Origin of the sequence: Terrabacter carboxydivorans (genome assembly GCF_039532035.1) — a bacterium.
GTDB lineage: Bacteria > Actinomycetota > Actinomycetes > Actinomycetales > Dermatophilaceae > Terrabacter > Terrabacter carboxydivorans.
The window spans coordinates 282970-337133 of sequence record NZ_BAAARE010000002.1 but is presented as its reverse complement, the minus strand read 5'-3'; the positions used below and the strand labels follow the sequence as shown (position 1 = coordinate 337133).

Below are 54164 nucleotides of genomic sequence, written 5' to 3'. Positions count from 1 at the left end.
GTCCGGCACCCCCACCGAGAAGTCGTGGACCGCGCCGGCAGGTCCCGGCGCGGCCTCGCCGGACGTCCCCCACAGGGGTGTCGGCGCCACGGCTCCGGGGCGAGCCTGCCGGGAGGAGTCGACCGGCGGGACACACCCGCTCGCGACGAACGTGCCTGCGCCGCGGCGGCTCTCGAGCAGCTCCTCGGCGAGCAGCCGGTCGTAGGCGGCGGTCACCGTGCCACGTGAGACGCCGAGGCTCGCGGCGAGGTCCCGTGACGCCGGCACCCGGTCGCCGCCCGCGAGTCGACCGTCGAGGACGGCCGACCGGACCTGGGCGTAGATCTGGGCGGTGAGGTCGCCGGTGCCGGTCAGGGTGACGTGGAGGTCCACCCGCCCATCCTGGAGTGGCCCAAACGACCTGGCAAGAGGTGGCCCTTCAGACTGGTCCACTCGGACGTCACTCTGGAGCCATGGCGACGACGGCAGCCCCCACGCACACCCACCTCGGCAGGACCGGAGGCTCGCTCACCGTCGCGCAGGGCGCCGCCCTGTCGGTGGGCGCGGTGCTCGGGACCGGCGTCATCACGCTGCCCGCCCTCGCGGCCGACGTCGCCGGACCCGCGTCCCTCGTGGCCTGGGCGGCGCTCGTGCTCCTCTCGGTCCCGCTCGCCAGCACCTTCGCCGCGCTCGGGGCACGCCACCCCGACGGTGGCGGCGTCTCGACGTACGTCCGGCGGGCGTTCGGCGCGCGCGCCGCGGGCGCCGTCGGCTGGTGCTTCTACTTCGCCGTGCCCGTCGGGGCGCCGCCGGCGTCGATGATGGCCGGCGGCTACGTCGCCGACGTCGTCGGGGGCGGCCGCACGACGACCGTCGTCGTCGCCGCGGCCCTCATCCTCGGGACCGGCGCGATGAACCTCGCGGGCCTGCGCTTCTCCGGTCGGGTGCAGCTCGTCCTCGCCACGGTGCTCGCGCTGCTCATGACCGCCACGATGGCGGTGGCGCTGCCGCACTCCAGCACGGCGTCGCTGACCCCCTTCGCGCCCCACGGATGGAGCGCGGTCGGCACCGCGGCAGCCGTGCTCGTCTGGGGCTTCGCCGGCTGGGAGGCCGTCGCCTCCCTCGCCGGGGACTACCGCGACCCAGGCCGGGACGTGCCGCGGGCGACCGGCATCGCGGTGGTCGTCGTCGGCGTCCTCTACCTCGGCCTCGCGGCCACGAGCGTCCTCGTGCTCGGGCCGGCCGCGGGGAGCAGCCAGGCGCCGCTGTCGGACCTCATGGCCATCGCCCGGGGCGAGCAGGCCCGGGTCGTCACGGCGGTCGTGGCGGTCCTGCTCACCGTCGGCGCCATGAACGCCTACTACGCCGGCGGCGCGCGGCTCGGCGCGGCCCTCGCCCGCGACGGCGCCTTGCCGTCGTGGCTGGCCCGGGGTGGGGAGGCCGGTCAGGTGCCGCGCCGCAGCACCCTGCTCATCACGGTCACCTCTCTGCTGTCGCTCGGGTGCGCCGCCGTGCTCGACCTCGGCCTGACGCCGCTCATGCTGCTCGCCACGGGGTGCTTCACGCTCGTCTACGTGCTCGGGACGGCCGCGGCGCTGCGCCTGCTGCCGCGACGGTCGAGGGCCTGGTGGACCGCGGTCGTCGCCTTCGCCTCCGTCGTCGTGCTGCTCCTCGCCAACGGCGTCCACGCCCTCTGGGCGCTGGGACTCGTCGCGCTCTCGCTGGTCTACCAGTCCCGCTCGCGCCGCTAGCTCCGGCGGGTAGCGGCCGCCGGCGGCTCCGCCGGTCGAGCGCTCCCAGCGCTGACCCCTAGACTGCGCCGCCGTGACGACACAGCGCCTGGAGCGCACACCCCTCAAGCGGTGGTTCCTCGACGCCGAGGAGGCCGACCCGGGCGGCTACTACGAGCGCGAGAGCGAGGCCAAGGCGCAGGAGCACGTCCAGCCCTGGTGGCGGGTCATGTGCCTGACCGGCGTCGACTACTTCTCGACCCTCGGCTACCAGCCCGGCATCGCGGCTCTCGCGGCCGGCGCACTGTCGCCGGTCGCCACGCTGGTCCTCGTGCTCGTCACCCTCTTCGGCGCCCTGCCGATGTACCGCCGCGTGGCCGCCGAGAGCCCCCACGGTGACGGCAGCCTCTCGATGCTCGAGCGCCTGCTGTCGTACTGGCCGAGCAAGATCCTCGTGCTGTGCCTCATCGGCTTCGTCGCGACCGGGTTCGTCATCACCATCACCCTGTCGGCGGCCGACGCGAGCGCCCACCTCGTCGAGAACCCCTACCTCAGGACGACCCTGAGCGGGCACAAGGTCGGCGTCACGCTGACCCTCCTCGTGCTCCTCGCGGGCATCTTCCTCAAGGGGTTCAAGGAGGCGATCGGCATCGCCGTCGTCCTCGTCGTCGCCTACCTGGGCCTCAGCTCGGTCGTGCTCGTGCGGGGCATCGTCGAGATCGGCAACCACCCGACCGCGTTCAGCGACTGGATCACGGCGATGACCTCGGCCCACTCGGCGCCGTTCGGGATCATCGGCGCCTCGTTGCTCGTCTTCCCCGCTCTCGCGCTGGGCCTGTCCGGCTTCGAGACGGGCGTCGTCGTCATGCCGCTCGTCAAGGGCGACGCGACCGACACGGCCGAGAAGCCGGAGGGCCGCATCCGCAACGCCCGCAAGCTCCTCACGACGGCCGCCCTCATCATGAGCGTCCTGCTCATCGGGTCCTCGCTCGTGACGACCCTGCTCATCCCGCCGGCGGCGTTCCAGCCCGGCGGCCTGGCCAACGGCCGCGCCCTGGCCTACCTCGCGCACCACCTGCTCGGCGAGGGGTTCGGCACGGTCTACGACATCTCCACGATCGGCATCCTCTGGTTCGCCGGCGCCTCGGCGATGGCCGGCCTGCTCAACATCGTGCCGCGCTACCTCCCGCGCTACGGCATGGCGCCGGACTGGGCGCGCTCGACCCGGCCCCTCGTGCTCGTGCTGTCGTTCATCGCCGCGGTCGTGACGCTGGCCTTCGGCGCCAACGTCGACGAGCAGGCAGGGGCGTATGCCACGGGCGTGCTCGCGCTCATGACCTCCGCCGCGATCGCTGTCTTCCTCACCGAGCTGCGGCGCGGCCACCGCGGCGCGGCCGCCTTCTTCGCGGTGGTCAGCGCGATCTTCGTCTACACGATCACCATCACCGTCGAGCAGCGCCCCGAGGGCCTCGTCATCGCCCTCATCTTCATCGCGCTCATCGTCGTCATCAGCGTGTGGTCCCGCATCGTCCGCTCGACCGAGCTGCGCGTGCAGCGAGTCGTCTACGACGACAGCGCCCGGGCGATCCTCGACGACGCGGCGCTCGGGCCGCAGCCGCTGCGCTTCATCGCCAACAAGATCAACGCCGGCGACAAGGACGAGTACCGCGCCAAGTCGCTCGACGTGCGCATGCACAACCACCTCAACGCCCGACAGGGTGCGATCTTCCTCGAGGTCGAGATCAGCGACGCCAGCGACTTCGCGACGACGGTGCACGTCGGGTCGGCGGTCGTGGGCGGCCACTACATCCTGCGCGCCACGGGGCCCTCGGTGCCGAACGTCCTCGCCGCTGTGCTGCTCGACGTGCGCGACCGGGTCAGCAAGCCGCCGCACATCTACTTCGAGTGGAGCGAGAAGGCGCCGGGGCAGAACGTGCTGCGCTTCCTGCTCGCCGGAGAGGGTGACATCCCGCCGCTGACCCACGAGATCATCCGCCGGGCCGAGCCCGACGCCGACCGGCGTCCGCAGGTGCACGTCGGCGGCTGAGGGCACCCGCCGGGGCCACACGGCATACCTAGGCTCGTTCGGCCCAGCGCGCGGGAGTGGTGCGGTAGACGCGGGACTCCTCGTCGTACCACTTCTCCATGACGCCGAGGTCGTCGAGCCCGAGCCGACGGCACACGGCCTGGGACCGCTCGTTCGTCGTGTGGGTGATGGCGTAGACCTCGGGCAGGCCCGCGTCGAAGCCGTGCTGGATGACGGCGGTCGCGGCCTCGGTCGCGTAGCCGTGGCCCCACGAGTCCGGGTGCAGGTGCCAGCCCACCTCGACCTCGCCGTGCTCGGCGTTCGGCAGCGTCAGCAGGATGACGGAGCCGGCGACGACGCCGGTGCCGCAGACCTCGACCGCCCAGAAGCCGAGCGGTGGGGTCGCGCTGCGCTCCTCGTAGCGCTCGATCCGGGCGTGCGCCTCGTCGAGGTCCTTCATCAGCACCGCCTCGCCGTCGCCGAGCCACTTCACGACCTCGAGGCGGCTCTGGATGTCGAGCAGGCGGTCGGCCTCGTCGTGGCTCCAGGGGCGGACGGTGAGGCGGGCGGTCTCGAGGCGCATGGCGCCACGCTCGCACCCCTCCGGGCGCCCCGTCCACGCGGTTCTCCGGCCCCGGCGCTTGCATTCCGCGCTCCCTGTGCACTGGGTCGCCAGGTGACTCGGCTGACCTCACCACCGGGCTGCGTCACCCGATAACCCAATGCACAGCGCCTCCGGCATCTGTGGCGTGGCGCCCGCTGTCCACAGCCCCCGGTTCCGTGGTCGCGTGGTCCACAGGGTCGCCGCTGCCCTGACGACGGTGGGCACGGACCCGGATGCTCGAACCATGACCGTCCCCATCGGCCACGGGCCCGACGCCTTCGGCAACGCGCTCAGGCACGTGCGCCGCACCTACCTGCTGAGCCAGCGGGCCCTCGCCGACCGTCTCGGCGTCTCACACAGCCGCATCTCCCGACTCGAGGGTGGCCACCACGGCATCACACTCGAGTCCGCGATCTCGCTCTACCGAGCGCTCGGCTACAGCATCGGCCTGCTGCATCTCTTTCCATGCCCGGAGAGCGATGAGGTCAGGCCTCGCTGCCACGACTGGGCGGACGACGGCGCCGTGGGTCACGTCGATGCGGCAATGCGAGCCTTTCCCGCCCACGCGGCCGTGAGGCCCGGTGTCCCGACCTGGTGGGGCGTGCGCCACGGCTGGGGCGCGTCCGACCGGGAAGACCTGTGGTGGTTCCACGACTACCGGTCGCCGCCCGTGCTTGCGGCACGGCAGGATGGCCGCATGTCCGACAGGGATCACGCAGGAGCCGACACGAGCGATGCCGCAGCCGCCGGCACCCCGACGGCCGAGGCCAGCGCGGCCGCGGCGGCCTATGCCGCCGTGCGTCCCGAGGTCGAGGCCGCGACGGCCCTCTTCGTCGAGATGGTCACCGGCCTGCTCGACGACGCCGGCATCAACTACCTCAGCGTGAGCGGCCGCACCAAGTCCGTCGCGTCGTTCGCGGCCAAGGCGGAGCGACGCGATGCGAACGGACTGCTCTACCCCGACCCCCTCGTCGACATCACCGACCAGATCGGCGTGCGCGTCATCACCTACGTGCACGACGACGTCGCCGCCGTGGCCGAGCTGCTGGCCGAGGAGCTCGCCGTCCTCGACGACCGCGACATGGGCCTCGAGACCGCGCGCGCCGGCCGGTTCGGCTACGCCAGCCGCCACCAGCTCGTCTCGGTCGACGCGAGCCGCACCGTGCGGCCCGCGTACGAGTCGCTGCGCCGCCGGAGCGCCTCCGTGCAGATCCGCACGGTGCTCCAGCACGCGTGGGCCGAGTTCGAGCACGACATCCGCTACAAGGGCACCGTGCCCGAGGAGCACGCGCACGAGCTCGACCGCCGCTTCACCCTCGCCGCCGGGCTCATCGAGCTCGCCGACCGCGAGTTCTCGGCCATCCGCGACCGGCTGCAGATGGCCCTGCCCGCCGTGACCCCCGGGCCCGACGTGCAGGACCAGCGGATCAGCGCCCAGGACCTCGCCAAGTTCCTCGCGTCGAAGTACGCCGGCGCCGGGTGGGCCCGCACCGACCACTACACGTGGGTCTCGGGGCTGCTGCTCGAGCTCGGCATCACCTCCGTCGACGCGCTGGCCGAGGTCATCGAGCCCGTCGACGGCGCCGACCTCATCGAGCGGATGGGCTACAAGTACCCGCCCGGCGCCGTCCGGCGGCTCGACGACGCCCTGCTGGCGACCCTCGGCACGCGCTACCTCGACCTCGAGGGCAACGCCCACCGCCGCGCCTCCCTCGAGGCGCGCCTCGGACGCCTCGCCGCGAGCTGACCGGAGAAAGTTCGTCCGTCCTGTCGATTCCGCCGGGGTGAGTTCGTCAGGATGATGTGGCGAGGGTCACCACCTGCGCACTGCGCACCTGTCCGAGAAGGAGCCGGCCATGGCCGACACGTACGCCTACCTGATCCACGAGCGCGACTGGAACTCCGACGCCTACCTCGGCGGCCGGCCCGAGGCGAGCCCCGACGGCCGGGACCCCGGCGCTCCCGGCGCCGCCGGTGCCCCGGACGACATGAACGCCACCTTCCCTGAGCACCAGGCCTTCCAGCGGGCCGTCGCCGACCTCGGCGCCCGCGTCGTCGGGGGCGCCGCGCTGCAGAACAGCCGCCACGGCGGCACCGTGACGCCCGGCGCCAAGGGTCGTCTCGTCGAGGACGCCGTCTACACCGACGGCCCGTTCCCCGACACGTCCGAGGTCATCACCGGCTTCTACCTCGTCGAGACCGACGACGAGGACACCGCGCGCCGCGTGGCCGCCCTGGTCCCGACCGGTGGCCACATCGAGTGGCGCAGGGTCTTCCCGACGGGGATGTGAGTGCCTCTCGGGACGGGTGAGTTCGAGGAGGCGTGGCCGCGCATCGTGCGCGCCCTCGCCTCCTTCACCGGGAGCCTGGACGACGCCGAGGAGTATGCCGCCGAGGCCGTCGCGCGGGCCGCCGCCCACGAGCGGGACGGCGGGCGCCCCATCGAGTCGTATGCCGCCTGGTGCACCTCCGTGGCCAAGCGTGCCTGGCTCGACGACGTCCGGCGCCGCACCGTGGAGCGGCGGCTCACGCCGGAGCTCGCCCGTCCCGAGGTGGGCACCGCGTCCGACCCGTCCGAGCACACCGCCATGGATGCCGACCTGTCCCGCGAAGGCCTCGACGACCGCCTCGCCCTGCTCTTCGTCGCGTGCGACGAGGCCATCTCGCCCGCGTCCCGGATGGTCCTCGCCCTCCGGGTCGTGTGCGGCCTGACCGTCCCCGAGATCGCCGGCCACCTGGGGGTCCAGGAGACGGCTGCGGCGGCGCGCCTCACCCGAGCCAAGCGCGCCCTCGCCGAGGCCCGCGGCGCTTTCCACGTGCCCGACGCGGTGGAGCGCGAACGGCGCCTGCCGGTCGTCATCGCCTGTGTCGCAGGGATGTTCACGGTCGCTCACCGCACCGTGCTCGACCCTGCCGACGCCCTCGCCGACACCGGGCGCCAGGCCCTGTCCATCGCCGACGCGCTCGTGGCCGCACACCCGGACGACACCGAGGTGCGGGGACTGCGCGCCGTCATCCGCCTGGGCCTGGCCCGCCGTCCGGGACGGGTCGACCGGACCGGCACGGGTCTGGCGCTCGACGAGGTCGACCGGTCCCGCTGGGACACGAGGCTGCTCCGCGCCGGGCTCGACGACGCGACGTTCGCCGCAGGCGGCGACGGCCGCTTCGCCATCGAGGCGGCGATCGCCGGGCTGCACTCCAGCGCCGCCACGTTCGAGCGCACCGACTGGGCCCGCATCGCCGAGCTGTACGGGGCGCTCGAGGACCGCTGGCCGTCACCGTCGGTGCGCGTCGCCCGACTCGTCGCCACGGCCCAGTCCCGCCTCGTCGCGGGCCCGGCTGCCCTGGGCGACGTGGAGCGCGAGCTCGCGGCGCTCGAGAGGGACGCTCCGGCATACGCCAGCCGTGATGCGAGCCTCGCCCTCGCCGACCTCGAGTGGCGCACGGGACGGCGGGAGCCGGCGTCGGCGCGCTACCGCGACCTGGCCGAGGTCGTCGCCGTCGAGCCGCTGCGGCGCTTCTGCCTCCGGCGAGCGGGCCTCACTCCCCCGTGACGCCGTCGACGGCCTCGCGCAGGAGGTCGGCGTGGCCGTTGTGGCGGGCGTACTCCTCGATCATGTGCAGCAGGATCCAGCGCAGCGAGAACTGCTGGTCCTCCTTGCGCGACAGGGTGGCCGAGCGGAAGTCGAGCCCGCCGGCGGCGAACGCGGCGTCGATGTCACGGCGCGCCTGGTCGACCGAGACGTCCATGAGCCGGCGCAGCTCCTGCGGGCTGTCGTCACGCGCCGAGGTCATCTCCCAGTCGCGGTCCGCGTCCCAGTCGGCGCTCGCCCACGGCTCGGGCATCGGGCGGCCGTGCAGCACCTCGCCGAACCAGCTCGCCTCGTTCAGGGCCACGTGCTTGAGCAGGGCCCCCAGGGTGAGCGACGAGGGCGCGAGCGGCTGGGCGAGCTGCTCCGCGGTGAGGCCCGCCGTCTTCATCCGCAGCGTGTCTCGGTGGTAGTCGAGGAAGGCGACCAGGGTGGTCGCCTCGTCGGCTGTCAGGGGCGGGTCGGTGCGCGCGGGCTGCGGGGAGGTCGTCATGGCGACCGACGCTAGTGTCCGAGCCTCGAAAACCGCCTGCCGATTTCGCCCGGACGCGAGCACACTGGTCCGGTGCCGTCTTCGAGTCAGTGGATCGCGTTCCTCATCGCGTCGATCCTCTTCATCCAGGTCCCGGGCCCCAGCCTGCTCTTCACCATCGGTCGCGCGCTGACCGTCGGGCGCCACGAGGCACTGCTGTCGGTCGTCGGCAACGCCCTCGGCGTCACGGCGCAGGCGCTCTTCGTCGCAATCGGCCTCGGCGCCGTCGTGGCCGCGAGCATCACCGCCTACACGGTCATCAAGGTCGCGGGCGCCGCCTACGTCATCTGGCTGGGCATCCAGGCGATCCGGCACCGGCGCGAGGCGCGGGAGGCCCTCGAGGCGCAGGTGTCGGCCAAACGCGGTCACGCACTGCGCATCGGCTTCGTCGTCGGGCTGACCAACCCGAAGACGATCCTCTTCTTCGTCGCCTTCCTCCCGCAGTTCACCAACCCCGCCGCCGGGCACGTCGGCGTGCAGATGGCCGTGCTCGGCGCGGTCTTCGGCGCCATGGCGGTCTGCAGCGACAGTGTCTGGGCGCTGCTCGCGGCTCGGGCGCGGGAATGGTTCGCCCGCAAGCCTGCCCGGCTCGACAAGCTCGGAGCCACGGGCGGCGTCATGATGGTCGGTCTCGGCGCGGCGATGCTGGCCCGCGAGTAGTCCCCACTCTCCAGGGAGATCTGTTTGACTGCGAACGTGGCAACCCCTCAGGTCATGTCTCCTGCGGATCGACCCGACGCCCACCAGCGGGTCCGTGACCACGAGCGTGCGCTCGAGCAGGCGAGGACGGCGTATGCCGCCCTGCCGCCCGACCGCCCCGTGCGGCTGGCCAAGCGCACGTCGAACCTCTTCCGCAACCGGACCGCCCACGACTCGCCCGGCCTCGACCTGTCGGCGTTCCGCGGGGTCGTCGAGGTGCGTCCCGGGGTCGACGGCGGCCCGGCGACGGCGCTCGTCGGGGGCCTGACCACCTACGAGCAGCTCGTCGACGAGCTGCTGCCCCACGGCTACGTCCCGCTCGTCGTGCCCCAGCTGCGGACCATCACCATCGGCGGAGCGGTGACCGGGCTCGGCATCGAGGCCTCGTCGTTCCGCAACGGCCTGCCGCACGAGTCGGTGCTGCAGATGCGGATCCTCACCGGTGACGGGCAGGTGGTCACGGCGAGCCCCGACGGTGAGCACGCCGACCTCTTCCGGACCTTCCCCAACTCCTACGGCTCGCTCGGCTACGCGCTCGACCTCGTCATCGAGCTCGAGCCGGCCCGCCCCTATGTCGCCCTGCGGCACGTGCGCTTCGACTCGGTCGCGGCGCTCGCGGACGCCGTAGGCGACGTCATGGCCTCGCACGCCTGGGACGGCGACCGCGTCGACTTCGTCGACGGCGTGGTCTTCGGCCCGACCGAGGCCTACCTCAGCCTCGGGCGCTGGAGCGACCACCTCGAGGGGCAGGCGCGGCCCAGCGACTACACCGGCGAGCACGTCTTCTACCGCTCGATCCAGCAGCGCCGGACCGACGTGCTCACGGCGCACGACTACCTGTGGCGCTGGGACACCGACTGGTTCTGGTGCAGCCGCGCGTTCGGCGCCCAGAACCCGACGGTGCGGCGGCTGTGGCCGAGCCACCTGCTGCGCAGCGACGTCTACTGGAAGATCGTCGCCTTCGAGAACCGGCACCGGGTCATGGGCCGCATCGACCGGCTGCGCGGCCAGCCGGACCGCGAGCGCGTCGTCCAGGACGTGGAGATCCCGCTCGAGCACACCGCCGAGTTCGTCGACTGGTTCCTGCGAGAGGTGCCGATCGAGCCGGTCTGGCTGTGCCCGATCCAGCTGCGCAGCAGCGCACACGCAGGGCGCGACGAGCACCCCACCGACCCCGACACGGCCGACACGGCGCCCTGGCCGCTCTACCCGATGCGTCCCGGCGAGCGCTACGTCAACGTCGGCTTCTGGTCGACGGTCGCCATCGAGCCCGGCGCGCACGACGGCGACGTCAACCGCCGCATCGAGGCCGAGGTGACCCGGCTCGGCGGCCACAAGTCGCTCTACTCCGACGCGTACTACGACGAGGCCACCTTCGCCGCCCTCTACGGCGGCACGGCATACGGCCCCGTCAAGCGCAGGTACGACCCGAGGGGACGATTCCCCACCCTCTACGAGAAGGCGGTGCAGGCTCGATGACATTGACCGTGGGACAGGCATTCGACCGCGTGTTCGGCCCCGAGGCCCCGGTGCGGGTCGTCGCGTGGGACGGCTCCGAGGGCGGCAGCCCGGACGGGCTCGTGCTGCGCCTGACCAACCCCGACGCGCTCAACCACGTGCTCACCGCGCCGGGCGACCTCGGGCTCGCCCGCGCCTACCTGCTCGGTGACCTCGTCATCGACGGCATCGACGAGGCCGACCCCTACGACGTGCTCCGCGTCATCGGTGACGGGCTCACGGCACGTCGACCCACCGGGCACGACGCCGTCGAGCTGGCCCGCTTCCTGGCCCACCACCGCCCGCACCCGCCGGCGCTGCCGCCCGAGGAGACGCCCGGGCAGCTGCGGCGGATGGCCCAGGGGCTGCGCCACGGCAAGGCCCGTGACGCTGCGGCGATCAGCCACCACTACGACGTGTCCAACGCCTTCTACGAGCTGGTGCTCGGCCCGTCGATGACCTACACGTGTGCCTGCTTCCCCACCGACGAGGCCTCGCTCGAGGAGGCCCAGGCCTACAAGTACGACCTCGTCGCCAGGAAGCTCGGGCTCCAGCCCGGCATGCGGCTGCTCGACGTCGGCTGCGGCTGGGGCGGCATGGTGCGCCACGCCGTCAAGCACTACGGCGTCACCGCCCTGGGCGTCACCCTCTCGCGCGAGCAGGCGTCGTGGGCCCAGGCGGCCATCGAGGCCGACGGCATCGGCGACCGCGCCGAGGTGCGGCACGCGGACTACCGCGACGTCACCGAGCGCGGCTTCGACGCCATCAGCTCGATCGGGCTGACCGAGCACATCGGCGTCGGCAACTACCCCGCCTACTTCCGGTTCCTGCGCGAGCGGCTGCGCGACGAGGGCCGCCTGCTCAACCACTGCATCACGCGGCCCGACAACAAGCACGCCGGCCTGCCACCGCGGGGCTTCATCAACCGCTACGTCTTCCCCGACGGCGAGCTGACCGGCAGCGGCGACATCGTGCGCGTCATGGAGGACGAGGGGTTCGAGGTGCGCCACCACGAGAACCTGCGCGAGCACTACGCCCGCACGTGCGCGGCGTGGAACGCCAACCTCGCCAAGCACTGGGACGACTGCGTCGAGCTCGCCGGTCTGGGCACGGCCCGGGTCTGGGGGCTCTACCTCGCGGGGTCGCGACTCGGCTTCGAGCGCAACGAGATCCAGCTCCACCAGGTCCTCGCGTCACGCACCAGCACCGAGGGGGTGTCGGGCTTCGCGCTGCGGCCTCGCTTCGAGCCTGCCGACCACTGACGCGCGCCGCCGGCTCGGGCGCCCGACGGCCGGGTCGTATGCCGTCAGGCGGCGTCAGTCGGCCGCCGCGGCCCGCGCGCGGCCGGTGACCACTGCGAGGCCGACGATGACGACGATGGCCGCCGCCCAGGCGAGGGTGACGACGCCCGTGCCCAGCCCCAGCCCGCCGCGCGCCACGGAGACGCCCATCCAGTCGGCGACGGACGCGCCCAGCGGACGGGTGATGACGTAGGCGGTCCAGAACGCCGCCACGGCGCCGAGACCGAGGCGCAGGTGCGCCACCGCCGGCACGGCGAACGCCACGGCGAAGAGCACGGCCGAGCCGAGGTAGCCCAGGCCCAGCGTCACCGCGGTGAGGTCGCCGGCGGCGGTGCCGAGGGCGAAGGTCGTCAGCACCGTGGCCCAGTAGAAGAGCTCACGCCGGGTCGTGTCGATGCTGTGCACCGAGAGGGTGCCCTCGGTCCGGTGCCACAGCCCCAGCACCAGCGCGAGGGCCACGGCGAACGCGACGGTCGACACGGCATACGGCACCCCGAGGCCGACGTGCGCGACGTCGGCGGCGACGGTGCCGAACACGCTGACCATGGCGACGGTGGTCCAGTAGAGCCACGGCACGTAGCGCCTGACGGAGAGCTGGCCGGCGAGCGCGACGACGAGGGCGACCCCGGAGAGGCACACCGCGATGACCGGGCCGATGGTGTGGGCGAGGTAGTCCGAGGCCGTCTCCCCCATGCCCGTCGTGAGGATCTTGAGCACCCAGAACAGGGCGGTCAGCTCGGGCACGCGAGCCAGGCCACGCGTGGGTCGCGGGATGCGGGTGACGCTCGCGAGGGGCGAGGTCGACCTGTCGGTGGGCTCGGTTGTCGGCTCGATGGTCGGCTCTGTCGTCGGCTCTGGAGCGGTCACGGCGCCGATGGTGCCAAGCGCGCTTGGGCGTTCCCTGAGTCGGCGCTCCGAGCGCGACGCGTCAGGGCCGGGTCACCCCTGTCCGCCGAGGTCGACGTCGTAGGCCTCGTAGACGAGGTCGCCGCCTGCCTGCCGGTGGCGCACGAGTCGCCCCACGAGCACGGTCAGCTCCTCGCGGAAGATCGGCAGGTCGGCCATGGTGCCGCCGTGCTCGAGGACGGCGAGGTAGCCGTGGATGGCGTCGCGCAGGTCACGGTGCTCGCCGAGCAGGCGCTCGACCCGTCCGGAGAGGCGGGGCGCGCTGTGGCGGGCCCGGTCGTAGATGCCGCCGGGGCTCTCGGTCAGCGCGACGTGGTCGTCGAAGTCGTGGGCGAGCTCGGCGAGGGCCGCACGCACCCGCTCACGCCACATGCCGCCGCGGGCGATGGGCGCCTCGAGGGCGAGGTCGACGGCGGCGACGGACTCGCGCAGCTCCGAGCGGTGCCGCCTGACGCGGTCGAGGTGGAGGGCGAGCTGGACCGCACTGTCGACCTCGACGGCATCTGGCTGGACGTTCATGGCGACCTCCGTGCCCTCCATGGTCGCGCCGCCATGCACCCTTCGTCCATACCTCGGGAGCGCCGGGTGGCGACGTCCGTCGCCGATTGGCTCGGATAATACCCCCTGGGGTATTATCCGAGCATGGACCACATCATCATCGGCGGCGTCGCGGGCGGCATGAGCGCAGCCACCCGCCTGCGTCGCCTCGACGAGGACGCCCGCATCACCGTCATCGAGCGCAGCGGCCACGTGTCCTTCGCCAACTGCGGCCTGCCGTATCACGTCGGCGGCGTCATCGAGGATCGCGAGTCCCTCCTCCTGCAGACCCCGGCCTCGCTCGGCCGCCGCTTCGGGCTCGACGTGCGCGTCGGCACCGAGGCCGTGCGCATCGACCGCGAGCGCCGCGTCGTCGTCGTGCGCGAGCTCGCGACCGGCGCCGTGTCCGAGCTGCCCTACGACCAGGTGCTCCTGTCGCCCGGCGCCCGGCCGGTGCGCCCGCCGATCCCCGGCATCGAGCGCGCCCTCTCGCTGCGCGACATCGAGGACACCGACGCCCTCGTGACCGCGAGCGCACCGGCTCGCACGGCCGTCATCATCGGAGGCGGCTTCATCGGGCTCGAGCTCGCCGAGAACCTCACCCGGCGCGGCATCGCCGTGACGGTCGTCGAGGCCGCGGACCAGGTCATGGCGCCGCTCGACCCCGAGATGGTGGCGCCGGTCCAGGACCACCTCCGCGCGAACGGCGTGGCGCTGCGCCTCGGCGCCTCGGTCACCGCCATCGGGCCTGACAGCGTGACGCTCTCGTCCGGTGAGCAGCTGGAGGCCGACCTCGTCGTCGCCGCGGTCGGCGTGCGCCCGGACACCCGGCTCGCCGAGGACGCCGGTCTCGAGACCGGCCGCCTCGGGGGCATCCTCGTAGACAGCCGCTTCCGCACGAGCGACCCGCGCATCCTGGCCGTGGGCGACGCCGTGGAGAAGCGCGACGCCCTCGACGGCGAGCAGGTGCTCGTGCCGCTGGCCAACACCGCGAACCGCCAGGGCCGCATGGCCGCCGACGTCATGGCCGGCCTGTCCGCCCACGACCGGCCCGTGCTCGGCACGGCGATCGTCGGGATCTTCGGCCTGCGGGTCGCGACGACCGGCTGGAACGAGAAGCGGCTCGTCGCGGCGGGCCGTCCGCACCGGGTCGTCCACACGCACCCCTCCTCGCACGCGACGTACTACCCCGGCGCCGAGGAGATGAGCCTCAAGCTGCTCGTCGACCGCGACACCGACGCGATCCTCGGGGCGCAGGGGGTGGGCCGCGAGGGCGTCGACAAGCGCATCGACGTCATCGCCACGGCCATCGCGGGCGGCATCACCGCGAGCGCCCTGGCCGACCTCGAGCTCGCCTACGCACCGCAGTTCGGCTCGGCCAAGGACCCGGTCAACCTGCTCGGCTACGTCGCCGGCAACCTGCGCACGGGTGTCACCCGCTCGCTCCAGTGGCACGAGCTCGACGACGCCCTGGCCGCGGGCGCCGTGCTCGTGGACGTCCGCACCGCCGAGGAGCACGCGGCCGGGGCGATCCCGGGCGCGCTGCTGGTCCCCGTGGACGAGCTGCGCCAGCGGCTCGACGAGATCCCGCCCGGCCCGGTCGTCGTGCACTGTGAGGTCGGCCAGCGCGGGCACACTGCGGCGCAGGTGCTGACGCACGCGGGGCGCGAGGCGCGCAACCTCGACGGCGGCTACCGCACGTGGCACGCCGGCACGTCCGCTCGAAAGCTCGTCCCCGTCGGCTGAGGCGGGCTGCTGAGCCAGGGCTGCTGAGCCGGCCTGCCGGGTGGCGCGGCTCAGGCCAGCGAGAGGAAGAGCTTCTCCATCTGGGCGACGTCCATCGTCTCGCCCTCGGGGTTGGTGATGCACTCGCGCAGCCCCGTGGCGATGACGGCGAAGCCGGCCCGGTCGAGGGCCTTGGAGACGGCGGCGAGCTGGGTGACGATGTCCTTGCAGTCGCGCCCCTCCTCGATCATCTTGACGATGCCGCCGATCTGGCCGCGGGCGCGGTTGAGGCGACGGATGACGGACTGCATCTCGTCGAGGTCGAGCTCCACGGCGTCCTCCTGGGGTCGTTGCCGGAAGTCTCCATGATACCCCCTGCCGTATCACGTGAGCATGACGTGCCGTGCGACGGGCCGGAGGACGGGCCGTATGCCGTCACGCGGGTCGAGCGGCCCGGCTCGGTCCCGCTCAGCCCGAGCGGGGGGCGTACATGATGAGGCCGACCCCGACGAGGCACACGACCGCACCGGCGACGTCCCACCGGTCGGGCCGGAAGCCGTCGACGGCCATCCCCCACAGCAGCGAACCGGCGACGAAGACACCTCCGTAGGCCGCGAGGATGCGCCCGAAGCTCGCGTCGGGCTGCAGGGTCGCCACGAAGCCGTAGAGGCCGAGGGCCACGACGCCCGCGCCGGCCCAGACCCAGCCGCGGTGCTCACGCACCCCCTGCCAGATGAGCCAGGCCCCACCGATCTCGGCGACGGCGGCGAGCACGAAGAGCACGATGGAGCGGGCGACGGTCACGCCCCATCGTCGCACCGGCCGGCATCGCCTCGGGGAGACCGCGCCGACGCCTCAGAGGTCGCCGGCGGCGCGCCGCTCCTCGTCGCTGCGCAGGATGCAGAACTCGTTGCCCTCCGGGTCGGCCATGACGACCCAGCCGCGACCGTCCCCGGTGCGGCAGTCCTGGACCACGGTGGCGCCGAGGCCCGACACGCGCTCGACCTCGTCGTCACGGGGGCGGTCAGTGGGGCGCAGGTCCAGGTGGATCCGGTTGCGCAGCCGCTTGGCGTCCTCGACCTCGATGAAGAGCAGTCGGTGGGACTCGTCGGGAGAGAAGATCATGCACTCCTCGTGGCCCGGCAGGTTCGGGTCGGCCGGGTCCTCGTGGTAGCCGAGGAGGTCGGCCCACCAGACCGACTGGGCGTGGGCGTCGAGGGCGTTGACGGTCGTGTGCGAGAGCTCGAGGGCCATGTGGCCATCCTCCAGAGCACCGGCAGGCTGGGCCAGCGCTTTCCGCCTGCACGGTCGCCGACGCTTGCACCCGTGCGGTCGCCTTGCGACCATCGGGCGATGGCCGACTGGGTCGCTGCGGGCGTGGACGCCATCCCCGGCCACCCGGCGGTCAGGGGGGGTCACCGTCGACCGCGCCCTCGAGCGCGAGGTCCGCGCCGGCATCGCGCGCGTCCTCCCGTCGCACTGACGGGCCTGCTGCCCTCGAGACCCTGCGTCAGCCTGTCAACGATGGTTGACGACGGTCACCGACCGGCATACCGTGTCAACAGGGGTTGACATCGGGAGAGGTGCCGCGATGACCGGGGAGGTCGACGACATGCTGAAGCTGGCTCGGGCCACAGGGGACGACGACCCGCGTGCCGCCCTCGCCGCGGCGCGGGAGCTGCGGCGCACGGCCGACCGCACCGAGGCCGCCGTCGTGCGTCGCGCCCGCGTCCAGGGGTTGGCGTGGGCCGAGATCGCCGAACAGCTCGGGGTCAGCCGGCAGGCCGTGCACAAGAAGTACGGCCGCCGCTGACCCGGGGCCCAGCGGGGCCCTCAGCCTTCGCGACGCAGCACGACCACGGTGTCGAGCGCGACCCGCTCGCCCTCGTCGGTGTCGACGGGACGCTCCCGGATGCCCGACTGCTCCACGGTGACCGGCAGGCCCTCGGCCCGCTCGAGCACCTCCTCGGGGTCGTAGAGCACGGCCCGGTCGCTCGGGCCGCCCCACCCCTCGGCGAGGTTGCGACCGGCGTGGCCGATGACGACGACCCGGCCGCCGGGACGCACCGCCTCGACCGCGGCCCGCAACGCCTGCCGCCACTCCTCCGCCGGGAGCTGGAGGTAGCAGAGCAGCGCCAGGTCGTAGGCGCCCCGGCCACCGGGCGCCTCCTGCGTGGCGTCCGCGACGAGCGCGGTGAGATGGCCCGAGTCGTCGCCCAGCCGGTCGGCGGCCGTCGAGCCCATGCGCTCGACGGCGACCGGCGAGTAGTCCGCGGCGACGACGGTCCAGCCCTGCTCGACCATCCAGATGGCGTTGCGCCCCTCACCGGCCGCGACGTCGATGGCATGGCCCGGAGCGAGCGGGCCGATGATCTCGGCGACGAAGCGGTTCGGCTCGACCGACCACACGAGGTCGCGCGCGGCATACCTCTCGTCCCAGGCGCTCGCGTCCACGGTGGCTCTCCTCGTCTCGGGGTGCTGGCGGACCGTCGGGGAACGGACCGAATCCCATTGTGTCGTGGCAGGTCTCGTGCGTCACGATCTGTCCACGACCGCTCGGACCCCGCGTAGCGTGGATGGCGGAAAGGTAGGCATGATGAACGTCCTCATCGTCCACGAGTCCATGTTCGGCAACACCCGCCAGGTCGCGTCGGCCATCGCCGACGGCATGCGCGAGGGCACGGCGCACGGCGGAGATGTCCGGGTCGTCCACGTCGACGACGCCCCCACCACCATCGCCGACGACGTCGACCTGCTGCTCGTCGGTGGACCCACGCACGGCTTCAGCATGACGCGGCCGCAGACACGGCACGACGCGATCTCGAAGGGGGCCACGGCTGCTCGTGAGGGGGTCCGCGAGTGGATCGACGAGGTGACGCCGCGGCACGGGCTTCCGGTCGTCACGTTCGACACCCGCGTGCACGTCAAGATGCTGCCCGGCTCGGCCGCGAGTTCGGCCGCAAAAGCCTTGCGGCACCGTGGATTCGACGGCGCCGAGCGCGGGGAGACCTTCTGGGTCAAGGACGTTGCCGGCCCCGTCGTCGAGGGGGAGCTCGAGCGCGCCCGGCAGTGGGGCGTGACGCTGGCGACCCGCGTCTCGCACGGCGTCGCCTGACGACCTCAGTCGGCGGAATCGGCCGAGTTGGCCGAGTCCTCCGCATCGGCGCGGCCGAGCGACTCGAGCCACGGCTCGAGGTGTCCGAGCACGTCCTCGGGCGCCTCGAGCTGGGGTGTGTGCCCCATCCCGTCGAGGTATGCCGTGCGCCACGTCGGGTTGAGCCGTGCCGCCCGGCGCGCGGCCGAGATGGGAACCAGCCGGTCCTGAGTGCCGTGGATGAGCAGCACGGGTACGCGAAGGTCGCGCATGATCCGGTCGTACTCCCGGCGGCCGCGCAGCACCCGCAGCAGTGAGCGAGCGGCACCGAGGAACTCGGCCTCGGGGTCGGGCAGGGACCTGCGCCAGGCCGTGAGCTCGATGCCGGCAGCCACGACGTCCTCGTCGGCCCGAGACGGGTCGGCGAAGCACAGCGCGACGGTGCCGAGCACGCGCTGGCGGTCGCTGAAGCGGGTGTTGTAGCGGGTCAGCACCAGCTCGCCGACCCGCGGCACGGCATACAACGCGAAGGTGGCGGCGACCTGCGGGTCGGGGCGGGCGCCGGGGTTGGGCAGGGCCGGGTCGACGAGGGCCAGGCCGACCACCTGCTCGGGGCGGCGGTCGGCGAGCAGCAGGCTCACCATGCCGCCCATGGAGTTGCCGACGAGGACCACGGGCTCGCCGACGACCTCGTGGACGAAGCGGCTGAGCAGTGCGGCGTTGTGGTTGACGCTCGTGTCGCGGCCGAGAGCCGGGGTGAGCCCGAAACCGGGCAGGTCGAGCGCGACGACGCGACGGTGCTCGGCCAGTACCGGCGCGATGCCGACCCAGTTCAGGTGCGACCCACCGAGGCCGTGGACGAGGACGACCGGCGGCTGCGTCGAGCTCTCGGGGCCGCCGAAGTCGACCCAGTGCACGGGACCGTCGAGGTCGACGGTGCGGTCGGTGCCGCCCCACGGGGAGGCGAGGTCGACGGGCTTGGTGGACGGCAGCGACGTCATGGACGCAGGTTACCGCCGGTCACTTGGAGCGTCCGGCGTCTCGTCACGTGACGAGACCGACAGCGATCCTGGAGTCGCCGTCCCCGGGACGGCCGGCTCGGCGGGTCAGCCCCGGGTCCGCAGGCGGTCAGCTGTCCTTCAGCTCCGCCAGCAGCCGCCGGTGCTCGTCGCGATCGGCTTCGAGGCTCACTTCACGCCTGCTCGCGACGCGGATCTGCCGAGGCCGACTGCGCCCGGGCCCGAAGGTGCCGCGCCTGCGCTGCGTTGTCGGTCAGCTGCGCCGCGCGCTCCCACGCGGCCGCGGACTCGGCCCGTCGTCCCATCCGGTCGAGCAGCTCCGCCCGCACCACGTGGAAGGGGGCGTATGCCGTGAGCTCGAGGCCGTCGAGCAGGCGCAGTGCCACGTGGGGACCGTCGAGCTCCGCGACGGCGACGGCCCGGTTGAGCCGGACGACGTCGGTCGGCCGTAGGCGCAGCAGGTGGTCGTAGAGCGCGACGACCTGGGACCAGTCGGTGCCGGCGGCGTCCGTCGCCTCGGTGTGCACGGCGTTGATGGCGGCCTGCAGCTGGTAGGGCCCGGGGGCATTGCGCCGCAAGCACTTCCGGACCAGATCATGCCCCTCCGCCACCAGGTCTGAGTCCCACCGCGACCGGTCCTGGTCCGGGAGCAGCACGAGGTCCCCGACCTCGTCGGTGCGGGCGGGGCGACGGGCCTCGGTGAGCAGCATCAGGGCGAGCAGCCCGAGCGCCTCCGGCTCGTCGGGCATCACCTCGACGAGCTGCCGGGTGAGCCGGATCGCCTCGGCCGCGAGGTCGGGGCGGTCGAGGTCATCGCCGCTGGAGGCCGTGTGGCCCTCGGTGAAGACGAGGTAGAGCACCGCCAGCACGGACGACAGCCGGGCCGGCAGGTCCTCGTCGCGCGGGACCCGGTAGGGGATGCCGGCCGTGCGGATCTTGCTCTTGGCCCGCACGATCCGCTGCGCCATCGTCGCCTCCGGCACGAGGTAGGCGTGGGCGATCTCGGCCGTGGTGAGGCCGCCGAGCAGTCGCAGCGTGAGGGCCACCTGCGCCTCGCGGGAGAGTGCGGGGTGGCAGCAGGTGAAGACCAGCCGCAGGCGTTCGTCCTTCACCGGACCCTCCTCGTCCCGACCGTCGGCAGCGTCGGCCGCGTGCAGCGCGATCGACTCGGCTTGGCGCGCCTCCCGGGTGGACTCGCGACGGAGGCGGTCGATGGCCCGGCGGCGGGCGGTCGTGATGATCCAACCCGCCGGGCTGGGCGGCATACCGTCTCGGGTCCACCGCTCGACGGCCACGGTGAAGGCGTCCTGCACGGCGTCCTCGGCGAGGTCGATGTCGCCGAGCGCCCGGATGAGCACGGACACCGCGCGCCCGTGCTCGGCCCGGAAGACGCGCGCGATGTCCGCACTCGTGACGGTCATCGGTCAGTGGTCGGTCGGGACCTGGCCCGGGTCGTCCTGGTCGACGAAGGGCCGCACCTCGACGGGGAGACCGGTGGCCCCCGCGATCCGCTCGGCCCAGCCGAGGACGCGGTCGTAGTCGTCGGACCGCACGACGGAGAAGCCTCCGAGGTGTTCCTTCGCCTCGACGAAGGGGCCGTCGGTGAGCACGGCGTCGGCGACGGGGTCGCTCTTGCGGATCGTCGTCGCACTGGACTGGTCGCCGAGCCCGCCCGCGAACACCCAGCTGCCGGCGGCACGGATCTCGTCGTTGACGACCTCGAGGTCGGCCATGATGCGGCCGAGGTCGGCCTCTGCCGGCGGCGGCCCGTCGGGCGAGAACAGGGAGATGAGGTAGGTCTTCATGGTGGTCTCCTCCTGCCGGCGGTCACCGGCTGGTCGGGGGTGCACCGTCCGCGCACCCTTCACCGTCTACACGAACGCCGAGGCTCCGGATCGACATCGCGACGGACCGATCTGCGCGCTCATGCCCGGGGCCGCTGCTCGACGAGGCCGACGAGGTTGCCTTCGGAGTCGACGACGAAGGCCATCCACTCGTCGGCGCCGGCCGGCCCGAGGGTGTCGTCGTCGTGACCGAAGATGACGTGCGGCTCGCTGCGCACCTCGACACCGGCGGCGCGCAGCCGCTCCACGGTGGCGTCGAGGTCGTCGACACCGAGGTAGTGCAGGGCGCTCGGCGCCCCGCGGTCGAGCAGCAGCCGCACGCCGCCGACGTCGAAGAAGACGAGGCCCGGCGGGTCGTAGGTCGCGAGAGGCTCGGCGCCGAGCAGGTCACGGTAGAACGCGGTGGCCCGGCCGAGGTCCTCGGCGTGCTGGGCGATCTGGACGAGTCCCATGCCCCGACGGTAGACCCGTCGGGGCACCTCGTCGGCCGGGAGGCGTCAGTCCTTCGAGCTGCTGAAGGCGGCGTCGAAGGCCGCGTCGGGCTTGTCGAAGTTGAGGGCCCGGACGAACTCGAGGGCACCTGGCGCGCCGACGAGACGGTCCATGCCGGCGTCCTCCCACTCGATGCTGATCGGGCCGTCGTAGCCGATGGCGTTGAGGGTGCGGAAGCAGTCCTCCCACGGCACGTCGCCGTGGCCGGTCGAGACGAAGTCCCAGCCGCGACGCGGGTCGCCCCACGGCAGGTGCGAGCCGAGACGACCGTTGCGGCCGTTGCCGATCCGCTTGCGGGTGTCCTTGCAGTCGACGTGGTAGATCCGGTCCTTGAAGTCCCAGATGAATGCCGCGGGGTCGAGGTCCTGCCAGACCATGTGGCTCGGGTCCCAGTTGAGGCCGAAGGCCTCACGGTGGCCGATCGCCTCGAGCGTCGCGACGGTGCTCCAGTAGTCGTAGGCGATCTCGCTCGGGTGGACCTCGTGCGCGAACCGCACGACGAAGCTGTTGGCTCGCTTCGCTCGCGTGTCCGGCGCTCCGTTGCGTCCCGCCTTCCCTCCTTGGCTGGCTGGCAGCGCTCGCTTCGCTCGTCAGTCCAGGCGGGACGCGCGCCGAACTTGCTCTGCCACCACAATGGGTTCATGACCGATCACCGGCCCGTCGAGACCTGGCTCACCGACATGGACGGCGTCCTCGTGCACGAGGAGGACGCGATCCCCGGAGCCGCCGAGTTCATCACGGCGCTCGAGCAGTCGGGCAGATCCTTCCTCGTCCTGACCAACAACTCGATCTTCACGCCCCGCGACCTGCGTGCCCGCCTGCTCATGAGCGGCATCGACGTCCCGGAGCGGGCGATCTGGACCTCCGCGCTCGCCACGGCCCAGTTCCTGGCCGAGCAGCGCCCGGGCGGCTCGGCCTACGTCGTCGGCGAGGCCGGGCTGACCACGGCGATGCACGACGTCGGCTACGTCATGACCGACCGCGACCCCGACTACGTCGTGCTCGGCGAGACCCGCACCTACTCCTTCGAGGCGATCACCCGCGCGATCCGCCTCATCGAGAAGGGCGCCCGCTTCATCGCCACCAACCCCGACCCCAGCGGACCGAGCCCCGCCGGCACGCTGCCGGCCACCGGGTCGGTCGCGGCGCTGATCTCGACGGCGACGGGACGCCAGCCGTACTACATCGGCAAGCCCAACCCGCTGATGATGCGCAGCGCCCTCAACCGCCTCGACGCACACTCGGAGACGACGATCATGATCGGCGACCGCATGGACACCGACATCATCAGCGGTCTCGAGGCCGGCCTGCGCACCGTGCTCGTGCTCACCGGCTCAACGAGCCGCGCCCAGATCGAGCACTTCCCCTACCGCCCGAGCCGTATCGTGGACTCGGTCGCCGACCTCGTGCAGTTCGTCACCGACGAGGACCGGCCACAGCCCGAGCGCGGCTGAGCCGCAAGGCCGCTCGTCGTCCACTCCCGATGACGTATGCCGTCACGCCCGTCGGTGACGGTCGTGACGGCATACGCCCGGGTGGTGTCCTCAGGCGAGGTGGTGGGTCTCGGCGAGGGCGTAGACCGGGGTCGGGATGCCCTCGAGGCGGGCCTTGAGCTGCAGCGCGAGGCAGCGCGAGTAGTGGCGCGACTGGTGCAGGTTGCCGCCGTGGAACCACAGGTTGTCCTGGCGGGTCGGCTTCCACATGTTGCGCAGCTCCCCCTCCCAGGGCCCCGGGTCCTTCGTCGTCTCGGAGCCCAGTCCCCAGCACTTGCCGACGGCGTCGGCGACGTCCTGGCTGATGAGCTTGGCCGCCCAGCCGTTCATCGAGCCGTAGCCGGTGGCGTAGACGACGGCGTCGGCCTCGATCTCCGTGCCGTCGGTGAGGACGACGGAGTGCTCCGCCAGGTGGTCGACCTGCCCGCGTACCAGGCAGATCGCGCCCTTGGCGATGAGCTCGGATGCACCGATGTCGATGTAGTAGCCGGAGCCGCGCCGCAGGTACTTGAGGAAGAGCCCCGAGTCGTCGTCGCCGAAGTCGAGGTCGAAGCCGGCCGACTCGAGGGCTGCGTAGAAGTCCTTGTCCTGCTCGCGGATCGCGTCGAAGGCCGGTCGCTGGAAGTCGGCGAGGATCTTGTACGGAATGGAGGCGAAGACGAGATCGGCTGTGTCGTGGTCGATCCCGGCCGCGACGGCCTCCTCGGAGTAGAGCGGGCCGAGCACCTTGTCCATGAGGGAGTCGGACTTGACGATGTGGGTGCTCGACCGCTGGAGCATGATCGGCTCGGCGCCGTTCTGCCACAGGTCGGCACAGATGTCGTGGGCCGAGTTGTTCGAGCCGATGACGACGACCTTCTTGCCGGCGTAGCGCGCGCCGCCGGGGTGCTTGCTGCTGTGGTGCTGGTCGCCGGAGAAGACGTCCTGCCCGGGCAGGGTGGGCACGTTGGGGATCCCACTCATGCCGGTGGCGAGGACGAGCTGCGCCGGGTGGAGCACGACCGCGCGGCCCTCGCGCGTTGCGTGCACCGTCCAGGCGCCGGCCTCTGGGTCGAAGCTCGCCGACGTCGCCTCGGTGCTGCTCCAGTAGTCGAGCTCCATGACCTTCGTGTAGCTCTCGAGCCAGTCGCCCATCTTGTCCTTGGGGGTGAAGACGGGCCAGTGGTCGGGGAAGGGCAGGTAGGGCATGTGGTCGTACCAGACCGGGTCGTGCAGGCAGAGCGAGTGGTAGCGGCTGCGCCACTGGTCGCCGGGCCGGGGGTACCTGTCGATGACGAGCGTCGGCACGCCGAGCCGCCCCAGGCGGGCCGCGAGGCCGATGCCGCCCTGGCCGCCCCCGACGACGAGGACGTAGGGCTCGGCGTCGACGCCGTAGGACTCGACCTGCTGCTGCCGCTTGTCGAGCCAGTTCTCGGTCGAGACGTTGACGCCGTGCTCGGTGCCGCGGGGACGGCGCGCGCCGGAGGGCTCCGGGTGGTCCTTGAGCGCCTGCGCGCTCGTCAGCAGGGTCCAGGCCCTGCCGTCCCGGACGCGGACGAGCCCCTTGCCGGTGAAGGTGTCGTTGCCGAAGGTGAACCAGGCTTCGTGCACGCCGTCGGCCTCGGACTCGCTCGTCGGCTCGATGTCGGTCGGCCACGCGCCCGGCTCGACGCCGGTCAGCATGTCGCCGACCTGCTCGCGACCCTCGGCCGTGTGGAGGTTCCACGTCATGCTCGTCAGGTCGCGCCAGTAGCACTCGTCGCCGAAGAGACCGGTCACCCGGTCGACCTCGCCGGAGGCCAGCGCCTCGGAGAACCGTCCGAGCCACTCGCTCGCGGTCAGCTGCTCACCCATCGCCAACTCCTTTGTCCACGTGGTGGGGTTGGGCTGACGCTAGGTGTGGCGCGGTCGCGCGGACAGGGTTGCAGAACGTTGCACGCCGACCGAGGGCGTATGCCGGGTGCTCAGGTCGCGTCGGGGCGCACCGTCGCGCGCGCCGTGAGCCGGTAGGGCCGGCTCTCGACGAGGCCACCGAGGCGCTTGCGCAGGCGCGACATCTCGGCTCGGATCGTCACGGGGGTCGTCGCCCCCTCGAGGTGGGCCATGAGGGCAGCGGTGTCGAGCCCGGCCGGGTGCTGTGCCAGCAGGGCGACGATCTCGGCGTGGCGCTCGCTGAGGGCGATCTCGACGACGGAGCCGCCCGTCGTGACGAGGACCCTGGGACTCGGGTGCCGCACCACCTCGAGGGTGGCCTCTGCACTGGCCTCCTCGCGCAGCACCCAGCCGCCGCTGATCTGCTCGGCCCGGACCTGCCCCATCTCCGGCACCCACAGGGACCCCTCGCGCAGGCTGCTCGGCACCCAGACCCGCTCGCCGACGCCGTAGCCCTCGGCCCGGGCCACCCACCCGTGACGGTCGACGACGACGAAACGGCCCGTGCCGGCATACGACTCGCTCGTGCGGGCGACCCGGCGCAGGTCACGGTCGTGCTGGCCGGCGAGGGTGTCGACGGCCTCGCGCACGGCCATGGTCACGAGCATGAGGGTGTGCGGGTGGGCGGTGCGGAAGGCGCCGCTCAGCGTGACGACACCGAGTGGCGTGCGCGCCCGGCGGTCGAGGATCGGCGCACTCGTGCACACCCACGCGTGCTGGTCCTCGCGCGCGTGCTCGGGACCGAAGATCTGGACGGGGCGGCGCTCCTCCATCGCCGTGCCGAGCGAGTTCGTGCCGACGTCGCCCTCACGCCAGCGGGCGCCCTCGACGAAGCCGAGGCCGTCGCTGCGCCGCCGGATCGGCGACGGACCGAACATCCACAACGGGTAGCCCTCGTCGTCGCTGATGACGAGCTCGTTGCCCGCCTCGTGCGCGAGCGGCAGGAGGCGCTCCTTGAGGACCGGCACGACCGAGCCGAGCAGGCGCGAGCGCTCACGGCGGGCCAGCAGGGCCTGGTCGGAGATCGGGGTCGAGATCTTGTCGCCCTCGGGCGTCTGCCGCAGCCACGACCGGGCCACGACACCGCGGGCACCGGCCGGCACCTCGTGCGTGTGCGCCCACGTGCGGTGCAGGCGCAGCAGGTCCCGGGCCTTGGCGGCAGGGTCCTCGAAGGCGGTCAGTGCCGCCTCGAGACCGGGGACTGTGGACATGCGCACCTTCGCGACGGGTGGCCCCCCGACGAGGTCGTACGCGTGGGGTCACGGCTTCCCGTGATGGTGACACGCGGGCGGCGGCTTGGGTAGGCCCTGTCGAGGGGGTGGTCGGCCTGTCAGGTCGGCCGAGGTGTCAGGAGCGGCCCAGGAGCCGGCGCCACCACGAGCCCTGCGCCTCGAGCTCGGCAGCCCGGGCCGCAGCCCGCTCCTCGCGGGCACGTCGCTGCTCCTTCTCCACCTCGGCCCGCAGCGGCCGCCAGCGCTCGACCATCTCGTCGGCGTCGAGCGTCTTGGCGATGAGCGGCGGCAGGTTGCCGACGGCGGGCCGGCGCCGGTCGGCGAGGACGCGCTTGTTGTAGTCCTCGATGATCTCGCGCACCTGCGCCTCGGTGCGCACGTCGACGAGGGACTCGGGATAGCCCGCCGCCTCCTTGCGCAGGGCGAGGGCGCCCGGCAGCGCACCGCCCAGGTCGAGGTTCTCGCGCGCCGCGAAGCGCTTGACCCACCAGTCGGGGTCGCCCGAGTCGCTGAGGTCCAGGGGCTTGCCGGCGCCCGGCAGGTTGTCGAAGTCGCCACGCTCCTGCGCCTCGCGGATCTGCTTCTCCACGGCGCTCTCCCAGTACGGCTGGCCCGTCATGACGTTCACGCTAACCGATGTGGGACAAGACATTCCGGACCATCCCGGGCAACCCCGGCGACCTGGCGTCGTCGATGCCGCGAAAGAGCGCGATGCCTGCCCGGAAGGTGAGCGACATGTTCTAGGTTGTCCGCAGCAGCCCCGAGATGGGCTCGGGGACATCCATGGGGATCGGGGGATCCATGAATGGGTTTCGGGGGCCCACACTGTGCCCGGCCCGGCGACGGGTGAGGCGCCTCAGGGCTGCACGGGATCGCGGCGCCGTCACGGCCCTCGTCGCGATCCTCCTCTCGACGGGCGTCATCGTCGGCATGCTGGCGCTCGTCGTCGACGTCGGCTCGATGATGTGGGAGCGACGCCAGCTCCAGAACGGGGCCGACGCCGCGTCGCTCGCGCTGGCCCAGGACTGCGCGACCCGCCGCGACACGTGCGACCCCGCGACGCCAGGACTCAAGCAGCTGGCGAACGCCAACGCCGCCGACGGGTTCGGCGGCATCCAGCGCGTCTGCGCGGTGGGCACCTTCGTCGGCGGTGACAGGTTCACCGGGTGCACGGCCACGACCGGTGCGCTCACCGACTGCCTCCCTGCCCCGGCCGCCGCGGGGCCGTACGTCGAGGTCCGGACCCGCACCTCGACCAACTCCGCCGACACCGGCACCGTGCTGAAGCCCTTCTTCGCCCAGGTGCTGGGCTGGAACGGCGCGACGGTCTCGGCCTGCTCGCGGGTCGGCTGGTCCGGCGCACACCCGAGCACGGTCCTGCCCGTGGTCCAGTCCCAGTGCGCCTAGGACGACGCGACCACGGACGGGAAGGACTTCCCCGCCGCACCGCCGTACTCGTTGGACGGCTCCGGCGTGCCGGCGACCTCTCCGCTGCCGCGGGTGCCGGTCGCCGCGAAGTACGTCAGCATGGTGCTGCTCCAGACCAAGAACGAGAAGGTCGACGGCACCAAGAAGTGCGGCTCCAGCGGTCCGGGTCAGTACTCCCCCGGCAACTTCGGCTGGCTCGACTCGACCGGCAAGAAGACCTGCTCCGTCGACCTGCTCAGCGACAAGGGCACCATCACGGCGACGGGCAAGCCGGGCACGAGCGTGCCCAGCGGGTGCGGCGCCGTCCTCAGGGCGAGCGTCGGCACGATCGTCTACATCCCGATCTTCACGAGCGTCGACGGCCGAGGGAGCAACACCGAGTACACGATCGACGGAGTGTCGGCGTTCTACCTCGCCGGCTTCCACGTCACGGGCAACTCCGACACCGACGGCTTCACGCCGACCGACCCGACCGGCAGCTCGACCCAGTCGTGCGGGAGCGAGAAGAACTGCCTGTGGGGGTGGTTCGTGTCGCCGGTCATCCCGGTCGACGCCGTGCCCAACACGGGCACGGACCGCGGTCCGCAGCGCCTGTCGATGATCGGCTGAGACCGACCCTCAGCCGGTGGGGGCGTCGGCCCGGCGCAGGACGGCGCCGGTCTCGCGGTCACCGAGCTCGAGCCGGTCGCCCTGGATAACCAGCGTCCGCGGCTCGGCGAGCACGGCGAGCAGGCGCTGCTCCCGCTCCATGGCCTCGGGAGGCCCCGCCATTCGGGTCGTCGCCACATCCAGGACCACGAGCGTCCCGTCGGCCAGCTCGTAGCGGCCCATGAGGCGGTTGACGCCGGTGCTGCCGGAGACCCGACCGTCGTCACCGAAGGACAGCTGTGGCTGCGGCGGGGCGACGGCCTCGCCACCGAGCTCCTCGACCACCCACGACGTGCCTGCGACCCCGTTGTCCGCCATGCCCCCACGTTATCCGGGTGCGGCCCGGGCCGGGCAGACGTGGGAGAATCGTTGTCAGCGAAACGTGCTGCGCTGCAAGCGATTTGGTGTGCACATCTCTGGATCTCACATTCGAACAAGTGTACGATAGGGGTATGAGCCAGAGCGCAGACCGGATCGAGCAGGACTGGGACCTCGTCGCGTCCCTGGCCGCCGATCTGCACGATGCGCATGCCCGGCTCGTGGACTTCGTCGCAGCCGTTCTCGCCGACGGTTCGTGGCAGGCGGCCGGCCTGCGGTCACCGGAGCACTGGCTGATGCTGCGCGCCGGACTGTCGCGGGCCCAGGCCGCCGCGGTGATCCTGGTGGGCCGTCGTGCCGAGGAGCTCCCGGCCACGGCCGCCGCACTGCGGGAGGGCCGCATCAGCCTGGATCAGGCCGCCGTCGTGGCCCGGCACACTCCGGCCGAGTTCGACGCGACCGTCGCCGAGTTCGCCGAGCACGCCACCGTGACCCAGCTCCAGCGCTCGGTCAGCCGATACGACTTCACCCTCCAGCCCGACAGCGTGGACGAGAAGGGCGACGTCCTGCCCGGCGAAGTCCTTCCCGACGAGCAGGACGGCGACGTGAAAAGCCGGCAGACGGAGCCGGTCCAGCCCGCCCACCTGAGCATGGGCCTCGACGCCGACGGCAGGTTCCGGTTGCGCTACGACGCACCGGCCGAGGTCGGCGCTCTCGTCGAGGCCGCCCTCGCCGAGGCCAAGGACCACCTCTTCCACGCCCTCCACCCCGAGGGCGACGGTGTGACCGACGCGCCGAAGCAGGAGATGGACGGCGACGTCGGCCACCCCGACCGGTGCGCCGCCGACGGTGGGCGCCCGCTGGTCACCTGGGCGGACGCCCTGCTCCTGATGGCCAACCGCTCCCTCGCTGCGGCCGGCGCGAGCGAGTCCGGTGGCGGCGAGCGGAGGACGCGCTACCGGGTGCAGGTCCACCTCGACACCGACGGCGCCTGGCTGACCGGCCGACCCCGCCTGCCCCAGCACATCGCCGACCAGCTGACGTGCGACGGGACCCTCACCCCCGTCTGGGAGACCGAGGGACACCCGGTCAACGTCGGCCGCGCCCAGCGCGTGGTCCCGCACCGCTCGCGTGTCCTCATCCTCGACCGGGACCGCGGCTGCCGGTTCCCCGGCTGCGCCTCCGCGCGACATCTCGAGGTGCACCACCTGGTCCACTGGCGTGACGGTGGACCCACCGACGACACCAACCTGCTGGCCCTGTGCACCTTCCACCACGACGGGCACCACCGCGGCGAGTTCACCATCGCCGGCGACCCCGCCCGCCCCGACGGCCTCGACTTCCACACCGACACCGGACTGCTCATCGGCCCACCACGACGACCACCACGTCTGGCCCTGGCCGACGAGCCGGACCAGACCCGACCACCAGACCGTCGCAGACCACGATCCCGGCTCGGCCGGCAGTACCCCGCCCCTTCCGGCGCACCACTGCACCTGCACCTCGTCGACTTCACCCCCACCTGACGGCCCCCGGGGGTCATACTCCACGGGTGACAGGGGGAGCATCGAGTCGCGCCGTGCGCGAGATGACACCCGCGGACGTCCCGGCCGTCATCGAGGTGCAGGAGCCAGGGGCGGTCCGTGCGCTGGCCGGCGTCTTCGCCCAGGACCAGCACCCGTTCCCTCGGGAGGCCATCGCCGCCCGCTGGCTCCGCGAGATCGACCTGCCGGGGACCGACTGCTTCGTCGTGATGCACGAGGACGTCGTCGCCGGGTTCGTCGCCACCCGCGGGGACGAGCTCCTGCACTTCGGCATCGCCGTCGGGCACTGGGGCACGGGTCTGGCCACGTTCGCGCACTACGCCGTCCTCGGCCTCCTGCGCGAGCACGGCGTCGCTCGGGCACGACTCCGGGTCTTCACCGGCAACGGGCGTGCCCGGCGCTTCTACGAGAAGCACGCATGGCGCCCGACAGGGGAACGCAGCCGCAGCTCGTTCGCTCCCCACCCTGAGCTCCTCGGTTACGACCTTCCCCTCTGACCGCTCGCAGAGGTCCGGTGCAGGGCGTGGGTCGAGTACGAATACGGACGCGCACCACCGTGGATCGCCGCGATGATGACGGGCATGGGCGCGACGGAGGCGGTGCAGGGTCGATGGGGACTCAGCCTGCCGTGGTGGTCCCTGGCCATCAGCGCGCTGACGACGGTCGGTCTGGCCTTCCTGGCCTACGAGCTGCTCGTCCTGCACGCCCTCGTCTACGGCTTCACCCGCGTGCTCGGCCTCGCAGCGGTGGAGGAGCCGGACGTCGGGCGCTACGAGCTGGCGCTGGCCCTCGGCATCGTCCTCAACGTGCTGGGTGCGGTCGGGCTGTCGCGACTGGCGTTGCGTACCCGCGCCGCCGCGTGGCCGCCGGTGCTGGCTGCCCTGCCGATCGCCGTGGTCACCGGTGTCGTCGCCACGGCGGGGATGTGCGCCGTCCTGGGCTTCGACCCGCTGCTGCTCCTGTGACGCGCGGACCCGGCCGAGTCAGCCCTCAGACGCCTCGGGGTCGGACGACGTGGCGGACGCGTCTCTCGCTGCCGCGCGCCGGTCCCGCCGGGCGCGGACGACCGCGATGACGAGGCACGCCACCATGCCGAGCAGGAAGAGGGGCAGCGCCGCGAGATAGCCGAGGAAGAGCACGGCGTCGGCGGGCGTCGGTGTGCAGCCGAAGCCGAGGCCGGCGCACTGGCCCGAGGCGTTGTAGCTCGGCAGGACCAGGTGAAGCACGAGGACGAGCACGGCCGGGACGAACCAGAGCAGGCCGAGGGCGACGATGTACGGCCTGACGCTGCGTGGCTCCACACCCCCACCTTCGCCCATGACCCGCGGTAGCGCATCGGCGCCCCCACCCGGGACGGGCCGCTGCTCGAGCGGGACCAGGGTGACGGCGGCCGCGGGCGGAGGTCAGAGCTCCTTGCGGAGGTGCACGTCGGCCGCAGCGGGCGTCGGCACGCCCTCCCAGCGGAAGATCTCGCGATAGCCCTGCTTCTCGTAGAAGCCCGGCGCCTGGAAGGTGAACGACGTGACAAAGACGTGCGTGCAGCCGCGGTCCCGGGCCTCGGTCTCGAAGTCCGCGAGCAGACGCTCGCCCAGCCCCGTCCCCCGGGCGTCCTCACGGACCCACGTCATGCCGATGCCGGCCGCGACGCCCCACGTCCACCCGCTGACCCCCGCCGCCAGCTCGCCGGACTCGTCGACGACCCGGACGGTCAGCTCGCGCGCCGCGGGGGTGCCCGCGGTCGCTGCGGCGTTCACTGCGTCCAGCTCGTCGGACAGCCGCTGGTCGAGAGCCGCGTCAGCCTCGCCGACGACCGAACGGAAGTTCGTCATGTCTGTCACGAGCGGTGATCTTGCCACGGGCACGCTCAGAGCCGCCCGATGACCTCGTCGAGCATCGCCTCGGTGAGCTTGCCGGTGAACGTGTTCTGCTGGCTCACGTGGTAGCTGCCGACGAGGCGCACCGGGTGGCCGGCCGAAGTCCGCAGCACGGTCTCGGCGCCGTGGCCGAACTTCGGCTTCGGCCGGGGCACGAGCCAGCCGCGTCGCCGCGCTGCCCCCAGTGCCGCGTCCCACGCGATGGAGCCGAGCGCGAGCATCGAGCGCAGCCGCGGCTCCGACAGTTCGAGGTCGCGGTCGAGCCAGGGCGCGCAGGTCTCCTTCTCCTCCGTCGTGGGTTTGTTGGCCGGCGGGGCGCACCGGACGGTCGCGACGATGCGCAGTCCCGTCAGCACGAGGCCGTCGCCCGACGCGACCGACGTCGGCTGGCTCGCATAGCCCGCACGGTGGAGCGCGGCGTAGAGCCAGTCACCCGAGCGGTCGCCGGTGAACATGCGCCCGGTCCGGTTGGTGCCGTTGGCCGCCGGGGCCAGACCGACGACGAGCACCTCGGCGTCGGGGTCGCCGAACGAGGGTCCCGGACGCCCCCAGTAGGGCTGGTCGGCGAACGCTGCGCGGCGGCCCTCCGTCGCCACCGACTCGCGCCACCCGACGAGCCGCGGGCACGCGCGGCACACGCTGATGCGGGCATCGAGCTCGGGTATGCCGTCCGCCCTCTTCGCGAGCCGGCGCACCTGCGCGGCGGTGGCCGCCACCGGCGTCTCGCTCGTCGCCGGGTCGCCGGGCCACCCGGTGCCGGGCGGGACCGGCGACAGGAAGAGGCCGCCCGTCACGGGGTGCTGGGCCGGGTTGGGCATGGCGGCAGCGCACATGACCCCACGCTAGGCCGGGACCACGGCAGACGGCATACGCACCCGTCGGTGTCGTGAGACCGTGCTGGGAGGGCGACGCTGAACCGGAAGGGCCGCGCAGGCGTCTTCGGACTGGAAGCACCAGTGAGGAGGTGGCGGCGGGATGCCGCTCGACGACGAGGCGGTTGCGGAGATCTACCGCGAGCACGGGCCGATGCTGCGGCGGGTCGTGTGGCGCGCCACGAGCGACGCGAACCGGGTCGAGGACATCGTCCAGGAGGTCATCCTCCGCGTCTGGAAGCAGGCGCCCGAGGCCGAGAACCTGCGCGCCTACCTCATCACCACCGCCCGTCACCTCATCGTCGACCAGTACCGCGCCGCCGGGCGCCGGCCCCAGCAGGCCCAGCTCGTCGAGGTCGCCGAGCAGGACTCCGCCCTCGACCGCGCCCTCGACCAGGTGCTCGTCGAGGAGGCCCTCGGCCGACTCCAGACCAACCACCGTGAGATCGTGCGCTGCCTCTACTACGAACGCCTGACCGTCGCCGAGACCTCCGTGCGGGTCGGGGTGCCCGAGGGCACCGTGAAGTCCCGCGCCTACTACGCCGTGCGCAACCTGCGCGTCATCCTCGACGAGATGGGAGTGACCCGATGAACCCCGGATCGGACGACCTGCACGTGCTGCTCGGCGCGTACGTGCTCGGTGGCCTGTCCGACGAGGACCACCGTGCGTACAGCGAGCACCTGCGCACCTGCGTCCCGTGCCAGACCGAGCTCGGCCAGGTGTCGGGCCTGTCACGCCTGCTCGACCTGGCCGGTCCCGAGGGTGGTCCCCACCTGGCGGACGGCCCCGGCGCGGTGCCGGCCCCACTCCTGACCGAGCCCGACGACGAGCGCGTCACGTCGCTGCTCGCCGAGGTGTCCCGCCGCCGACGCCGTCGGCGTACCTGGCTCACCGGGCTCGCGGCAGCTGCCGCGGCCGCGTTCTTCGTCGGTGGCGCGTGGCTGGGGCCCCGGTGGACGGCGACGGCTCCCCCGACGGCCGGACCCACGGCCACGTCCACGCTGCCGACGACGCACGTCGAGGCGGCGGCGGTCCCGGGCAGCTCGGTGCGCGTCGACATCGCGCTCGTGACACGCGGCTGGGGCACGCAGCTCGACATCGACTGCGAGGACATGCCCAAGGAGGGCGAGCTCGCCCTGTGGGTCATCGACGCGAAGGGCAAGGCGACGACCGCCGCGTCGTGGCGCGCGACGCCCGCCGGCTACTCCCGGGTCACGGGTGCGACTGCACTGCGCCCCAACGAGATCCGCACGCTCGAGGTGCGTACCGGCACGGGGAAGGTGCTCGCCTCGGCCACGACGTGAGACGTCGCCGGGCACCCTTTCCCGTCAGAGTCCGGTGGGCAGCTGGGTCCGCGGCGGGGTGACGCTCACCCGGCGCCCCTCGAAGGTGACCTCGCTGAGCCACATGGTGCGACCGGGCACCTCGGAGCCGATCGAGTCGGGCGCCCAGGCGTGGTAGACCATGAGCACCCGGCCGTCCCTGGTCTGCAGGAGCGCGCAGTGCCCCGGACCGGCGGCGACGTCGGTGCTCGTCAGCACGGGCTCCGGGTCCTTGGTGAACGGGCCGGTCGGCGAGGAGGCCGTCGCGTGGCCCACGGCGTACTTGTCGCTGCCGTAGTCGTTGGCGGAGTAGAAGAGGTGGTAGACGCCGTCGCGCTCCCACACGAAGGGCGCCTCGACGAGCTGCCCCTCCCACGGGAGGTCCTGTCGGATCAGGCGTTTCGGCTCGCCCTCGAGCCTGAGCCCGTCGGCCGAGAGGCGCTGGACCGAGATCCAGGTGTCCTTGCCGACCGCGTTGCCGTCGTTCTTCCAGTAGAGGTATGCCGTGCCGTCCGACGCGACGAAGGGTGACGCGTCGATCGAGCCGCCCTGGTCCGACTCGCAGACAAGGGGCTTGCTGCTCGTGTCGCGATAGGGGCCCTTCGGGTCGTCGGCGACGGCGAGGCCGATGCACTGGATGGCGGGGTCGGGCGCCATCGTCGTGTAGTACAGGACCCACCGGTCGCCGAAGCGGTGCGCCTCGGGCGCCCAGACCTTGCCGGGTGTGCTCCATGAGGCGACCTTCGGCAGGGCGTCGCTCCCCTGGGTCCACGTGGCGAGGTCGTCACTGACGAGCGTCTGGACGTTCATGCCGTTGCCGTTGGTGGCGATCGCGACCCACGTCTTGCCGTCGGGCAGGATCTGCGGGTCGGGGAAGTTGCTCGGCCACACCGGGTTGGTCGCGGCTGCGCTGGGCGCGGCGGCGCCGGCCTGCGAGCCGGGCTGCGGGGCGGACTGCGGGGCGGAGGCGGTCACGGGATCTCCAGGGGTGGTGGCCCCGCTCCCGCAGCCGGCGAGGAGCACGGCTGCGAGAGCGAGGATGAGGACGGGACGGGTGCGGCTCATCCTGCCGCCGGGTCGGCCGGCCAGGTGGAGGCGTAGAACCGCAGGTGGTCGACCTCGGCGGTGACGGCGGGGCTGGCGCCACCATGGGCGACGAGCCCGATGCGCGGGTCGGTGCCGGCACGGAAGGTCCACGTCGCGCCCCACGTCCAGTGCACGCCGTCGCGGCTCGTGCCGGCCCGGTAGAGGTGCTCGCCGGCGGCGTTGCGGTGGTGGGCGAGCCGCAGCCACAGCGTCGGCGCCGAGGTGCCGATGATGGCGCCGCCGTAGCTCGTGGGGCCCCCGGGGTCGGCCGGGTCGGCTGCGGTCTCACGCCCGAACTCGGTCTGGCGGGTGTTCCAGATCGCGACGTTGGACAGCCGGGCGAAGTCGTCGTCGTTCTCGTAGGCGACGAGCCCGACCTGCTGGTAGTTGCGCACGGTGTCGACGCCGAGGTCGAGGGTCGTCTTCGCCTCGGCGATCCAGTCGCCGTCGCCGGGGGTGTCGTGCAGCAGCACGCTCGCGTCGTTGCCGCCTCCGACGAGGTCGGTGCCCTCGACGGGCCACCGCAGGCTGCCGCCCGAGACGGTGACGGCCGGGTTGCGCCGCACCCAGTTGAAGCCGGCGAGGCTCGGGTCGCTGAACTCTTCGGACTCGAGCAGGGCGCCGGCCACCGGGACGGGTGCCAGCGCGGCCGCGTCCGCGGCTGCCGGGTTGACCACGACGTTGTCGACGACGGCGCGGCTGCTGCTGAGGCGCACGGGGGCAGCGGCCGGCCTGGCGTCTCCGGGCACCGTCGCCCGGGCGACGACGTCGCCGAGGTCGCTCTCGGTGACCTCGGCGGTGAGGCCGTCGGCCGTGGCCTCGACCGTCAGCGTGCGCAACGCACCGGCGGGCAGGGCCGGCAGTGTGGTCGTCGACGAGCGGACGGTGCCGTCGCGCTCGACCTGGGCCGTGAGGCGCGAGCCCTTGGGGTCGAGCGTGACCTTGACCGCCTGGTCGCGGCCGAGCAGCACCCGGAGCGGCTCGGTGCCGCGGTGGTCGAGGCGCACGTGGATCGGGCCGGCCGGGGCGGAGGCGGTCGTCGAGGCGGTGCCGTGCACGAGCGCCGTGTCGCCCGTAACGGGGTCGGCGGGTCCGGCGGCCAGGCCCTTGAAGCCGCTCGCCGACGGGTCGGTCGGCGTGATGCCGAGCCCGGACGCGAGGGTCGGGGCCGGCTGCGGGGTGTCCGAGGGGCCGGCACCGGCGCGGGTGCGCGGCCAGCCGTCGACCCAGTCGAGGCGGTCGAGCAGCATGGGCCGCCGGTTGATGCCGAAGGGCGTCGTCAGCCACGGGTGGTTCCGGTCGATCGCGTGGTAGGCGATGAAGTCGCGCCCCTCGGCGTCCGTCACCACAGCGTGGTGCCCGGCGCCGACGAAGCGGTTGCCGTTCTGCGTGAGGACCGTCGTGCCACCCACGCGGGATGTCAGCAGCGGCGTGCCCTCGGCGTCGACGAACGGGCCCAGCGGTGAGCGCGACCGTCCGGCGAAGACGGAGTAGCCCGTGGTCGGTCCGGCGCAGCAGTTCGCCGCGGATCCCATGAGGTAGTAGTAGTCGCCGTGGCGCACCACGTAGGAGCCCTCGTAGCGGTTGTCGATCGCGACCTGCGTCGCCGTGCCCACCGGAGTGAGCCCGTCCGCCGACATCTTCGTCGCCCACAGGCCGCCGAAGTAGCTGCCGTAGTAGAGGTATCGCTGGCCGTCGACGTCGGTGAAGCCCGCCGGGTCGAAGGTCCAGAGGAACCCGCCACCCGACGCCGGCCGGGGTGGGACGGCCGGCGCGGGGGCGGGAGTCCAGGGACCCGAGGGGGTCGGCGCCGTCGCGGCACCGATCGCCGAGTCGTCGCCGGGGTTGAGCGTCGTGTCGGTCACCGTGAAGTAGAGGACGTATCGCCCTGCGACGTAACGGATGTCGGGCGCCCACAGGCCCGCGGTCGGGGTGGCCCACGCGGGCCGGTTGGCCGCCGTGAACACCGTGCCGAGGTACTCCCAGCTCGACCAGTCCTTCGTTCGCGCCATGTGCATCGCACCGGGAGGGTCGCCGGCCTTGAGCGGGTCGGAGGTCGCGTAGGCGTACCACCAGCCGTCGCGCCCACGGATCACCGACGGGTCGGCGAAGGTGTCCGAGAACGAGTCCGAGACGGCGTTGTCGTATGCCGTGTGGCCGGGCCCCGAGACCACGGCACCGGCCGCGGGGCCTGAGGCTGGGACGGCGGCGGACGGCATACGCGACCCGAAGGCCGGGGCTGCGGCCGTCAGGCCGACGGCGGCGAGAACCGCCGCGAGACAAGCGGTTCCGCGCGTGAGCGCGCGGGCCCGCGGTGAGGCGGATGGACGCATGGTGGACTCCTCAGCCCTTGACGCCGCTGCTGGCGACGCCCTCGATGACGTAGCGCTGCACGAAGACGTAGAGCGCGAGGACGGGGATCGCGGCGAGCATGGCGCCGGCCATGACCACGGGGTAGTCGATCGTGTAAGCGCCCTGGAGCCGGCTGAGGCCGGCGGGCAGCGTGAGCCGCTCCGGGGAGAAGAGCACGTAGATCGGCCAGATGAAGTCGTTCCAGTTGGCGAGGTAGCTGAGCACGCCGAGGGTCACGAGCGCGGGGCGGGCGTTGGGCAGCACGATCGACCACCACGTGCGCAACGCTCCGGCCCCGTCGAGCCGGGCGCTCTCCTCGAGCTCCTTGGGCAGCGCCATGAAGAACTGCCGGAGGAAGAAGACGCCGAACGCGCCGGCGGCACCGGGCACGACGAGCGCCCAGATCTGGTCGAGCCAGCCGAGCTTGTCGAGGAGCAGGAAGTTGGGCATGAGGAAGATGAAGCCCGGCACGAAGAGCGTCAGGATGATGGCGGTGAAGATGGCCTTCTTGAAGCGGAACTCCATCCGGGCCAGGGCGTAGCCGGCGAGGGAGCACACGACGAGCACGAGGGCGGCGTGCATCGTCGCGGCCGCCATCGAGTTGAGGAACCACCGCAGGACGGGGCTCGCGGAGTCCTGGAAGAAGAGGACGTCGAAGGCGCGCAGGCTGGGCTTGGACGGGAAGTACGTCGGGGGCACCGTGCGCGACTCGTCCTGCGACTTGAACGCCGTCAGCAGCACGAGCAGCAGCGGCCCGATGAAGACGAGGCTGAGCACTCCCATGCCGAGCCAGAAGAGGGGTCCGTTGCGGCGCTTCACGACTTCTTCTCCCTCAGGGCCCAGAAGTTGACGAGCGAGACGAGGGCGAGGAAGACGGCGAGCACGTAGCTCATCGCCGACGCCTGGCCCATGCGGTACTGCGACAGGCCGAGGTCGGTGATCTCCATGATCGCGGTACGCGTCGAGTCGCCAGGACCGCCCTTGGTGATGAGGTAGCTCTGCCCGAACATGTTCGCGCTGGCGAGCACCGTCGTGACGATGACGAAGACCAGCACGGGCCGCAGGCCCGGGATCGTGATGTAGCGCAGCTTCTGCCAGGCCGTGGCGCCGTCGATCTCGGCGGCCTCGTAGTGCTCCGCCGGGATGTCGGCGAGGCCTGCGAGGTAGATGACGGCGTTGAAGCCGATGGTCCACCACACGGTGACGGCCGCCAGGGAGATCCACGCCCACGGCTGCGCGGTCGTCCACGCGGTGTTGTCGGGCAGCCCGAGCGCCCCGAGCACCCCGTTGACCATCCCGAAGGACGGGTCGAGCAGGTAGCGCCACATGAGCCCGACGACCGCGACGCCGAGGACGAACGGGGCGAAGAAGAGCGCCCGGAAGAAGGTGCGCCCCGGGAACTTGCGGTTGAGCAGGATCGCGAGCAGCAGCGGCAGCACGACGAGGAACGGCACGCTGATGACGACGAAGATCCCGGTCGCCTTCATGCCGTTCCAGAACGGCTCGAACTGCGGCGACCCGCTGTCGAGCAGGTCGGCGTAGTTCTGCAGGCCGACGAAGGGCTTGTTGGGCAGCAGGAAGTCCCAGTCGTGCAGGGAGATCCAGATGCCGAGGACGCCCGGGACGGCGACGAAGGTGATGAAGAGGAGCAGGAACGGCGAGAGGAAGAGGTAGGGCGTCCACCTCGAGCCGTGGATGCCGGATGTCGCTCCCCGGGAGCGACGCCCACCCGGCGCGGGCGTCGCTCCCGAGGGCGGTCTCGTGGGCTGTGTCGTGGTCACAGCCATGGTGTCAGCCGCCGTACTTCTTGGCGTTGGCCTCCAGGATCTTGGTGGCGCGGCCGGCGGCGTCGGACAGGGCGGTCTTCGGGTCCTGACCGCCGAGGACGGCGGCGTTGAGGGCCTTCTCGAACTCCGGCATGGCATCGCCGATGCCGGCGACCGGCGGCGGGAAGTGCAGGTCGTTGATCTGCGTGGCGAGGGTCGCCTGGTCCTTGAGGGCCTTGAACTCGGCCGACTCGCGCACCGAGTTGCGGGCCGGCACCTGACCGCCCTTGGCCCACTCGATGCTCTTGGTGCTGATCCAGTTGAGGAAGACGCGGGCGGCCGTCTGCTTGTTCTGGTCGGGGGTGCGTGAGGTCGGCAGGATGAACTGGTGCGAGCCGGCCCAGGCCGCCTTGGTGCCGCCGATGTTGGGAAGGGGCGCGACGCCCCACTTGAGGTCGGCCTTGTCCTTGAGGGTGTTGATGGTCCAGATGCCGTTCCAGTTGAAGGCGGTCTTGCCGTTCTGGAGGGCGATGATGTCGGCGTCCTGGGCGATCTTGCTCGCCGAGTAGCCCTTGGTGACGAGGTCCTGGAACCACGTCAGCGCCTTGACCCCGGCGTCGTCGGCCCACAGGACCTGCTTGGCGTCGTCGGAGAAGAGGGAGCCGCCGAACTGCCAGATGAGCGACTGCACCGACATGCTGCCGGTGAACGGGAACGGGGTCGCCCAGTGGCCCTGGATCCCCATGCCCTTGAGGGACTCGAGCGCCGCCATGTAGTCGTCGGCCGTCATCGGCGGCTTCTCGGGGTCGAGGCCGCCCTTCTCCATGACGTCCTTGTTGTAGAAGAAGCCGAGGGGGTGCACGTCGAGCGGGATCGAGTAGCGCTTGCCGTTGTAGATGCCGGCCTTCCACGGCACCGGCGCGAAGTCGCTCTCGCTCAGCTTCAGCGCCGAGGCGACGTCGTCGAGCGGCTGGATGACGTTGCGGGCCGCGTTGGTGGCGACGGAGTCGACGTGCATGATGCCGATGTCGGGGCCCTTGCCGGCCGTCACGGCAGCGGGGAGCTTGGCGTAGTAGTCGGCCCACTGCATCGTGTTCATGCTGACGGCGATGTTGGGGTGCTCGGAGTTGAACTGGTCGACGAGGCGCTTCATGAAGGGGCCGTCGCCGCCGGTGAAGCCGTTCCAGAACTGCAGCGCGACCTTGGGCCCGGTGTAGCCGGTGGCGCCGCCGCCGGCGGACACGGCCGGCGCCTGGCCGGGGACGGCGCTCGAGCCCGAGCCGCAGGCGGTCAGCCCGGCGATGCCCGCGATGCCGAGGGCCCCCGAGAGGATGGTGCGGCGGGTGAGCGGCGAGGCGGAGGTGGAGTTCGTCATTGAACGGTCCCTTCGGTGAGGCGGATGCAGTGCCAGGAGGTGGGCGGCAGGGTTGCCGTGAGGGTGGTGCTGTCCGTGCCGACGACCGCCGCGTCCCCCGGGCGCGGGGTCACTCGGTCGGGCTGTGCCTCGGTGTTGCTCGCCGAGGTGTCGTCGTCGTGCACCTGGAGGTGCTCGACGAGGGCGTATGCCGTGGGGTGGCCCCCCACGGCGGCCGCGACGTCGAGCGTCAGCTCGGCGCTCTCGGTGCGGCTGCGGTTGACCACGAAGACGGCGAGGTCACCGGTCTCGGGGTCGTGCGTGGCGGTGACGACGACCTGGTCGACGGGCCCGAAGGCCTTGGTCTGCACCTGGTCGCAGTGGACGGCGGGACGCAGCACGGTGCCACGGGCATACGCCGCCGTGAGCGCGAAGGGGTGGAAGATCGTCTGGCGCCACGCGCCGCCACCGGGCCTCGTGGCGATGGGGGCGATGACGTTGACGAGCTGCGCCTGGCAGGCCATCGACACGCGGTCGGTGTGCTGGAGCAGGGTGATGAGCAGGCTGCCGACGACGACGGCGTCGGTGACGTCGTAGACGTCCTCGATGAGCTCGGGCGCCTCGCGGATCTCGAGCGAGCTCTCGCCGTGGAAGCGCTCCTGGAACCACACGTTCCACTCGTCGAAGCTGACCATGATCCGCTTGTCGGAGCCCTTGACCGTGGCGACGTGGTCGGCGGTGGCGACGACGGACTCGATGAAGCGGTGCATGTCCTCGCTGCTGGCGAGGAAGGAGTCGACGTCGCCGTCGACGGGCTCGTAGTAGGCGTGGGCGCTGATGTGGTCGACGAGGTCGAAGCAGCGCTCGAGCACGACGCGTTCCCACGTGCCGAAGGTCGGCATGCCGCGGTTGGACGAGCCGCAGGCGACGAGCTCGAGACCCTCGTCGATGCGGCGCATCGCGCGGGCCGTCTCCTCGGCGACGCGGGCGTACTCCTCCGCCGTCTTGTGGCCCATCTGCCACGGGCCGTCCATCTCGTTGCCGAGGCACCAGACCCGGATGTCGTGGGGCTCGGTGTGCCCGTTCTTGGCCCGCCGGTCGGGCCACGCCGTGCCGGTCTCGGCGTTGCAGTAGAGCAGCAGGTCGATGGCCTCCTGCAGCCCGCGGGTGCCGAGGTTGACCGCCATCATTGGCTCGACCCCGACGCCGCGGGCCCAGTCGACAAAGTCGTCGGTGCCGACCTGGTTGGTCTCGACGGAGCGCCAGGCGAGGTCGAGCTGCGTGGGCCGGTCGGCCTTGGGCCCGACGCCGTCCTCCCAGCGGTAGTTGGAGACGAAGTTGCCGCCGGGGTAGCGCACCACGGTGACGCCGAGCTCGCGGACGAGCTGCGCGACGTCGGTGCGGAAGCCTAGCTCGTCGGCCCCGGGGTGGTCCGGCTCGTAGATGCCGGTGTAGACGCACCGGCCCATGTGCTCGACGAAGGACCCGAAGGTCCTCGGCCGCACAGGCCCCACCGTGAAGGCGGGGTCCAGCCGTACCGTCGCTGCTCCCATGCGGTCCTCCTTGACCGTCGGCGTGGTGGGTGCCGTCGTTTACAACGGTTACCCATTCGCGGTGACCTGAAAATTACAACGGTTACCGAAATCTGTCCAGAGGTGGCCCGAGGTCATCACCTCGGGCCGTTCCGGGCGCTAGCCTGTCCTCGACGGGGACCGGTACCGGGCCTCGCACGGTCCTTGGCACGGACCCTCGGAGGACCTCTTCGCAGGGGTCGCACGGACGGAGACACGGTTGGCGGCGCGGCTCAGGGACGTGGCGGAGCGGGCAGGAGTGTCGGTCAAGACGGCCTCCAACGTGCTCAACCACCACCCGCACGTCAAGGCGAGCACCCGCGAGCGGGTCGAGGCCGCCATGGCCGAGCTGCACTACCGGCCGAACCTCTCGGCGCGCAGCCTCAAGCACGGCCGGGCCGGCTTCCTGGCCCTCGCGGTGCCGGCGATGGACTCCCCCTACTTCGCCGAGCTCGCCGCCCGCATCACCGAGGAGGCGGCGGCACTGGGCTTCATCGTCCTGCTCGACGTGACCGGCGGCGACGCCGACGCCGAGCGCGTCGTGCTCGAGGGCATGCGGTCGCACGTCATCGACGGCGTCATCTTCTCCCCGCTCGCGCTGTCGGCCGACGAGATCGGCAGCCGCGCCGACAGCTTGCCCATGGTGCTGCTCGGCGAGCGCCCGGTCCCCACCGACTTCGACCACATCGCCGTCGACTCCGTGGCAGCCGCTCGCGCAGCGACGGAACACCTTGTCGCGCAAGGGCGTCGGCGCATCGCCGCCGTCGGTCGCGAGACGATGCGCGGCACCGCCTCCGCCCGACTGCGCGGCTACCGGCAGGCCCTCAAGGCGGCGGGCATCGCCTACGACAGCAGCCTCGTCATCGGCGTCCCGCACTTCGAGCGCGCCGACGGTCATGCCGCGATGCAGCAGCTGCTCGCGCTCCCCGAGCCGCCCGACGCGGTCTTCTGCTTCAACGACCTCATGGCGATCGGTGCGCTGCGCGCCTGCGTCGAGGCGGGCGTCGCGGTGCCCGACGAGGTCGCCATCATCGGCTTCGACGACATCGCCGAGACGCGCTACGCCAACCCCACAGTCTCGACCATCTCACCCGACCTCACCGGTCTGGCCCGGGCCGCACTCGAGCTGCTGTCGCGTCGCATCGACGGCGACGACGGCCCCGCCGAGGAGGTGCAGGTGGCGTGGACCCTCGAGGCCCGCGAGACGACCCTCGGAGTCCCCCCACGCCCGCGGTCTCAGCCGACGGGGCGGGTGACCTCACCCGGGGTCGCCAGGGCCTCCGCCGGACCGGACGCCGGGGCCGCCGAGGCGGACGACACGGGCAGCGTCACCCGGTAGGTCCGCGTCACGGGCGTCCCGGCGCACCCCTTCGGCAGGGCGCCGTTCGAGGCCTTCTTGGTCGAGGTGTAGCTGGCCGTGACGTCTGCCGTCACGGAGGTCGCGACCGAGAAGGCGGGCACGAGCACCCGCACGGAGGTGTAGTCGCTCGCCGCGGGCCGCAGCCTGTCCTCGCGGTAGAACGACGCATAGGCCTTGGTGGCGAGCGGGTAGCCGACGGACGCGCCTGCGGCCGACACGGTGACCGCGACGGAGCAGACGGGCGTGTCGGTCGTCCACGGGATCCGCACCCACGACTGACGACCGGGGACCACGGTGGACAGTGCGCCGACCACCGGTCGCAGGCCCGTCGTCACGTGCTCCGAGAGGAGCACCCCCGACGGCGTGGTCGACGGGCTGGTCGAGGGCGACGCCGAGGTCGACGGCGACGCGATCGAGGTGGCCACGCGCGCCGGCTGGGCAGCGGGTCGGTCAGGACGTCCGTCGAGCAGCACGTAGGCGCCGAGGGACAGCACGACGGTCCCGGCCAGGGCGACGGCGGTGACGCCGAGCAGGTCGGAGCCGAACGGCAGGGCACGGACGGGCACGGGGCGCTCCTCGACGGGTGGACGGTGCACGGACGACGCCGCTCCGGCGTCTTCGCACAGTGTCTCGACCTCGTCGCAAGGGCGGCGGCGGTCCGGCGCAGGAATGCCGCAAGGTCTGCACAAGCGCAGCGGCTCGGCTCGGTTCGGCTCGGGGAGGCGGTCGGCTCAGGCGGAGCGGGAGAACCGCACGTAGAAGGCGCCGAACACGAGCACGATCCCGACGTTGACCATGAGCCGCGCCCAGGCATGGTCGCGGAAGAAGAGCACGTCGACGGTCACGATGAGCGCCACCATGACGAGCGCGTAGGCCACGAGCACCGGCGACCGGTTCATGCCTTCTTCCTACTCCTCGCGCCGGCCTCCGGCCAAGAGGTATGCCGTGACCTCCGCCGGGTGCGACAGCGCGGCGAGGTGCCCGCCGGGGACGACGTCCGCGCGCAGGCCGAGTCGCTCCCGGGCGACGAACACTCTCGACGGAGGGTGCTGCCCGTGCCAAGGTGGCGACATGGCTGACGACCCGTCGATCCAGGACCGCATCACCTCGCTCATCGACGAGGAGCACCGGCTGCGCTCCTCGCTCCAGGCCGGTGAGATCACCGTCGAGGAGGAGCATGCCCGGCTGCGCAGCGTCGAGGTCGAGCTCGACCAGTGCTGGGACCTGCTGCGCCAGCGCCGCGCCAAGCGCGAGTTCGGGGAGAACCCGGACGACGCCGAGGTGCGCTCGGAGCGCACGGTCGAGGGCTACACCGGCTGAGCGGTCAGACCGTCAGGCCGTGGCCGAAGGGGAAGAGCGGGTCGTCGTAGCCCGGCACGTCCTCGCCATGGGCGCGGACCTGGTCCATCGACCGCGGCAGGTCGAACGGCAGCCGCCCGACCGGGGTGACGACGCCTCGCAGCGCGTCCACGAGCGCGGCGTCGCTCGTGCCGTAGCTCGCGACGACCGTCGTGGCGACGGGTAGCAGCGGGGTGAGGACGGCGGGTCGGTCGAGCACGACGTCGACGACGAGCGGGCACTGCGCGGCGATGCGCTCGAGCCGGGCGACGAGTCCGGGCGGGAAGTCGAGCGAGCCCTGGTGGAACCACGACTCGAGGAAGAGGTCCGAGCGCGGGTCGAACGGCGCCGTGAGGCGCACGACCGCGACGTCGGCGTCCTCCGGCCTTTCGACGACGCTGCCGAGCCGGGCTGCGGCCTCGGGCGACACGTTCTCGACGTAGACGGACAACCCGTCGCGAAGGGGCACCGTCGCCTCGGCGCACGTGACCGTGGCGCCGGCCGGGCGGGCGCCGGCCGGTGCGCCGTTCTGCAGCACCGTGACCGACCGGGCCTGCGCGGCATGCCCCTCGTCGCGGAAGTCGTCGCGCCCGACGACGGCGACGGCCTCGTGCTCGTCGACGTAGGGGTTCTCGAAGAGGCCGAGGCGGAACTTCACGGCGAGGATGCGACGGGCGGACTCGTCGATGCGCGCCTCGGTCACGCGGCCCTGGGCGACGAGGTCGAGGAGGATCTCGACGCACTCCTCGCCGCCGAACTGGTCGGCGCCGGCCTCGAGGATGAGCTCCATCCGGCCGTGCGGGTCGAGGTGCTCGACGCCCCAGGCGCGCGCCGGTAGCACCTGGTCGCCGACGTGGTTGTCGTTGACGAGCTCCCAGTCGGTGACGACGACGCCGTCGTAGCCGAGCTTCTCGCGCAGCAGGCCGGTGACGACCTGCTTGTTGTAGCCGAAGCCGATCGGCTCGATCTCGACGCCGTCGACGACGAGGTCGACCGGCATGCCGTAGTAGGGCATGATCCCGGCGGTCCCGGCCTCGATGATCGGCGGGAACGGCTTGAGGTGGTCGGCGAAACGCCCACCGGGGTAGACCTGCTCGCGGCCGTAGGGAAAGTGCGCGTCCTCGCCGTCCTTCTGCGGACCGCCGCCCGGGAAGTGCTTGCTCGTGCACGCCACGCTGTCCGACCCGAGCGAATCCCCCTGGAAACCCTTGAGGTACGCGACGCCGAGCTCCGTCACGAGGTCGGGGTCCTGGCCGAACGTGCCGGCCTGGCGCGCCCAGCGCGGCTCGGTCGCGAGGTCGAGCGTCGGGTGCAGGGCGGCGCGGATGCCGACGGCGACGTACTCCTGCCGCGCGATGTCGGCGAAGCGGCGCACCGCGTCCGCGTCACGCAGCGCCGCGAGCCCGAGCGGCTCGGGCCACTGCGAGAAGGCGCCCGCGGAGAACGAGACCCCGACGTTCTCGATGAACGCGTGCCGGGGGTCGGTCGAGACCGTCACGGGTATGCCGTGTGGCGTGCGCTCGGCGAGCGCCTGCAGCGCGTTGCTCCACCGGGCCGCCATGCGGGGGTCGTCGAGCGCGTGGACGTTGAAGTGGTTGAGGTGCTTCTCCAGCACGACGGTGCTCGTCGGCGACTTGCTGATGTTGCCGGGGTGCTCGAGCACGATCCCGTCCGCGCCGGCCTCGATGACCGTCTGGAACATCAGGCCGACCTTCTCCTCGAGGGAGAGCCGTCCGAGGAGGTCCTCCACCCGCTCCTCCACGGGCAGCCGCGGGTCCTCGTAGGGATCCATCCGGCCGTTGCCGTTGAGGTCGCGGTAGGCGACGCCGTCCTCGGAGGTGGAGAGCTCGGGGCGCACGGGGTGGTGCCTTTCGTCGTGAGGGGACGTGGCCGCCCGACCGGTCCGGGCGGGCGGCCACGTGGGGTGGGACTCCGGGGTCAGGCGACCGGGCTGGCGCCGAACTCCTCGACGCCGATGACGGGCCGCAGTGCCCGCTCCACGGCGGGGGTGCTGAAGGCCCGCCGGATGACGTCGTGGCCCAGCACGTTGCCGACGGCGCCCATGATCATCGCCTGATCGAGGGAGAGGTAGCGCCGCGCCACCGTGCCCGAGCCGACCGCGATGGCGTCGAAGAAGCCGCCCCGGCCGTAGGAGTCGAAGTCGGACTTCAGCCGTGCGAGGTTGGTGAACGCCGCGTCGGGCTCGTGCATCATCGCCAGGAACGACGCGTGCGGTGTGACGACGCCGTCGCCGTAGGTCGGCGAGGGATTGGTCGCCGCGCGGCAGTCGCCGAAGCCGGGGTCGTAGTTGGTCTTCTCCTTGTCGGAGAAGTAGCCGTCGGGGTTGAGGCCGAGGGCGTCGACGCCGTACTCGCGGTAGCCGGCGAAGGGGTCGCTCGACGGGCTGAAGCCCCAGTAGCCGTAGCCCGCCTCGACGAGGCCGTGCTCGCGCTGGGCCCGCACGTGGTTGGGGTGGTTGCGACCCCAGCTCTTCGGCGCCCAAGTTGCCTCGTCGACGAAGACGTCCGGCATGAGCTCCTCGAACATGCTGCCGCCCCAGCCGGGCACGACGTGCATGCCGCGGTAGGTGTAGGCGCCCTCGTAGACGTCGAGGCCGTAGTACGTGCGGTTGACGCCGACGGGCTGCATCTCGTGCCAGGACCAGTCGCAGGTCGCCGGGAAGGTGCGCCACATCGCGAAGTACTGCTTCGGCGGGATCTGCCCGGTGATGATGCCGAGGTAGCTCGTGATGCGGGTCTCGGAGACGGTCGTGTCGTAGTGGTGCGTCGTGAGCCACACGGGGTCGCCGCCGATGTAGGTGCCCTTGTAGGTGCCGCCGGGGCGGCCGTCCTCGTAGGGGTAGAAGCCGCCGTGGATGAGGCCACCGGCCCGCACCTGGTGGGCCGGGTCGCTGTTGTCGTTGTAGAAGGCGTCCCAGCGCATGCGCTCGAAGATCCGCTTGGCCCACGGGGCGGCACCGGGGTCGGCGCTCTGCACGACGAGCAGGGCCGCGCCGAGCCAGCCGTTGTCGACGCTCGAGCAGAACGGGACGACCGTGTCGCCGGACCCGGGCCACGTGTGCAGCGCCTTGGCCGTCGCCTCGTCGTACCAGTTGTAGTACATGCCGCTCGGTGTGTGGTGCTCCATGCGCTCCACGGTCTTGAGCGTGCGGACGAGGCGGGCGGTCGCCTCACCGCGGGTGATGATGCCGAGCTCGCGCGCCGCGATCGTCGACCACAGGTAGCCGCCGATGTTGGTCGGCGAGGTGTAGCCCGAGCGGTCCCCGGCGGCGAGCGACTCGGGGATGTTGTCGGCCGGCAGGCCCGTCGTCGGGTCGGTCATCGCGACGAGGCTGCGCCACGTGTCGGCCGCCCAGGTGCGCACCGTGCTGCTCTCGAGGGAGCGGACGGCATACGGGCCCTTGCGTGAGGTCGTGCCCGTGGATGCGGAGGCCGAGGGGGCGAGCGCGAAGGCGGCGACCGAGGCGGCCCCGCCGACGAGCATCGAGCGACGGCTGGGGGTGTAGAGCTTCTTCTCGGACATGGTGCAGTGCTCCTGTTTCCGGGGTGGGGATGCCTACTTGAGGCCGGTGGTGGCGATGCCCTCGATGAACCGCTTCTGGAAGATGAGGAAGACGACGAGGATCGGGATGATGACGACCGTCGCCCCGGCGAGCAGCAGGCCGTAGTTCGTGCTGTTCTGGCCGGTCGAGTAGAGGGCGAGGGCCACCGGCAGGGTGTATCGGTCCTCCGACTGCGCGACGACGAGGGGCCAGAGGAAGTTGTTCCAGCTGCCGAGGAAGGTGAGGATCCCGAGCGTGGCCAGGGCGGGACCGCACAGCGGCAGGATGATCCGGAAGAAGATGCGCAGCTCGCCCGCGCCGTCGACCCGGCCCGCGTCGAGCAGGTCCTTGGGCAGCCCGAGGATGAACTGGCGCATGAGGAAGACGCCGAACGGGCTGACGAGGAACGGCAGGAACAGGCCCGGGATCGTGTCGATGAGGCCGGCGTTGGCCACGAGCACGAAGAGCGGCACGAAGGTGACGACACCGGGGATCATGAGCGTGCCCATGACGGCGACGAAGATGACCTTCTTCCCCTTGAAGTCGAGCATCGCCAGGGCGTAGCCGAGCATCGAGCAGAAGACGAGGTTGCCGGCCGTCACGACGACGGCGACCACGATGGAGTTGGTGAAGAACTGCCCGAAGTTCAGACTGCTGAACAGCTGCGTGTAGTTGTCGAGCGACGCGTGCTGGGGCAGCCACGTCGGCGGCACCTGGCGCAGCTCGCCCTCACCCTTGAAGCTGCCGAGCACCATCCAGACGAAGGGGGCGATGACGGCGATGAGCGCGACGACGAGCACGAGGTAGAGCCACCAGCGGCCGCCCTGGCTCGTGCCGACCATGCCGGACCCGGTCCTGCTCGCCCGGGACTTCGGGGCGGGAGCCGGTGCGGTCTGCCGTGGTGCGGTGTCGACGGACATGGTCACGTCCTCTCTCGGAGCAGGCGGAACTGGATGGCCGTGACGATCGCGATGACGAGGAAGATGAGGTAGCTCATCGCCGACGCGAGGCCGTAGTTGCCGAAGCCGAACTGCTGGTAGGTGTACATCGACAGCGAGATCGTGCTGTTCAGCGGGCCGCCCTGGGTCATGACGAACGGCTCCTCGAAGAACTGGAGATAGCCAATGGCCGTCGTGACCATGACGAAGAGCAGGGTCGGGCGCAGCAGCGGCATCGTGACATGGCGGAACCTCTTCCACGCGCCGGCGCCGTCGATCGCGGCCGCCTCGTGCAGCTCGGCCGGGACCGCCTGGAGGCCGGCGAGGAAGATGATCATCGCCGTGCCGAAGTTGCGCCACGCGGCCATGAGGATGAGCGAAGGCATCGACCAGCTCGGGTCACCGAGCCAGTTGGGCCCGGTGATGCCGACCCACCCGAGCGCGGTGTTGATGAGGCCCCCCGGGTCCTGCAGCAGGAAGCGCCACACGACGGCCACCGCGACGATCGAGGTGATGACCGGCATGTAGAAACCGAGGCGGAAGATCGCGCGGAAGCGGGTGATCCCCTTGTCCAGCGCGACTGCGGCAGCGAGCGCGGCGGCGAGCGTCAGCGGCATGCCGACGAGGACGAAGTATGCCGTGTTGCCCGCGGCCTGCCGGAAGGTCGGGTCCGACAGCGCCTTGGTGAAGTTGTCGAGCCCGATGATGTTGACGCTGAAGGGGTGTCGCAGGTCGCGAGCCTTCGTGTCGGTGATGCTCATGAAGAGCGACTGGATCACCGGCCACGCCGTGAAGGCGAGGAAGAGCAGGCAGAAGGGGATCGCGAGGATCCAGGCCGCCCGCCCCTCCCGCCGGCGGGCACCGGTCGTGCCGGTCTGGACGGTCATCGGACTACAGACCCGTCCCGATGGAGTCGGCCTGCTGCTGGGCCGTCTTGAGGCCCGTCGCGGGGTCCTCACCGGTCTTGGTGATCTTCTCCATCTCGGTGTCGAGACCCTTGACGGCCTGCTCCCACGTCGGGAACGACGGCGGCGCCTTGGCCGTCTCGAGCTGCTTGCCGAAGACGGCGAGCTTCTTGTCCGAGGCGAGGGCCGGGTCCTGCCAGGCACTCTTCACCGAGGGCAGGTCGGTCGAGATGGTGTACCACTTGGCCTGGACCTTGGGGTCGGTGAGCCACTGGACGAACTTCCACGACGTGTCGCGGTTCTTCGTGTTCTTGAAGACGACGAAGTTGGAGCCGCCGACGAACGACGAGGACCCGGCCGAGCCGGCAGGGATCGGCGCGACGTTGTACTTGTCCTTGAAGCCGGCGCCGCCGACCTTCTCGACCGCGGACATCTCCCACGGGCCGGAGATGAACATCGGGACCTTGCCGCTCGCGAAGTCGGGCTCGGTCGTCGGGGTCGCCGGGGCGCTCTTGTTGGAGATGCCGTCGGTGAAGAAGGACTGGTAGTACTTCGTGGCCTTGAGCAGCGCGGGGCTGTCGAAGTTGTAGGCCTTGCCGCCGTCCTTGGTCAGCTCGGCGCCGTCGCTCCACGCGAACGGCATGACCGTCTGCCACGAGCCCTCGCCGCCGGCCTGCAGGCCGATGCCGTACTGCGCGCCGGCCTTGGTCTGCATGGCCTTGGCCATGTCCTTGAGGCCCTGCCAGTCGGTGGGCACGGTGTCGTAGCCGGCCTTCTTGGCGAGGTCGGTGCGGTAGTAGAGCACGCGCGTCTCGACGTACCACGGGATGCCGTAGGAGGTGCCCTTGACCTCGGTGGTCTTCTGCGCGCCGTCGAAGAAGGCGGACTTGTCGATCGAGGCGGGGGTCGGGTCGAGCGCGTCGCTGCTCGCGAACTCGCCCATCCACGTGGTGCCGACCATGGCGACGTCGGGGGTCTTGCCGGCCGTGATGGCGGTCGTGAACTTGTCGTGCGCGGCAGGCCACGGAATGGCGGTGACCTGGACCTTGACGCCCGGGTTGGCGGCCTCGAAGTCCGCGGTCAGCTTCGGCAGGCTGGCGCCCTCGGCGCCCATGGCCCAGACGGTGATCGTGCCGGTGGCCTTGCCCGTGCTGACGGCGGCGCCGGTCTGGCCGGCGGCGCTGCCGCCGTTGTCGGCGCTGCGACCGCAGGCGCTCACGGTGAGGGCCGCGGCAGTCATGCACGCGACCGTGATGGCTGTGGTGCGTCTCATCGGTGTCTCGCTTTCTCGGGTGTTCTCCGACGGCTGTGTCGGGGGGTGTGGGGGGCGGGATGGAGTCGGGGGGCTGGGCGCGTCAGCGCCGGGCGCAGCCGCAGGACCCGCGGATGACGACCTGGGTCGGCAGGATCTGCGGCTCGAGGCGGGTCTGGCCGCCGGAGACCCGCTGGTGGAGGCGCTCGGCCGCGATGACGCCGAGCTCGTGGACCGGCTGGCGCACGGTGGTCAGGCCCGGCCGGACGTAGCGGGAGGTCATGACGTCGTCCCAGCCGACGACGGCGATGTCGCCGGGCACGTCGCGGCCGGCGTCCTGCAGGTGGGTCATGATCGCGAGGGCGAGCTCGTCGTTGGCGCAGACGAGCGCGTCGGCCTCGATCTCGCCGGCGAGGATGCGCTCGGCGACGGCCTCGCCCTCCCCCTCGCGGAACGGGACGCGCACCGGCGGGGCCGGCTCGAGGCCGCGGGCGCGGTGGGCGGCGACGAAGCCGGCGTGACGCTCGGTGATGTCGGGAGCGCCCTCTGGGTCACCGACGAACAGCAGCCGTTTGCGCCCGTGGGCGAGGACGTGCTCGGTGAGCTCCTGCGCGCTGTCGGCGTTCTCGGCGCGGACGCTCTCGATGCCCTCCTGCGGGGTGCCGGCGATGATGACGACGGGCTTCTGGCCGTGGAGGGCGCGGGCGACGGCGGGCGGCATCGCGGCCGAGCCGAGCACGGCGATCGCGTCGACGTGCGTGGCGAGCTGCCGGACCGCGCGGGCGATGTCGGCCTTGCCGTCGGTGAGCATGAGCGTGACGCTCTGGCCGAGCTCGGCGGCGCGCGACTCGAAGCCCATGAGCAGCTCGGAGTAGTAGGGGCCGGAGAGCTCGGGGAGCACGAGGCCGTGCGCCTCGTGGTGGCGGACGGCCAGGCTGCGGGCGGCGCCGAGCGGCACGTAGTTGAGCTCTTCGACGGCGTCGAGCACCTTCTGGGTCGTCTTCGCCGAGACCGTGCCGGCGCCCTGGAGCACCCGCGAGACGGTGGCGATCGAGACGCCGGCACGCTCGGCGACGGAGTAGATCGTGGCCCCGACGGAGCTCGACGGGGCGGGGGCCGACGACGCGATCGGGGTCGATCCGCCGTCGTGCTTGCGTGCTGTCGCCATGGGGTCCCGCCTCTCGCGTCTCGTCGTTGAGTGATGCGGCGCGGCCAGACCCCCTGCCGGGTCCCCTCGGCTCTGTAAGCGCTTACATCTGCGTTCCCATAGTGCACAGGTCGGACAGGACGCGCAAGGCCGGTCCAGCGGCCGGGGCAGCCGGAAGGGGCCGGGCCGGGCGTCTGGGACACCCCTCCCGACCCCTTCCACGGACGCCCGACACATACCCGCTGGCGTATGCCGTCACGCCACCACGGCGCGACCGTGACCGTTGGGTGGCACGCCGCCGATCAGACTGTGGCAGAGACGAATTCGGGCGTCACCGTTCGAGTCCCGCGGTCCTATGACACTCCCGAGTCCGGTCGTCGGCACGGCCCACGGACTCGCCCGCCGCGGACCGCGTCGACCGCCGCGCGACGCCCGGTGCGGGCGTGGTGAACTTTCTCGTCCGGGACGGGCGGCGACCCCTCCCGGCGCGCCGGACGGCATACGCGATCGGTGACGGCCGGGACGCCTGAGGTCACCCCTGCATGAGGCCGATCATGTTGCCGTCGGCATCGGCGAGGTCGGCGACGGGGTAGATGAGCGTGTTCACAGCAGACATCGGTCTCTCCTTGCATCGTGCGGTGTCACATCCGGTGGCACCGGCTCGTCAGTGCTATGACGGACCACGACCCGAGGATGTGACGACGATGGACGACAGCCCCCGCGAGCAGTGGCTGGCCCGCGACTTCGAGCCGCAGCGACCGCGCCTGCGCGCCGTCGCCTACCGGGTGCTCGGCTCGGCGGCCGACGCGGACGACGCCGTGCAGGAGGCCTGGCTGCGCCTCAGCCGGAGCGACACGAGCGAGGTGTCCAACCTCGCCGGGTGGCTGACGACCGTCGTCGGGCGGATCAGCCTCGACATGCTGCGGTCGCGCGGGTCGCGGCGCGAGGACAGCTGGGACGCAGGCCTGGCCGACCTCGTCGGGACGGGCGGGGCCCGCGTCGAGACCGGTCCCACGGGCAACCACGCGCCCGACCCGGCGAGCGAGGCCGAGCTCGCCGACAGCATCGGCCTGGCCCTGCTCGTCGTCCTCGACACCCTGGCCCCCGCCGAGCGGCTCGCCTTCGTGCTGCACGACCTCTTCGGCATGCCCTTCGAGCAGATCGCCGACATCGTCGACCGCTCCCCCGCGGCCACCCGCCAGCTCGCGAGCCGTGCCCGGCGACGCGTGCGGTCCGCCGACGCCGCCGAGACGAGCCCGGCCCGGACGCGCCAGCGCGAGGTGGTCGGCGCGTTCCTCGCCGCGGCGCGCGGCGG

Annotated in this window: 59 protein-coding genes (2 of these 59 only partly in view); 22 read left to right on the top strand and 37 right to left on the bottom strand. The window is 72.0% G+C overall.

Annotation, left to right across the window (positions count from 1 at the left end):
• Nucleotides 1-372 carry the beginning of a MocR-like pyridoxine biosynthesis transcription factor PdxR gene (gene pdxR, locus ABD297_RS03550; protein ID WP_344253010.1) on the bottom strand. The gene continues 1092 nt to the left of window position 1, outside the view, so 372 of the gene's 1464 nt are visible here — the first part of the coding sequence; the start codon lies at nucleotides 370-372; the stop codon falls past the left edge of the window.
• An 80-nt stretch (nucleotides 373-452) separates the two neighbouring features.
• Here pdxR and ABD297_RS03545 point away from each other — a divergent pair, with 80 nt between their 5' ends.
• Both ABD297_RS03545 and ABD297_RS03540 read left to right on the top strand, forming a co-directional pair.
• Complete coding sequence (locus ABD297_RS03545; protein WP_344253008.1) at nucleotides 453-1730, top strand: amino acid permease; 1278 nt, start codon at nucleotides 453-455, stop codon at nucleotides 1728-1730.
• 73 nt (nucleotides 1731-1803) lie between these two features.
• Nucleotides 1804-3756, top strand: coding sequence for an APC family permease (locus tag ABD297_RS03540; RefSeq protein ID WP_344253006.1), 1953 nt, complete (start codon nucleotides 1804-1806; stop codon nucleotides 3754-3756).
• A gap of 28 nt (nucleotides 3757-3784) precedes the next feature.
• Here ABD297_RS03540 and ABD297_RS03535 read toward each other — a convergent pair whose 3' ends face one another.
• Nucleotides 3785-4318 carry a GNAT family N-acetyltransferase gene (locus ABD297_RS03535; RefSeq protein ID WP_344253004.1) on the bottom strand — a complete coding sequence of 178 codons (534 nt, stop codon included), beginning with the start codon at nucleotides 4316-4318 and terminating at the stop codon, nucleotides 3785-3787.
• A 265-nt stretch (nucleotides 4319-4583) separates the two neighbouring features.
• Here ABD297_RS03535 and ABD297_RS03530 point away from each other — a divergent pair, with 265 nt between their 5' ends.
• The 3 genes from ABD297_RS03530 to ABD297_RS03520 all read left to right on the top strand — a co-directional run bounded on the left by ABD297_RS03530 (nucleotide 4584) and on the right by ABD297_RS03520 (nucleotide 7893).
• The gene (locus ABD297_RS03530; protein ID WP_344253002.1) at nucleotides 4584-6086 is read left to right on the top strand and encodes a helix-turn-helix domain-containing protein; all 1503 of its coding nucleotides are present in this window, start codon (nucleotides 4584-4586) and stop codon (nucleotides 6084-6086) included.
• Nucleotides 6087-6195: 109 nt separating this feature from the next.
• Nucleotides 6196-6630, top strand: coding sequence for a YciI family protein (locus tag ABD297_RS03525; RefSeq protein WP_344252999.1), 435 nt, complete (start codon nucleotides 6196-6198; stop codon nucleotides 6628-6630).
• On the top strand, nucleotides 6631-7893 hold the full coding sequence (locus ABD297_RS03520; protein WP_344252997.1) for a DUF6596 domain-containing protein: 1263 nt from the start codon (nucleotides 6631-6633) through the stop codon (nucleotides 7891-7893).
• Here the strand turns inward: ABD297_RS03520 and ABD297_RS03515 are convergent.
• Nucleotides 7880-8422: a DinB family protein gene (locus ABD297_RS03515; RefSeq protein ID WP_344252995.1), complete on the bottom strand. Its 543-nt coding sequence runs from the start codon at nucleotides 8420-8422 to the stop codon at nucleotides 7880-7882. The genes ABD297_RS03520 and ABD297_RS03515 overlap by 14 nt on opposite strands.
• Before the next feature lie 72 nt (nucleotides 8423-8494).
• On the opposite strand from ABD297_RS03515, the gene ABD297_RS03510 reads away from it, so the two are divergent.
• Genes ABD297_RS03510 through ABD297_RS03500 form a run of 3 tightly spaced genes read left to right on the top strand, consistent with a single transcriptional unit; the run spans nucleotide 8495 to nucleotide 11919 of the window.
• On the top strand, nucleotides 8495-9121 hold the full coding sequence (locus ABD297_RS03510) for a LysE family translocator (protein WP_344252994.1): 627 nt from the start codon (nucleotides 8495-8497) through the stop codon (nucleotides 9119-9121).
• Nucleotides 9122-9157: 36 nt separating this feature from the next.
• Nucleotides 9158-10639 (top strand): FAD-binding oxidoreductase, encoded by a 1482-nt coding sequence (locus tag ABD297_RS03505; RefSeq protein WP_344252992.1) that lies wholly within the window; start codon nucleotides 9158-9160, stop codon nucleotides 10637-10639.
• Nucleotides 10640-10647: 8 nt separating this feature from the next.
• A complete protein-coding gene (locus tag ABD297_RS03500; RefSeq protein WP_344252990.1) occupies nucleotides 10648-11919 on the top strand; it encodes a class I SAM-dependent methyltransferase in 1272 nt (423 codons plus the stop codon).
• A gap of 54 nt (nucleotides 11920-11973) precedes the next feature.
• On the opposite strand, the gene ABD297_RS03495 is transcribed toward ABD297_RS03500, so the two are convergent.
• Nucleotides 11974-12825 carry a COG4705 family protein gene (locus ABD297_RS03495; RefSeq protein WP_344252989.1) on the bottom strand — a complete coding sequence of 284 codons (852 nt, stop codon included), beginning with the start codon at nucleotides 12823-12825 and terminating at the stop codon, nucleotides 11974-11976.
• 72 nt (nucleotides 12826-12897) lie between these two features.
• Complete coding sequence (locus ABD297_RS03490; RefSeq protein WP_344252987.1) at nucleotides 12898-13383, bottom strand: hemerythrin domain-containing protein; 486 nt, start codon at nucleotides 13381-13383, stop codon at nucleotides 12898-12900.
• A 123-nt stretch (nucleotides 13384-13506) separates the two neighbouring features.
• On the opposite strand from ABD297_RS03490, the gene ABD297_RS03485 reads away from it, so the two are divergent.
• Nucleotides 13507-15147, top strand: coding sequence for an FAD-dependent oxidoreductase (locus ABD297_RS03485; protein ID WP_344252985.1), 1641 nt, complete (start codon nucleotides 13507-13509; stop codon nucleotides 15145-15147).
• Between the two features lie 50 nt (nucleotides 15148-15197).
• Here ABD297_RS03485 and ABD297_RS03480 read toward each other — a convergent pair whose 3' ends face one another.
• The 3 genes from ABD297_RS03480 to ABD297_RS03470 form a co-directional block, all read right to left on the bottom strand.
• Complete coding sequence (locus ABD297_RS03480; RefSeq protein ID WP_030201220.1) at nucleotides 15198-15458, bottom strand: metal-sensitive transcriptional regulator; 261 nt, start codon at nucleotides 15456-15458, stop codon at nucleotides 15198-15200.
• A gap of 136 nt (nucleotides 15459-15594) precedes the next feature.
• Complete coding sequence (locus tag ABD297_RS03475; protein WP_344252984.1) at nucleotides 15595-15930, bottom strand: YnfA family protein; 336 nt, start codon at nucleotides 15928-15930, stop codon at nucleotides 15595-15597.
• 51 nt (nucleotides 15931-15981) lie between these two features.
• Nucleotides 15982-16380, bottom strand: coding sequence for a VOC family protein (locus ABD297_RS03470; RefSeq protein ID WP_344252983.1), 399 nt, complete (start codon nucleotides 16378-16380; stop codon nucleotides 15982-15984).
• Nucleotides 16381-16717: 337 nt separating this feature from the next.
• Here ABD297_RS03470 and ABD297_RS03465 point away from each other — a divergent pair, with 337 nt between their 5' ends.
• Nucleotides 16718-16939 (top strand): sigma factor-like helix-turn-helix DNA-binding protein, encoded by a 222-nt coding sequence (locus ABD297_RS03465; protein WP_344252981.1) that lies wholly within the window; start codon nucleotides 16718-16720, stop codon nucleotides 16937-16939.
• Between the two features lie 20 nt (nucleotides 16940-16959).
• On the opposite strand, the gene ABD297_RS03460 is transcribed toward ABD297_RS03465, so the two are convergent.
• Nucleotides 16960-17580: a class I SAM-dependent methyltransferase gene (locus ABD297_RS03460; protein WP_344252979.1), complete on the bottom strand. Its 621-nt coding sequence runs from the start codon at nucleotides 17578-17580 to the stop codon at nucleotides 16960-16962.
• A 142-nt stretch (nucleotides 17581-17722) separates the two neighbouring features.
• On the opposite strand from ABD297_RS03460, the gene ABD297_RS03455 reads away from it, so the two are divergent.
• Complete coding sequence (locus tag ABD297_RS03455; RefSeq protein WP_344252977.1) at nucleotides 17723-18241, top strand: flavodoxin family protein; 519 nt, start codon at nucleotides 17723-17725, stop codon at nucleotides 18239-18241.
• A 5-nt stretch (nucleotides 18242-18246) separates the two neighbouring features.
• Here ABD297_RS03455 and ABD297_RS03450 read toward each other — a convergent pair whose 3' ends face one another.
• The 5 genes from ABD297_RS03450 to ABD297_RS03430 form a co-directional block, all read right to left on the bottom strand.
• Nucleotides 18247-19221: an alpha/beta fold hydrolase gene (locus tag ABD297_RS03450; RefSeq protein WP_344252975.1), complete on the bottom strand. Its 975-nt coding sequence runs from the start codon at nucleotides 19219-19221 to the stop codon at nucleotides 18247-18249.
• Nucleotides 19222-19412: 191 nt separating this feature from the next.
• Nucleotides 19413-20660 carry an RNA polymerase sigma factor gene (locus ABD297_RS03445; RefSeq protein WP_344252973.1) on the bottom strand — a complete coding sequence of 416 codons (1248 nt, stop codon included), beginning with the start codon at nucleotides 20658-20660 and terminating at the stop codon, nucleotides 19413-19415.
• 3 nt (nucleotides 20661-20663) lie between these two features.
• Complete coding sequence (locus ABD297_RS03440) at nucleotides 20664-21044, bottom strand: YciI family protein (protein ID WP_344252971.1); 381 nt, start codon at nucleotides 21042-21044, stop codon at nucleotides 20664-20666.
• Nucleotides 21045-21163: 119 nt separating this feature from the next.
• Complete coding sequence (locus tag ABD297_RS03435; RefSeq protein ID WP_344252970.1) at nucleotides 21164-21535, bottom strand: VOC family protein; 372 nt, start codon at nucleotides 21533-21535, stop codon at nucleotides 21164-21166.
• Between the two features lie 45 nt (nucleotides 21536-21580).
• Nucleotides 21581-22150 carry a sugar phosphate isomerase/epimerase family protein gene (locus tag ABD297_RS03430; protein ID WP_344253118.1) on the bottom strand — a complete coding sequence of 190 codons (570 nt, stop codon included), beginning with the start codon at nucleotides 22148-22150 and terminating at the stop codon, nucleotides 21581-21583.
• 66 nt (nucleotides 22151-22216) lie between these two features.
• Between ABD297_RS03430 and ABD297_RS03425 the strand changes: the two genes are divergently transcribed.
• A complete protein-coding gene (locus ABD297_RS03425; protein ID WP_344252968.1) occupies nucleotides 22217-23029 on the top strand; it encodes an HAD-IIA family hydrolase in 813 nt (270 codons plus the stop codon).
• A gap of 90 nt (nucleotides 23030-23119) precedes the next feature.
• Here ABD297_RS03425 and ABD297_RS03420 read toward each other — a convergent pair whose 3' ends face one another.
• The 3 genes from ABD297_RS03420 to ABD297_RS03410 form a co-directional block, all read right to left on the bottom strand.
• Nucleotides 23120-24901 (bottom strand): NAD(P)/FAD-dependent oxidoreductase, encoded by a 1782-nt coding sequence (locus tag ABD297_RS03420; protein WP_344252967.1) that lies wholly within the window; start codon nucleotides 24899-24901, stop codon nucleotides 23120-23122.
• Nucleotides 24902-25011: 110 nt separating this feature from the next.
• Nucleotides 25012-26190 carry a helix-turn-helix domain-containing protein gene (locus tag ABD297_RS03415; protein ID WP_344252965.1) on the bottom strand — a complete coding sequence of 393 codons (1179 nt, stop codon included), beginning with the start codon at nucleotides 26188-26190 and terminating at the stop codon, nucleotides 25012-25014.
• A 136-nt stretch (nucleotides 26191-26326) separates the two neighbouring features.
• Nucleotides 26327-26830 carry a DnaJ family domain-containing protein gene (locus tag ABD297_RS03410; RefSeq protein WP_344252964.1) on the bottom strand — a complete coding sequence of 168 codons (504 nt, stop codon included), beginning with the start codon at nucleotides 26828-26830 and terminating at the stop codon, nucleotides 26327-26329.
• Nucleotides 26831-27057: 227 nt separating this feature from the next.
• On the opposite strand from ABD297_RS03410, the gene ABD297_RS03405 reads away from it, so the two are divergent.
• Nucleotides 27058-27618, top strand: coding sequence for a TadE/TadG family type IV pilus assembly protein (locus tag ABD297_RS03405; RefSeq protein WP_344252962.1), 561 nt, complete (start codon nucleotides 27058-27060; stop codon nucleotides 27616-27618).
• Here the strand turns inward: ABD297_RS03405 and ABD297_RS03400 are convergent.
• Entirely contained in the window at nucleotides 27615-27740 is a 126-nt protein-coding gene (locus tag ABD297_RS03400) for a hypothetical protein (RefSeq protein ID WP_344252960.1), read from the bottom strand. The two genes, ABD297_RS03405 and ABD297_RS03400, sit on opposite strands and share 4 nt — an antisense overlap.
• On the opposite strand from ABD297_RS03400, the gene ABD297_RS03395 reads away from it, so the two are divergent.
• On the top strand, nucleotides 27739-28248 hold the full coding sequence (locus ABD297_RS03395) for a hypothetical protein (protein ID WP_344252958.1): 510 nt from the start codon (nucleotides 27739-27741) through the stop codon (nucleotides 28246-28248). The genes ABD297_RS03400 and ABD297_RS03395 overlap by 2 nt on opposite strands.
• 9 nt (nucleotides 28249-28257) lie before the next feature.
• Here ABD297_RS03395 and ABD297_RS03390 read toward each other — a convergent pair whose 3' ends face one another.
• Nucleotides 28258-28605: an META domain-containing protein gene (locus tag ABD297_RS03390; protein ID WP_344252956.1), complete on the bottom strand. Its 348-nt coding sequence runs from the start codon at nucleotides 28603-28605 to the stop codon at nucleotides 28258-28260.
• Nucleotides 28606-28739: 134 nt separating this feature from the next.
• Between ABD297_RS03390 and ABD297_RS03385 the strand changes: the two genes are divergently transcribed.
• The 3 genes from ABD297_RS03385 (at nucleotide 28740) to ABD297_RS03375 (ending at nucleotide 31114) form a co-directional block, all read left to right on the top strand.
• Nucleotides 28740-30131: an HNH endonuclease signature motif containing protein gene (locus tag ABD297_RS03385; RefSeq protein WP_344252954.1), complete on the top strand. Its 1392-nt coding sequence runs from the start codon at nucleotides 28740-28742 to the stop codon at nucleotides 30129-30131.
• A gap of 62 nt (nucleotides 30132-30193) precedes the next feature.
• On the top strand, nucleotides 30194-30646 hold the full coding sequence (locus ABD297_RS03380; protein WP_344253116.1) for a GNAT family N-acetyltransferase: 453 nt from the start codon (nucleotides 30194-30196) through the stop codon (nucleotides 30644-30646).
• 84 nt (nucleotides 30647-30730) lie between these two features.
• A complete protein-coding gene (locus ABD297_RS03375; protein ID WP_344252953.1) occupies nucleotides 30731-31114 on the top strand; it encodes a hypothetical protein in 384 nt (127 codons plus the stop codon).
• An 18-nt stretch (nucleotides 31115-31132) separates the two neighbouring features.
• Here the strand turns inward: ABD297_RS03375 and ABD297_RS03370 are convergent, their stop codons facing one another.
• The 3 genes from ABD297_RS03370 to ABD297_RS03360 form a co-directional block, all read right to left on the bottom strand.
• On the bottom strand, nucleotides 31133-31450 hold the full coding sequence (locus ABD297_RS03370; RefSeq protein ID WP_344252950.1) for a hypothetical protein: 318 nt from the start codon (nucleotides 31448-31450) through the stop codon (nucleotides 31133-31135).
• A gap of 102 nt (nucleotides 31451-31552) precedes the next feature.
• Nucleotides 31553-31978, bottom strand: coding sequence for a GNAT family N-acetyltransferase (locus ABD297_RS03365; protein ID WP_344253115.1), 426 nt, complete (start codon nucleotides 31976-31978; stop codon nucleotides 31553-31555).
• A 35-nt stretch (nucleotides 31979-32013) separates the two neighbouring features.
• Nucleotides 32014-32856 (bottom strand): uracil-DNA glycosylase, encoded by an 843-nt coding sequence (locus ABD297_RS03360; RefSeq protein WP_344252949.1) that lies wholly within the window; start codon nucleotides 32854-32856, stop codon nucleotides 32014-32016.
• A gap of 142 nt (nucleotides 32857-32998) precedes the next feature.
• On the opposite strand from ABD297_RS03360, the gene ABD297_RS03355 reads away from it, so the two are divergent.
• Nucleotides 32999-33487: a sigma-70 family RNA polymerase sigma factor gene (locus ABD297_RS03355; protein WP_344252948.1), complete on the top strand. Its 489-nt coding sequence runs from the start codon at nucleotides 32999-33001 to the stop codon at nucleotides 33485-33487.
• Complete coding sequence (locus tag ABD297_RS03350) at nucleotides 33484-34200, top strand: zf-HC2 domain-containing protein (protein WP_344252945.1); 717 nt, start codon at nucleotides 33484-33486, stop codon at nucleotides 34198-34200. Before ABD297_RS03355 ends, ABD297_RS03350 begins: the two co-directional genes overlap by 4 nt.
• Nucleotides 34201-34224: 24 nt before the next feature.
• Here the strand turns inward: ABD297_RS03350 and ABD297_RS03345 are convergent, their stop codons facing one another.
• From ABD297_RS03345 to arfA, 6 genes are read right to left on the bottom strand one after another with little or no spacing between them, the layout of a single operon-like run.
• Nucleotides 34225-35283, bottom strand: a complete 1059-nt coding sequence (locus ABD297_RS03345; RefSeq protein WP_344252943.1) for a glycoside hydrolase family 43 protein — start codon at nucleotides 35281-35283, stop codon at nucleotides 34225-34227.
• Entirely contained in the window at nucleotides 35280-37637 is a 2358-nt protein-coding gene (locus ABD297_RS03340) for a family 43 glycosylhydrolase (RefSeq protein WP_344252941.1), read from the bottom strand. Before ABD297_RS03340 ends, ABD297_RS03345 begins: the two co-directional genes overlap by 4 nt.
• Before the next feature lie 10 nt (nucleotides 37638-37647).
• The gene (locus tag ABD297_RS03335) at nucleotides 37648-38475 is read right to left on the bottom strand and encodes a carbohydrate ABC transporter permease (protein WP_344252940.1); all 828 of its coding nucleotides are present in this window, start codon (nucleotides 38473-38475) and stop codon (nucleotides 37648-37650) included.
• Nucleotides 38472-39443 (bottom strand): carbohydrate ABC transporter permease, encoded by a 972-nt coding sequence (locus ABD297_RS03330; protein WP_344252938.1) that lies wholly within the window; start codon nucleotides 39441-39443, stop codon nucleotides 38472-38474. The genes ABD297_RS03335 and ABD297_RS03330 overlap by 4 nt, the downstream gene beginning before the upstream one ends.
• 4 nt (nucleotides 39444-39447) lie before the next feature.
• The gene (locus tag ABD297_RS03325) at nucleotides 39448-40797 is read right to left on the bottom strand and encodes an ABC transporter substrate-binding protein (RefSeq protein ID WP_344252937.1); all 1350 of its coding nucleotides are present in this window, start codon (nucleotides 40795-40797) and stop codon (nucleotides 39448-39450) included.
• A complete protein-coding gene (arfA, locus tag ABD297_RS03320; RefSeq protein WP_344252935.1) occupies nucleotides 40794-42329 on the bottom strand; it encodes an arabinosylfuranosidase ArfA in 1536 nt (511 codons plus the stop codon). The genes ABD297_RS03325 and arfA overlap by 4 nt, the downstream gene beginning before the upstream one ends.
• 259 nt (nucleotides 42330-42588) lie before the next feature.
• On the opposite strand from arfA, the gene ABD297_RS03315 reads away from it, so the two are divergent.
• The gene (locus tag ABD297_RS03315; protein WP_344252934.1) at nucleotides 42589-43686 is read left to right on the top strand and encodes a LacI family DNA-binding transcriptional regulator; all 1098 of its coding nucleotides are present in this window, start codon (nucleotides 42589-42591) and stop codon (nucleotides 43684-43686) included.
• Here ABD297_RS03315 and ABD297_RS03310 read toward each other — a convergent pair.
• From ABD297_RS03310 to ABD297_RS03300, 3 genes are all read right to left on the bottom strand, one after another.
• Nucleotides 43584-44273 carry a hypothetical protein gene (locus ABD297_RS03310; protein WP_344252931.1) on the bottom strand — a complete coding sequence of 230 codons (690 nt, stop codon included), beginning with the start codon at nucleotides 44271-44273 and terminating at the stop codon, nucleotides 43584-43586. The two genes, ABD297_RS03315 and ABD297_RS03310, sit on opposite strands and share 103 nt — an antisense overlap.
• A 165-nt stretch (nucleotides 44274-44438) precedes the next feature.
• Complete coding sequence (locus ABD297_RS03305) at nucleotides 44439-44606, bottom strand: hypothetical protein (protein ID WP_344252928.1); 168 nt, start codon at nucleotides 44604-44606, stop codon at nucleotides 44439-44441.
• Between the two features lie 9 nt (nucleotides 44607-44615).
• On the bottom strand, nucleotides 44616-44741 hold the full coding sequence (locus ABD297_RS03300) for a hypothetical protein (protein ID WP_344252926.1): 126 nt from the start codon (nucleotides 44739-44741) through the stop codon (nucleotides 44616-44618).
• Nucleotides 44742-44778: 37 nt separating this feature from the next.
• Here ABD297_RS03300 and ABD297_RS03295 point away from each other — a divergent pair, with 37 nt between their 5' ends.
• The gene (locus tag ABD297_RS03295) at nucleotides 44779-45027 is read left to right on the top strand and encodes a DUF2630 family protein (protein WP_344252924.1); all 249 of its coding nucleotides are present in this window, start codon (nucleotides 44779-44781) and stop codon (nucleotides 45025-45027) included.
• 4 nt (nucleotides 45028-45031) lie between these two features.
• Here the strand turns inward: ABD297_RS03295 and ABD297_RS03290 are convergent, their stop codons facing one another.
• From ABD297_RS03290 to ABD297_RS03265, 6 genes are all read right to left on the bottom strand, one after another.
• Nucleotides 45032-46903: a glycoside hydrolase family 3 protein gene (locus tag ABD297_RS03290; protein ID WP_344252922.1), complete on the bottom strand. Its 1872-nt coding sequence runs from the start codon at nucleotides 46901-46903 to the stop codon at nucleotides 45032-45034.
• An 80-nt stretch (nucleotides 46904-46983) separates the two neighbouring features.
• A complete protein-coding gene (locus ABD297_RS03285; RefSeq protein ID WP_344252921.1) occupies nucleotides 46984-48588 on the bottom strand; it encodes a glucoamylase family protein in 1605 nt (534 codons plus the stop codon).
• Nucleotides 48589-48621: 33 nt separating this feature from the next.
• The gene (locus ABD297_RS03280; RefSeq protein WP_344252919.1) at nucleotides 48622-49527 is read right to left on the bottom strand and encodes a carbohydrate ABC transporter permease; all 906 of its coding nucleotides are present in this window, start codon (nucleotides 49525-49527) and stop codon (nucleotides 48622-48624) included.
• 2 nt (nucleotides 49528-49529) lie between these two features.
• Entirely contained in the window at nucleotides 49530-50432 is a 903-nt protein-coding gene (locus tag ABD297_RS03275) for a carbohydrate ABC transporter permease (protein ID WP_344252917.1), read from the bottom strand.
• Between the two features lie 4 nt (nucleotides 50433-50436).
• Nucleotides 50437-51690 carry a sugar ABC transporter substrate-binding protein gene (locus ABD297_RS03270; RefSeq protein WP_344252916.1) on the bottom strand — a complete coding sequence of 418 codons (1254 nt, stop codon included), beginning with the start codon at nucleotides 51688-51690 and terminating at the stop codon, nucleotides 50437-50439.
• A 115-nt stretch (nucleotides 51691-51805) separates the two neighbouring features.
• Entirely contained in the window at nucleotides 51806-52870 is a 1065-nt protein-coding gene (locus tag ABD297_RS03265) for a LacI family DNA-binding transcriptional regulator (RefSeq protein WP_344252914.1), read from the bottom strand.
• Between the two features lie 683 nt (nucleotides 52871-53553).
• On the opposite strand from ABD297_RS03265, the gene ABD297_RS03260 reads away from it, so the two are divergent.
• Nucleotides 53554-54164: the 5' portion of a sigma-70 family RNA polymerase sigma factor gene (locus ABD297_RS03260; protein WP_344252913.1), read on the top strand. The gene runs 307 nt beyond the window's last position; 611 of the gene's 918 nt are visible here — the first part of the coding sequence; the start codon lies at nucleotides 53554-53556; its stop codon lies off the right edge, out of view.

What these genes read in the sequence shown, in the direction of transcription:
- ABD297_RS03545 (WP_344253008.1), top strand. Translation starts at nt 453, where the DNA reads ATGGCGACGACGGCAGCCCCCACGCACACCCACCTCGGCAGGACCGGA.
- ABD297_RS03535 (WP_344253004.1), bottom strand. Translation starts at nt 4,318, where the DNA reads ATGCGCCTCGAGACCGCCCGCCTCACCGTCCGCCCCTGGAGCCACGAC.
- ABD297_RS03530 (WP_344253002.1), top strand. Translation starts at nt 4,584, where the DNA reads ATGACCGTCCCCATCGGCCACGGGCCCGACGCCTTCGGCAACGCGCTC.
- ABD297_RS03525 (WP_344252999.1), top strand. Translation starts at nt 6,196, where the DNA reads ATGGCCGACACGTACGCCTACCTGATCCACGAGCGCGACTGGAACTCC.
- ABD297_RS03515 (WP_344252995.1), bottom strand. Translation starts at nt 8,422, where the DNA reads ATGACGACCTCCCCGCAGCCCGCGCGCACCGACCCGCCCCTGACAGCC.
- ABD297_RS03490 (WP_344252987.1), bottom strand. Translation starts at nt 13,383, where the DNA reads ATGAACGTCCAGCCAGATGCCGTCGAGGTCGACAGTGCGGTCCAGCTC.
- ABD297_RS03485 (WP_344252985.1), top strand. Translation starts at nt 13,507, where the DNA reads ATGGACCACATCATCATCGGCGGCGTCGCGGGCGGCATGAGCGCAGCC.
- ABD297_RS03470 (WP_344252983.1), bottom strand. Translation starts at nt 16,380, where the DNA reads ATGGCCCTCGAGCTCTCGCACACGACCGTCAACGCCCTCGACGCCCAC.
- ABD297_RS03465 (WP_344252981.1), top strand. Translation starts at nt 16,718, where the DNA reads ATGACCGGGGAGGTCGACGACATGCTGAAGCTGGCTCGGGCCACAGGG.
- ABD297_RS03455 (WP_344252977.1), top strand. Translation starts at nt 17,723, where the DNA reads ATGAACGTCCTCATCGTCCACGAGTCCATGTTCGGCAACACCCGCCAG.
- ABD297_RS03450 (WP_344252975.1), bottom strand. Translation starts at nt 19,221, where the DNA reads ATGACGTCGCTGCCGTCCACCAAGCCCGTCGACCTCGCCTCCCCGTGG.
- ABD297_RS03445 (WP_344252973.1), bottom strand. Translation starts at nt 20,660, where the DNA reads ATGACCGTCACGAGTGCGGACATCGCGCGCGTCTTCCGGGCCGAGCAC.
- ABD297_RS03440 (WP_344252971.1), bottom strand. Translation starts at nt 21,044, where the DNA reads ATGAAGACCTACCTCATCTCCCTGTTCTCGCCCGACGGGCCGCCGCCG.
- ABD297_RS03435 (WP_344252970.1), bottom strand. Translation starts at nt 21,535, where the DNA reads ATGGGACTCGTCCAGATCGCCCAGCACGCCGAGGACCTCGGCCGGGCC.
- ABD297_RS03425 (WP_344252968.1), top strand. Translation starts at nt 22,217, where the DNA reads ATGACCGATCACCGGCCCGTCGAGACCTGGCTCACCGACATGGACGGC.
- ABD297_RS03420 (WP_344252967.1), bottom strand. Translation starts at nt 24,901, where the DNA reads ATGGGTGAGCAGCTGACCGCGAGCGAGTGGCTCGGACGGTTCTCCGAG.
- ABD297_RS03415 (WP_344252965.1), bottom strand. Translation starts at nt 26,190, where the DNA reads ATGTCCACAGTCCCCGGTCTCGAGGCGGCACTGACCGCCTTCGAGGAC.
- ABD297_RS03410 (WP_344252964.1), bottom strand. Translation starts at nt 26,830, where the DNA reads ATGACGGGCCAGCCGTACTGGGAGAGCGCCGTGGAGAAGCAGATCCGC.
- ABD297_RS03395 (WP_344252958.1), top strand. Translation starts at nt 27,739, where the DNA reads ATGGTGCTGCTCCAGACCAAGAACGAGAAGGTCGACGGCACCAAGAAG.
- ABD297_RS03400 (WP_344252960.1), bottom strand. Translation starts at nt 27,740, where the DNA reads ATGCTGACGTACTTCGCGGCGACCGGCACCCGCGGCAGCGGAGAGGTC.
- ABD297_RS03390 (WP_344252956.1), bottom strand. Translation starts at nt 28,605, where the DNA reads ATGGCGGACAACGGGGTCGCAGGCACGTCGTGGGTGGTCGAGGAGCTC.
- ABD297_RS03385 (WP_344252954.1), top strand. Translation starts at nt 28,740, where the DNA reads ATGAGCCAGAGCGCAGACCGGATCGAGCAGGACTGGGACCTCGTCGCG.
- ABD297_RS03380 (WP_344253116.1), top strand. Translation starts at nt 30,194, where the DNA reads ATGACACCCGCGGACGTCCCGGCCGTCATCGAGGTGCAGGAGCCAGGG.
- ABD297_RS03375 (WP_344252953.1), top strand. Translation starts at nt 30,731, where the DNA reads ATGGGCGCGACGGAGGCGGTGCAGGGTCGATGGGGACTCAGCCTGCCG.
- ABD297_RS03365 (WP_344253115.1), bottom strand. Translation starts at nt 31,978, where the DNA reads ATGACGAACTTCCGTTCGGTCGTCGGCGAGGCTGACGCGGCTCTCGAC.
- ABD297_RS03360 (WP_344252949.1), bottom strand. Translation starts at nt 32,856, where the DNA reads ATGTGCGCTGCCGCCATGCCCAACCCGGCCCAGCACCCCGTGACGGGC.
- ABD297_RS03355 (WP_344252948.1), top strand. Translation starts at nt 32,999, where the DNA reads ATGCCGCTCGACGACGAGGCGGTTGCGGAGATCTACCGCGAGCACGGG.
- ABD297_RS03350 (WP_344252945.1), top strand. Translation starts at nt 33,484, where the DNA reads ATGAACCCCGGATCGGACGACCTGCACGTGCTGCTCGGCGCGTACGTG.
- ABD297_RS03345 (WP_344252943.1), bottom strand. Translation starts at nt 35,283, where the DNA reads ATGAGCCGCACCCGTCCCGTCCTCATCCTCGCTCTCGCAGCCGTGCTC.
- ABD297_RS03340 (WP_344252941.1), bottom strand. Translation starts at nt 37,637, where the DNA reads ATGCGTCCATCCGCCTCACCGCGGGCCCGCGCGCTCACGCGCGGAACC.
- ABD297_RS03330 (WP_344252938.1), bottom strand. Translation starts at nt 39,443, where the DNA reads ATGGCTGTGACCACGACACAGCCCACGAGACCGCCCTCGGGAGCGACG.
- ABD297_RS03325 (WP_344252937.1), bottom strand. Translation starts at nt 40,797, where the DNA reads ATGACGAACTCCACCTCCGCCTCGCCGCTCACCCGCCGCACCATCCTC.
- arfA (WP_344252935.1), bottom strand. Translation starts at nt 42,329, where the DNA reads ATGGGAGCAGCGACGGTACGGCTGGACCCCGCCTTCACGGTGGGGCCT.
- ABD297_RS03305 (WP_344252928.1), bottom strand. Translation starts at nt 44,606, where the DNA reads ATGAACCGGTCGCCGGTGCTCGTGGCCTACGCGCTCGTCATGGTGGCG.
- ABD297_RS03295 (WP_344252924.1), top strand. Translation starts at nt 44,779, where the DNA reads ATGGCTGACGACCCGTCGATCCAGGACCGCATCACCTCGCTCATCGAC.
- ABD297_RS03285 (WP_344252921.1), bottom strand. Translation starts at nt 48,588, where the DNA reads ATGTCCGAGAAGAAGCTCTACACCCCCAGCCGTCGCTCGATGCTCGTC.
- ABD297_RS03280 (WP_344252919.1), bottom strand. Translation starts at nt 49,527, where the DNA reads ATGTCCGTCGACACCGCACCACGGCAGACCGCACCGGCTCCCGCCCCG.
- ABD297_RS03275 (WP_344252917.1), bottom strand. Translation starts at nt 50,432, where the DNA reads ATGACCGTCCAGACCGGCACGACCGGTGCCCGCCGGCGGGAGGGGCGG.
- ABD297_RS03270 (WP_344252916.1), bottom strand. Translation starts at nt 51,690, where the DNA reads ATGACTGCCGCGGCCCTCACCGTGAGCGCCTGCGGTCGCAGCGCCGAC.
- ABD297_RS03265 (WP_344252914.1), bottom strand. Translation starts at nt 52,870, where the DNA reads ATGGCGACAGCACGCAAGCACGACGGCGGATCGACCCCGATCGCGTCG.